The organism is Bacillus sp. FJAT-53060, from assembly GCF_037104745.1.
GTDB lineage: Bacteria > Bacillota > Bacilli > Bacillales > Bacillaceae > Bacillus > Bacillus stratosphericus_B.
This window is the reverse complement of the sequence record NZ_JBAWSW010000015.1, coordinates 1-57671: the sequence shown is the minus strand read 5'-3', so window position 1 is coordinate 57671 and position 57671 is coordinate 1. Positions and strand designations below refer to the sequence as shown.

Genomic DNA, 57671 nt, shown 5'->3' with positions numbered 1-57671 from the left:
ATCCACTTCTTTTTCAGCTAACGCTTTGTTGTACATTTTATAATCGCTAAGTACTTTCACTTTTAGATCGTAGCCTTTTTCTTTCAGAAGTGGTTTTGCTTCTTCAAGAATCTCGGCATGTGGTGTTTTTGAAGCTGCAACCGTGATGGTTTTGCTTTCGCTTGCGTTATTAGATGAACCGCATGCAGCTAAAATGCCTGCAAATGCTAGAAATAATCCACTTAAAATCAATTTCTTCATGAATAAATCCTCCCTTAACGTTTATCAATTTTGTTTGTAATCAAATCACCGATTATTTGAATAATAAAGACGATGATGAGAATAAATACAGTGGCTACAAGTGTGACATCTGTATTACCAGATTGGTATCCTTCCACATACGCGAGGTCACCAAGTCCGCCTGCCCCAATTGCACCTGCGATTGCAGTAGAGCCAATAAGAGCAATAGCTGTCACGGTAATGCCTGAAATGAGAGCTGGCAGTGATTCTGGAAGCAATACTTTGAAAATAATCGTAGACGTTTTAGCCCCCATGGATCGTGCTGCTTCAATGACTCCTTTGTCTACTTCACGAAGTGCAATTTCGACGAGACGTGCATAGAAAGGAGCTGACCCAATGACAAGGGCTGGTAGTGCTGCATTTGGACCTAAAATAGTACCCATAATTAGTTTTGTAAACCCTAATAAAAGAATGATCAAAATGATAAAAGGAATCGATCTGAAAATGTTGACGACTGCACCGATGACAGCATTTATCGGTTTATTTTCCCAAAGGCCGCCTTTGCTAGTTAGAAATAGCAATAGTCCAAGGATGATACCGATGACAAAAGCAAATGCTAGTGAAATGAGCGTCATATAAACCGTTTCACCCGTTGCATTCCAAATGACATCTAGGTCAACGTTCGGAAACCATCTCTCAAACATGTGTCATCACCTCGATTTCAACCTGTTTGCTCTGGATATAGGCGATGGCTTTTTCAACCTCGTTCTCATCTCCATTCATATGGATAAAGAGAGTTCCAAACGCGCCTTCCTGCGTTTGAGAAATCTTTCCTTGCAAGATGTTCACTTCGACCTTGAAAGATCGAATGATTTCAGTGATCAGTGGCTGTTCCGCAGAATCGCCGATAAAGGACAACCGTACTACCTGACCTTCTTTCACTCGCTCTAAGACGTGCTCGATTGTTTCTTTCGCTTCCTCTGGTTCAGCAAGCTGTTTCACAAATCGCTTCGTCATTTCTTCCTTCGGCTGTCTGAAGACGGGTAATACTTCGCCTTCTTCGACAATGCGTCCATTTTCCATCACTGCCACACGATGACAGATTTTGCGAATGACATGCATTTCGTGTGTGATCAGCACAATTGTTAGCCCTAATCGTTTATTGATATCGGCCAAAAGCTCAAGGATCGAATCTGTTGTTTGCGGATCAAGCGCAGACGTTGCTTCGTCACAAAGAAGAACTTTGGGGTCATTCGCTAATGCTCTCGCAATACCTACACGCTGCTTTTGTCCACCACTTAGCTGAGAAGGATAAGCATTTTCTTTTCCTTCTAAACCGACCAATTTAATCAGTTCATTTGCACGGGCTCTCCGTTTTAACGTCGGTACACCTGCAATCTCAAGGGGGAACATAATATTTTGTCGCACTGTTCTCGACCAGAGTAGGTTAAAGTGCTGGAAGATCATGCTAATTTCCTGTCTTGCTTTACGAAGTTTCGCATTCGATACTTCATTGATCCGATTGCCTGCCACTTCAACAATCCCTTCTGTTGGCAGCTCCAGACCGTTTAGTAGGCGAATAAGGGAGCTTTTCCCTGCCCCGCTATACCCGATAATTCCGAATATTTCACCTTTATCGATATCCAAGTTGACGTCTTTCACGGCATTAACATTTCCGCTTTTTGAATGATACGTTTTAGATACATTCTGTAAATGGATCACAGTCTGTTCACCTGCTTTCTTGCTGAATCTATAGGTTGCCATCACATTGTTCATTTATTCTTCTTACTGTCATGACTCAGCTTGACGTCAGGTCAGTAAAAAAGACCTAACTGCAACGCAAGCAGAAAGGCCTTTTATTTCAAATACGCCTTTCTCTCATCTTTCAAAGCGTTGCGGCTTTGAGTGAATTGGCACCATTTCAGCTATGCTGATGGTTGCCGGGTTTCATAGGGCACGTCCCTCCACCTCTCTTAATAAGAGAAAATATGTTGTTTTATGTGATGTTCATGTTTTTACTAACGTAGAATATCATGCTATCTCAGATATGTCAACGCTGTAAATCACTAATTTCCAAGTAAACGACTACGTTATCATCTTTCTGAAAAAACCGTTCGTCAGCCAAAGCACGGCCTCTAGTCTAAGCAGCGCGCGGAATGATCCTTTCACCTTGACTTGTCCCCGGCTAATCAGCTGCTGTAACGACAGATCACCATCTAATAATTGAAGAATTTCTTTTCTCTCACCATAAAAGATGAGATCCGATAACTCAATTGCAGGCAGTTTCTTCACTTCACCACGTTCATCCACAATCAGTGTACAAGAGTCAGTTTCCGCCTCAAATGTAATCTTCAAGGATGATGATGGGAGCAGCGGCTTTAACAATAATTGCTGCTTTGTGTTTCCATGGGCTTTCACATTTTCCACATGTATAACCTCCCTGTCATTTGGTTGTACATAACATTTCTCTACTAACATCGGCTTGTCCTTTATAAATAGCTCGACAAATTTTCAAATGAATTGCTTGAAATATGACAAAAAACCGCTTTATTTAGCGGTTTCAATCATTTCATGAAGATATGGAACTGAGTGAAAGGCATAGCCTTTTTGTACGATCTCACCCTTTTTAAACAGAAGATAGCAAGGTACACTTTCGATCTCAAATGCTTTCGCAAAACTTGGTGAATAGTTTAAATTGTTCTCGTAAAATGGAACATTCGGCTGCATCGCGTCTACTACTGACAGCATTTTCTTTGCCAGTTGGCATGTTCCGCAAAATGGTGTATATAAGTACAAAAGAAATAAATCGTCCTCTATTTCCTTGAATGCATGCTCTTTAATCTCTTTCATATACGTCCACCCTCATAAATATTTGGAATGAACATCAATGTTTGCAGCTAATAGGATAGATGCAATGTGGGCTGACGGTGAAGCGGCCACTTCGCGGTACGTTCTGTCGACAAAAAGATGAAGTGCTTCAGGGAATTCTTTTCGAAATTGCTTCCGCAGTTTGTCCCCAGCATCGTCACTGTCTGCTAATATGTAAACGTCTTTCCCTAATAAATCGTCCACAAGCTGATCCAGCTTGGATGTACTGATGGTGCCATTGGTGCAAATGATGGTAACAGGTTCACTTATGACTTCTTTTAGCTTTTGTTTGTCCGATTTACCTTCTACTATGATGACCTTTTCTATCTCGACATTCATGACGATCACCCGGCCCTTTTGACGTTGATTCACTTCTTCCTTAGATTACAATCTTTCATTCAGGTTGTAAAGATTGGGCACTTGGTCACTAAAAAGACTGCAGCATGTACTCACTGCAGCCTAACCTGTGATTAGCACCAGCCATTTTCATCGTCACAGTCTACATATTTTTCAGTTCCATGGGTCAATGTATCGGACAGACGATAAAAGCGATTTTGATCATAGGAATAACCCGATTTTAACTCATATTGATTTTCACTAATCATCGTGCCAATCTCTTCATTTAGATAGTAAAGCATCATGCCACCTTCTTTGAATCGCCCAGTGACATGCTCTGTTATATCCACCTGTTCTTTTTGAAAGGACAAATTGGACACCCCCCCATAAAGGTAGAGTGTCCAATTTCACAAAAATTAGTCTTCTTTTGTCATTGCTTCATATTGCTCAGCTGTCATTAAGCTCTCGATTTCAGATGCATCAGCTGGTTCAACAACAATCATCCATGCTTGTTCGTATGGAGAGTCGTTTACGAATTCTGGGCTGTCATCTAGTTGATCGTTTACTTCGACGATTGTGCCGTTGATCGGTGCGTATAGTTCAGAAACAGTTTTCACTGATTCTACACTTCCGAAAGGCTCGTCCGCTGTGATTTTGTCTCCTACTTCAGGAAGCTCAACGAAAACGATATCGCCTAGCTCAGATTGAGCGAAATGAGTAATACCGATACGCACCTTATCTCCTTCTACCTTGACCCATTCATGTTCTTCTGAATAACGTAAATCTTTTGGTGTGCTCATTCAATACCCTCCAGTCTATTGTTTCCGCCTATATTGAAGATACCACAATCTGAATGAAAGTTACATCATTTCCAGACGCTTTTAAATGTATCTTCATTAAATCCAACTGTTACTCGTTTACCTTCTGTTGTAATCGGACGCTTAATCAGCATTCCGTTAGACGCAAGTAATTCTAGCTGCTCGTCCTCTGACATTGCAGGAAGTTTATCTTTCAGCTGTAACTCTCGGTAAGTTTGTCCGCTTGTGTTAAAGAATTTCTTCAACTCTAAACCGCTTTTTTCGTAAAGTACTTTTAGTGTTTCTTTATCAGGCGTCTCTTCGACGATATGTATGCTGTTGATGTCTTTATTGTGTTCTTCAAGCCACTTTTTTGCTTTTCGGCATGTACCACAAGTTGGGTATTCGTAAAAATCTAAAGCCACCATTATCACCTCCTGCAAATTGTGACAACATTTTATCACAAAATATTTTAAAAACCTAAATGTATGCTTACAAAAAGGTGCGGAGTTGTATCCGCACCTTCAAATCGTTTTTTATACGAAATATTTGTCTGCTTCAAAGATACGTTTAGCCACCTCACGCTTTTTGGCGATGACATTGATCGGGGTGAATCTTGTCAGCTTGCGAAGAGCTGACAGGCTCATGCGGAGTGAATCCCCTTCCTCCATGGCGATCAAGGATTCTTTTGCATGTGCTTCAATCTTTAAAAAGGCTTCCTGTGTAAAAATTTGTGTGTAGGCTAGCTTTTGAGCGTTCTTTTCTGAACCTGATGTAGCGATTGCCTTTTCTGTACGTAAGATCGCTGATTCAGCAGCAAACATTTCATTCACGATATCCGCTATATTCACAAGTATTTCTTGCTCCTTTTCTAGCGCTTTCCCGTACTTCATCGTTGCCATACCTGCCACCATCAAGGCAATCTTTTTCGCATGGACGAGCAAATATTTTTCTTGATCGAGCGGCTGATCACCCGGCTCTTCCGGCATCATCATCATGAGCTCTTCCTGCAAGGTTTGAGCTTTTTGAAGAAGAGGAAGCTCCCCTTTCATCGCTTTCTTCAAGAATGTGCCTGGCACAAGCAAACGGTTGATTTCATTTGTTCCTTCAAAAATACGATTAATTCTTGAGTCACGATAGGCTCTTTCGACCTCGTATTCTTGCATGAATCCATATCCGCCGTGTATCTGCACTCCTTCATCCACAATATAATCTAATGTTTCGGAGCCAAGCACTTTACAGAGAGAACATTCAATTGCATATTCAGCAATAGATTGCGCAATTTGTTTCCCATCCTTTTGCTCCTCTTCACTTAATAGACCCATCCGCTGTTCAAACAAGCCCACTGTGCGGTAAACAGCACTTTCCATGGCATACAGCTTTGCTGACATGTTGGCTACTTTTTCACCAATTAAGCTAAATTGAGAAATAGGCGTTTTGAACTGCTTACGCTGGTTGGCATATTCTGCTGATAATTGAATGACTCGTTTTGAAGCACCTATAGTGCCGACCGCCAGCTTGTAACGACCAATATTCAAAATGTTAAAGGCAATGACATGCCCTCTTCCGGCTTCACCAAGTAAATTCTCTTTTGGTACTTGGGCATCTTCCAGAATTAATGTTCTCGTCGATGATCCCTTAATACCCATCTTTTTCTCCTCTGGTCCAGTTTTGACACCTGGAAAATCCTTTTCTACGATAAAAGCAGAGAAGTGTTCTCCGTCAATCTTAGCATAAACGACAAAGACATCTGCAAAAGCGGAGTTCGTGATCCACTGCTTTTCTCCATTAAGGACATAATGTGTTCCAGCTTCATTCAGTACAGCAGTTGTTTTTGCCCCAAGTGCGTCAGACCCTGATCCTGGCTCTGTCAGTGCGTACGCCGCAATGGTTTCTCCAGAGGCGAGCCCAGGCAAGTACGTTTCCTTTTGTTCTTGATTTCCAAACAACACAATTGGCAGAGAACCGATGCCAACATGGGCGCCATAGGAAAGAGAGAAGCTACCTGCCCTTGCGAATTTTTCAGTAATGATGGCTGAGCTAACCTTATCTAACCCAAGTCCTCCGAATTCCTCTGGAACGTCAGCCCCAAGTAGTCCAAGCTCTCCAGCTTTTTTTAAGAGCCGAACAGAATGCTCGAATTCATGATTTTCAATTTGTTCTATGTGCGGGACAACATCTTGTAAAATGTAATCCTCTGTTGTCTTCCCTATCATCTGATGCTCATCAGAGAAATCCTCGGGCGTAAAGATATGCTCATAATTCGTCTCATCAATTAAGAAACTGCCACCCTTTTTTACATCTTCCATTGCTTTCATCCTGAATTCCCCCTTTAGATCAATTCAAAAATGCCTGCGGCTCCCATTCCTCCACCAATACACATCGTTACAATGCCAAATTGCTCGTTTCGTCGTTTCATTTCATGAATGAGTGACAGCGTTAGTTTCGTTCCTGTACAGCCTAACGGGTGTCCTAACGCAATCGCCCCTCCATTGACATTCACCTTCTCTTCATCTATCCCTAAATGGCGAATGACTTGTATGGCCTGAGAGGCAAAGGCTTCGTTTAATTCAAATAGCCCAATGTCCTTCAGCTCAAGTCCAGCAATTTTCAACGCACGCGGAATGGCTTCAACCGGACCAATTCCCATGACCTCAGGTGGTACACCGCCAACAGCAAACGCTCTAAACTTAGCGAGCGGCTGAAGAGAAAGAGAGGACGCTTTTTCACGATCCATCATCATTACACACGCCGCACCATCACTTGTTTGTGAGGAGTTTCCTGCGGTCACTGTGCCTTTTGTTGAGAAAGCGGGACGTAAGGTTGAGAGGATTTCCTCTGTTGTGCCAGCTCTCACGCCTTCATCCTGTGAGAACGTAAATAGATGTTCTTCTAATTGATACTGCTCTCCTACCCGTCTTTCCGTCACATCAACAGGCACAATTTCATCTGAAAAATTCCCTTCCTGTAATGCCTGTGCTGCCTTTTGATGACTTCTCACCGCAAAGGCATCTTGATCTTGCCGGGTAACCTGATACTTTTGTGCCACTTGCTCCGCCGTGTGCCCCATGCTCATGTAGTATTCAGGCGCTTGCTCTGCCAAAAGTGCATTTGGGCGAATGGAATGTCCCATCATCGGCACCTGTGACATAGATTCGACTCCTCCGGCTAAAACGGTTTCTGCTTGCCCCAGCATAATCCGTTCACCAGCGTAAGCGATAGACTGAAGACCGGACGAACAGTAGCGGTTAATGGTGATGGCAGGAACGGTATAAGGCAGCCCTGCTAATGCACCAATATTCCGGGCAACATTTAATCCTTGCTCTGCTTCTGGTGTTGCACACCCGATAATTAGATCATCAATTTCCCCATCATAATCACCGGCACGCTTTAATGTTTCTTTCACACACAATGCGCCCATATCATCAGGTCGAACGGTTTTTAATGATCCTTTTTTGGCCTTTCCTACTGGTGTTCTTGCGCCAGCTACAATGACTGCTTCTCTCATTTTGACTCCCCCCTAGTTACGTAAAGGTTTTCCTTTGACGAGCATGTGCTGCATGCGTGCCTGTGATTTCACTTCTCCTACAAGACTTAAAAAGGCTTCTCTTTCAAGCTCTAATAAATATTGTTCATCCACCTCTGTACCAAATGGCAGTTTTCCGCCAGAAATGACATAGGCCAATTTTTTCGCAATGGTCATGTCATGCTCTGAAATGTATCCAGACAGTCTCATATTTTCAGCAGCTAATATCATCGCTGCATAGCCTGTTTCCCCCATGACTGGCACCTTTTGCTTGAGCGGCGCACGATAGCCCGCTTCATCAAGAGAAAGAACCAGTTGTTTCGCATCATAGATTACATGATCACCGTTCATGCTCATCCGATCACTTGCACGTAGCATCTTCATATCACGAGCTTCTTCTGCTGATGTTGATACTTTGGCCATGGCAATCGTTTCAAAGGTTTGCAGCGTGGCATCTTGTATAGCCGTCGCAGACTGCTTAGTCGCTCCTTGTAGGTGGCGAAGATATAATTCTTTGTTTCCTCCGCCGCCAGGAATCAATCCGACCCCCGCTTCAACAAGTCCCATGTACGTTTCACTGGACGCTTGTATAGCCGCTGCCGGCAGACAAAGCTCCGTCCCGCCTCCTAACGTCATACCAAACGGTGCAACAACGACTGGACGCTCACTATATTTCACCTTCATCATCGCCTGCTGGAATCGGCGAATCACAAAGTCAATTTCAAAGAAATTATCGTCCTGCGCTTCCATTAAAATCATGGCAAGGTTTGCGCCAACACAGAAGTTTTTCCCTTGGTTTCCGATGACAAGCCCTTTATAATTCTTTTCCGTTTCATCTACAGCACGATTGATCATATCAATGACATCTAGTCCAATCGCATTGCTCTTAGAATGGAATTCAAGCAAGGCGACATCATTACCGATATCAATGAAGCTTGCACCTGTATTTTTGAAAATGACACCTTGTTTCTTTTTCAATCTGGCTAGAGAAATATTTTTCTCGTTTCCTTTCTTCTGTTCATAGGCCCCATTCTGATAAAAGGCTCGCTCTCCTTCGGCATTCTCTTGATAGAATGTTTCATGTCCTTCTGACAACATATTTTGCACCCATGCTGGGATGCTGTGTCCTTCTGCTTCTATTCGACTGACGGCTTTTTTGACACCAATCGCATCCCATAACTCAAATGGACCATGCTGCCAACCAAATCCCCATTTCATTGCGTTATCGATGGACTCGATATCATCCGCAATTTCGTCTTTTAGATGAGCCGAATAAAGAAGCACAGGCGCCGTCATGTTCCAGAGCAATTGCCCTGCACGGCTATCTTGATAAATAAGTGCTTTTAATTTTGCTTTTGTCCCCTTTTGCTGCTTGGCAATCTCAATGCCTGGATCCTTCATCTTCGTCCGCTCTCCGTATGTGAGCGTCACCGGGTCCAGCTCTAAAATGGTCTTCCCATTTTTTTGATAAAAACCTTGTCCTGCCTTGCTCCCAATCCACCCTTTTTCGAGCATTCTCTCAATAAACTCAGGCAGCTTGAAAATATCTTTCTCCTTTCCTTCTACTTGTTCATATACGTTGCGGGCAACATGTGAAAACGTGTCGAGTCCTACGACATCAAGTGTACGGAAGGTAGCACTTTTCGGTCTGCCAATCAATGGACCTGTAACAGAATCAACTTCCCCGATTGTATATTTGTTCTCAAGCATTTCACGCACTGTGACAAGAAGTCCATAAGTACCAATACGGTTGGCAATAAAGTTCGGCGTATCTTTCGCTTCAACAACGCCCTTCCCGAGTACTTCCTCACCAAACGTTTTCATAAATGTAAGTACTTCTGGATCTGTTTCTTGAATAGGAATCATTTCTAAGAGCTTTAAATATCGAGCTGGGTTAAAAAAATGAGTGCCTAGAAAGTGGCGCTTAAAATCATCTGATCGACCTTCTGCCATTTTTTCTACAGAAATACCAGATGTATTGCTTGATATGATACTGCCTTCTTTGCGGTACTCGTCGATGAGAGAGAATACGTGTTGTTTAATGCTGAGCTTTTCAGTAACGACTTCAATGATCCAGTCAGCATCCTGTAATAAGGAAAGGTGATCTGTGAGATTTCCGGGTGTGATGTATGATAAGTTTTTTGCTGAAGTAAGAGGTGCTGGCTTTTGCTTTAACAATTTTTTCATCGCTTCTTGACTTAATCTATTTCGAACAATAGGGTAATCAAGCGTTAGATTTTTTGCCGTTTCTTCCTTTGTCAGTTCATTTGGCACAATATCTAGCAATGTTACTGGTATTCCGATATTGGCTAGATGCGCAGCAATGCCTGAGCCCATGACACCTGAACCAATGACAGCCGCCTTTCGAATATGTTTGCCCATAAATATCCCCCTAAACTTTTTGAATGAACAGTCATTCATTTTTTGTCCAAAAAAAAACAATGCCTCTTTCTTTATCTTAAAAGATTTTCCGAAACAGTTCAATAGCAGATTTCAAAAATTTACACATCTCATGGGTCTGACTTTGCAGCGTATGAATTAAAAACGAGAGGGCATTGTAAGAATGGAGGTGATATCCACATGTCTCGTTTGAAGAAAAACCCATCTAAAGCAGGCGTAAGTGCTGCAAGTGTCAAAGGAAACGCAGGTCCATCACAGGAAGCAGACCTAGGAGGGAAAAAGACCAGTCAAAATCAGCAATATAAAAAGAATCAGTAAGGAAACAAAATCGTAAGGAGGAATACATCTTGAACAACCAGCAAATGAATATGCCCCCACAGGTGATTTCAGTGAAGGATTCCTTATACTTAGTGGATATGCTAAACTGGAATTTGATCGCCATGAAAAAGGCGCACTTTATGGCCGAGCATTGCAAGGACGAAACATTGAAGCAAGAATTGAATCAGGTTGGCCAAATGCACCATCAGCATTACACACAAATTCTTCAGCATTTAGGCAGCTCAGGGCAAGGCCAGTCTACTGGCTTTATGCAATAGGAGGAAAAGGACATGGAACAGCAAAACCAACAAAAAATCGGGAATCCACAGACCCCGGTTCCAACGACAACAAACATGAATGATCGTGATTTTATCACAGATCTACTGTCGACTGAAAAATATATGACAAACGGATATAACACAGCGCTTAATGAATTCAGTCACGAATCTCTTTACCAGGATATTCAGCGAATTGCGCTGGAAACACAGAAAACACAAAGACATTTATATGATGTCATGTTCAAATATGGTTGGTACTCTGTTGAAGCAGCTGAGCAGCAAAAGCTCCAGCAGGCACACCAGAAATTCCAGCAAACGCTGACAGATCAATCTCCATACGGATCATCACACATGTCATAAAGAAAAACTGCCAGCATCATACTGGCAGTTTTTTAGCGGTCTTTATTGTCTCGATGAGCTTCATTCAGCGTTTTGATCCGCTGTATGGTTTCTTGATCTCTTCTTATGCCTCTGGATACGTGTCGTTAAAATACCTGGCTAAATGCGGCATGCTTTTGGCAAATATGAGAATAGATGACCCACTGCACTGCTTCACATCTTTTTTGAGCGCCTCGGTTGTTTCCCCAGCAAACCCTCAAGCTCTTCATCTAGTTCGGGGATCTTCCGTCTCCCTTTTTAAGAAAAAAGCCTGACTCTGTGAGTGACAGATGTCAGGCTTTTGACATACAATTATCTTGCAGCAAGAAATGTCTCGGCTTGCGCCTGTTGCACAATGCAGCGTCCTCGACCGTGCGGAATACATAATGGTGTTCCGAATAAAGGATCTGTTGTCACCTGACAATTCATATCAAAGACATTTTTCACGAGATCACAGTTAATGACGGTTTCCGGTCTTCCTTCTGCATAAATCGTCTTGTCTTTAATCGCTACAAGATGATGAGCATATCTGCATGCGAGATTGAGATCATGAAGAACCATCACAATCGTGCGCTGCTCTTTTTCATTTAAATCAAAAAGAAGGTCAAGAATTTCAATTTGATGCGTCATGTCTAAATACGTCGTCGGCTCATCTAACAGGATAATATCCGTCTCCTGCGCTAACGTCATCGCAATCCAGGCGCGCTGCCTTTGTCCACCTGATAATGAATCAACCGTTCGATCAGCGAGTTCTTCCATCTTTGTTGACTTTAGTGCGCGATTCACTGCTTCTTCGTCTTGCTTCGACCACTGTTTCAGCCAATTTTGATAAGGATATCGACCTTGCTTTACGAGCTGATGCACCGTTAATCCTTCTGGCGCTTCTGGTCCTTGTGGGAGAATCGCGAGCTGTTTTGCTACTTCCTTTGTTGGTAATTTTGCAATAGAATGACCTTCAAGCAGGACAGAACCACCCATTGGGTTCATGAGACGGGCCAAAGAGCGAAGTAGCGTGGATTTACCGCATCCATTGCTGCCAATAAATACTGAGATTTCACCCTTAGGGATTGATACATTTAGTTCATCTATAATTATTGTTTCTCCGTAGCCTAAGCTTAAACCTTCAGTAGAAATGGCACTCATTCCGCTCAAACGCTCCTTTTCTCATTCTTATTTTTTATCATGAATATTGCTTATGTATAGACGTCAAAGATCACTTATCTCAATTCAGTGTATCAGATTTAAGTGAACTTGAAAATCATTTTCAATTGAAAAATGAGAAAACTCGTTTACTTCTTCTTCTCGAATGTACGTATTGTCCCATCTTCGAGCTTCATATCGACCTGAATCCGCTGATAATCATCATCCAAATTAAAAGCAGCTAATAATTCGTTTACATACGTTCCACTAAGCTTCGCACTAGGAATAGACATATCATTCAGCTTCATCTTCATCTCCCGCAATGCTTCTTCTCCTTCATACCTGAAACCATTCATGTGATCTCGAATGAATGCTTCTTCTTTTCCGCTCGCCTGACTGTAGGTGGCTTCGTATAATTCATTTTTCTGTCCATATTGAACATGCAGGTGCAGATGCTGGATAGGCAGCTTCTTCATTTGAACAGCTGACAGACTCTCTGCTTCGCCAGTATGTTGTAACGGTTCGATTGATTGACAGCCAGACAGCATAAAGAGCAGCACCCCTAGCAGTCCCGCCTTCTTCCAACACATCATGTGTTTCCTCCTATAATTATATCATCGTTTTTTATTCTTCACCAAGCTTCTTTTCGTTATTCATCTAAACAGTGTGTTATGGTAAATGAAAACAAAAAGGATGGAGAAACGAATGATGAAAAAAACAGCCATTGTGACTGGTGCCAATAGCGGCTTTGGAAAACTCATCACGATGCGCCTCGCCGAGCAAGGCTATAAAGTGATTGCATGTGTCAGGCAGGAAGCCAACGCCAAAAAGCTCGCAAAGGAGATAGAGCAAGCCTCCTTATCTAAAAATATACATATCGAATCGTTAGATGTGACGACCACACAGTCGATAGAAGCATTAAAGAAAAAGCTGGACGCCTACGCACCGATCACCTTACTTGTGAACAATGCGGGGACAGCCTATGCTGGTTTTGCTGAAGAGGTTTCCGTGGACATGTACCGGCAGCAGTTCGAAGTGAACGTCTTTGGTGTGATGGAATTGACACAAACGGTTCTTCCGTTTATGACAAGTGGTTCAAAAATATTGAATATGAGCAGCATCAGCGGGTTAATGGGGATGCCAGCACTTTCTCCATATGTATCGTCTAAGTTTGCTTTGGAGGGCTATACAGAGAGTTTGCGGATTGAACTGGCTCCGTTTGGTATACAGACTGCCTTGATTGAGCCTGGCTCTTTCCAAACAAATATATGGAACACCTCCATAAACGAGCAAATGACTCAGCCAGCGGAAGGATCTAGATACACAAGCATTTACCAAAAGATGATGGCCTATACAGATGCTCAAAAATCAAATTTTGGAGATCCCCGTGAGGTCGCTGAGCTTGTTGTCACACTTGCAGAGAAAAAACAGTTGAAACAACTCAGATTTCTTGTTGGAAAAGGCGTACGTCTTTCATTCACAGCAAAGCGGCTCTTGCCTTGGAACTTGTGGGAAAAAATCATTTTACGTACGCTCTTATCAAAAAAATGAGCACAAAAAACAGGTGGACCTCTCATCCACCTGTTTTCATTTATTTGTTATCAGATTGTCCAAGGGTAATATCTAGATTCTTGTTCTTCCCTTCACGGATGACGGTCATAGTGGTTTTATCGCCGATTTTTGTTTCTTTGTAAAGAATTTCTTTCAGCTGTGAGCTGTTCGCAACATCTTTCCCTTTGAACTTGATGATAATATCTCCAGACTTCAAACCTGCCTTTTGTGCAGGTGATCCTTTTGACACATCTTTTACGTAGATGCCTTTGCCGATTTGTTTATCAAATAATCCGAGCGTATTTTCCTGATACGTTTCAGGCACTTGTTCAAGGTCAATCATTTGTACACCAAGGTAAGGACGTTCCACTTTCCCGTTTTTCAATAGCTCATCTACAATCGGTTTCACATCGTTACTTGGGATCGCAAATCCAAGTGACTCCACACCGCTTTCGCTAATTTTCAAGCTATTGATGCCAATGACTTGACCGTCCGTATTGATCAGTGGACCTCCACTGTTTCCTGGATTAATGGCTGCATCCGTTTGAAGCACATTCATCTCAACAGTACCAGATGATGTATTGGTTTCAACTGAACGATCGAGACCACTAATAATTCCTTCTGTCACAGTACCAGAGAACTGCGCACCGAGCGGGTTCCCGATAGCGATGACTTTGTCTCCAGCACGAAGCTTAGACGAATCACCAAAGCTTGCCACTTTATCAATGCCGTCAGCGTTGATTTCGACAACAGCTAAATCTGTCATCACGTCACTGCCGACAAGCTTCGCATCTTTTGTTTTTCCGTCATAAAGCGTGACCTTTAATTTATTGGCACCCTCGACCACGTGGTTATTTGTAATAATGTACGCCTTTTTGCCATCCTTTTTAAAGATAACACCGGAACCAGCTCCAGCTTCAGCTTCTGTTGAATCCCCGCTTAGACCGAACGAGTTTTGTGTAGATTGATAGTTTGAAACCCCTACAATGGTCGGCTCTAAATCTTCTACCATATCAGCTACATTCGTCGCTTTGGTAATTTGTTTTGTTGAGAAATTATCAGAGGCAGCCGGTTCACTTGACGCTGTTTGGTGAGTGTTTGCAGCTGTGTCCTGTGACTTCGGTAAAAGCGGCGTAATGCCAAGCACAAGACCTCCGCCAATAATCCCTCCAAGAATCGGGCTCAGCCATGCAGCCTTCCGTTTTTTTTCCTTTTTAAAAGCACGGTCATCCATCATTTGAGGAGATCGATTTGTCACACTCTCCTGAGATGCAGATGCTTCGTCTTCATGATGGTGAAAAACGAGTTCTTCCTTTTTTTGTGGTTGGTCTATTTGTTCCTCATTCTCTTGCTGTGTTTTTTCTTGATGAATCATATTTTTCTCTTCATCTTCTCTTCGGAAATCCATCGCTTGCACTCCTTTGCATCATTTCATGAAATGCTTCATTCTTATGTGTTGATAGGACTTATGTCCTCTTAATGGAAAGATCATTGATAATTGTATAGACAATAAGTCAAATTATATAATACTTATTCATAGAAAAAAAGCACTTATTAAATAACTTTTTGTCTATGCCCTTTTTTCCCCTTGAGGTTATCATAATCAAACATTATGGGATAATGATGAGAAGAATATGTGAAATTGTGAAAAAAGAATGTGATTGTTGACACGCCGCCTTTGTATCCCGTTATAATGGCGTTGAGAGGATGTGGAAGACTTTGTCGTACACCATTTATTTAGTTGAAGATGAACAAAACTTAAATGAACTTTTAACCAAATATTTAGAGAGTGAAAATTGGAATGTCTCCTCTTTTTTAACAGGAGAAGCGGCACGTGAGGCAATGAACAAGCCGCCGCATCTATGGATTTTAGATATTATGCTGCCTGATACAGACGGCTACACACTCATTAAAGAAATCAAAGCTGCATCACCTGACGTACCGGTCATTTTCATTTCAGCACGTGATGCAGATATCGATCGTGTCCTCGGCTTAGAACTGGGAAGCAGCGATTATATTGCGAAACCATTTCTTCCGCGTGAGCTGATCATTCGCGTGCAAAAGCTGCTGGAGCTTGTGTATAAAAACAGTGATACCCCTCAGCAAAGTGTCACACACGTTTCCTCTTATATCATTCATGAGGACGTAAGAGAGGTTTACGAAGGGGATCAGCTGATTAACTTAACTTCTAAGGAATTTGACTTGTTGCTTTTATTTACACATCATCAAGGACATGCCTTTTCTCGTGAAGATATTCTCATCAAAATTTGGGGACACGATTACTTCGGGACAGATCGTGTTGTCGATGATCTTGTCAGACGGCTACGCAAAAAAATGCCTGACTTAAAAGTCGAGACCATTTATGGATTTGGCTATAGGATGCTAAAAGGATGAAGAATAAACCGCTCGCCTTTCAAATTTGGATCGTCATCTCTGGCATTTTGCTGACGATTTCGATTGTCCTGATCATTTTATTTTCAAATACATTACGAAACTTCTTCACGAATGAAATATATAAAAACATCGAAAACGAGCAACAGGTGTTAACAGAATACCCTTTGAATCCAGATGGGTCGCCAAAGTCGACACCAGAAAATCGCACGGTTCAGCACCTTCTGATCCCGTCAGATGAATTAAATCAAATGGCCCAGTTTTTCCCGTATGCATTTATTGAGAAAGTGCAAACCTTTGTAAAAAAACAAAAAAGCGTAACGAAACGCTACTCAGAAGAAGTGAATGGGGAACATATCTTTTTTGTGATCAAAAAAATCTCATCAGGCAATACACAATATATTCTCTTGTCCTATGCACCGGACTCTTATCGAGATGACTTGTCCTTTACACTGTTTAAACAGCTGATTTTTATTTTAGGCACTGTTATTTTACTTAGCTGGCTTCCATCTATTTGGCTTGCCCGCTACTTATCCCGTCCGATCGTTACGTTTGAAAAGCATGTGAAGCGGATTGCACAAGAAGACTGGGATGATCCGGTTATCGTTGACCGGCAAGATGAAATCGGCAAGCTCGGTTCTACAATCGAAGAAATGAGACAAAAACTCATTCAAAAGGATGAAACTGAGCGAACACTTTTGCAAAACATATCACATGATTTAAAGACACCTGTCATGGTCATCCGCGGCTATACGCAGTCCATTAAAGATGGTATTTTTCCTAAGGGAGATCTTGAACAAACGGTGGAAGTCATCGAAGGTGAGGCGGAAAAGCTTGAGAAGAAAATCAAAGATTTGCTGTACTTAACAAAGCTTGATTATTTATCAAAACAACATCACGCGCATTCTTCCTTCCTCGTGAGTAATACAATGCTGGAAGTGGTTGACCGTATACGCTGGTCGAAAAATGAATTGCAGTGGAACGTGGACTTAGATGATGAGGCTACACTTGAAGGCGATCCAGAACAATGGAGCAAATTATTTGAAAATGTACTAGAAAATCAACTTCGCTACGCAAAAAGTAAAATTGACATTCATATGAAGCAGGAAGAGGATCAAATCCGCATTGTCATTCGTAATGACGGCCCTCCAATTGAAGAACATATGCTATCCAACCTATACGAACCTTTTAGTAAGGGGAAAAAGGGCGAATTCGGTATTGGATTAAGCATTGTCAAACGAATTCTTTCAATGCATGGAGCTTCCATATCTATTGAAAATGATGATCTAGGAGTACGTTATACAATTACTGTTCCAAAGAAGAGACTGTAGGGTTTTTGACCGCAGTCTTTTTTAGATGAATGAATACCCATTGAAATCAGGGTATGTGGCCTTGATCTTCTTGCCAGCTTGGTACATCCATTTCTTTTCAACTGTTGTTTCTTTCGGCATTTTGACTTTTTCTACTTGAATTCCCTTTGTTCGCAAGCGTCTAATCATATCATCGATTTCTCTCATGAAACATCATCCTTTCACATATTTTGACCAGTTGGTCACCTTACTTTATAATATAAAGAATTACACTGTAAAAAACAAGTTACAATCTGATTAATTTTTGAAAACTTTCGTCGTTTGACCGATAAGTCATATCTCTTTGCGAACGTTTCCTAAGACATTTGTCTCTCGGTAAGAAAGGATGACATGCATATTGAAAAAGAAAGAAAAAATGATCATTGAGGCCGGCATGAAATTATTTTCCAGTAAAGGCTACAATACAACGTCTGTTCAGGAAATTGCGGATGAATGTCATATGTCAAAGGGTGCTTTTTATCTTTACTTTAAATCAAAGGAAGCCCTGCTCATTTCGATCTTGCATAACTATTACGATAAGGTATTTACCCGGATTCACGAGGTTCAAACAGAAGGTGGCACACCAAAAGAAGCCTATCGCAAACAGCTCACTGTCTATTACGATAATATTTTGCAGCAAAAGGATTTTATTAAAATGCAACTGAGCGATCGAGCCCTTCCATTGAATGAAGAAACGCAGCAGCTCGCTAAACAAATTAGGCTTGCAACGATCCAGCTGCACATTGATAACATTAAAAAGGTGTATGGTGACGCTGCTATTCCTTATATGGCGGATCTATGTTTAACCATCGAAGGCATGAGTCATGTTTATTTTGAGCTTGCGATTTTATATGATTTTCAGTTGGAAGCAGAAGAGCTTGCCACAACCATGATGCACCGCATTGATGATTTGATGAGCGGTATGATGAAGCGAAACGATCTTCCGCTCATTTCTGTTGACCAAGCGAGCGACTGGTTTGGTTCCATTTATGAACAGTCCTTTGACCCGCTGACAGAATCTCTATTAAAAGAATTAAGAGGGCTGGCAGAAGAACACTATGAAGTGAAAGACGAGTCTGATTTATTTGAAGCACTTGGCATTTTAGAAAATGAATTAAACAAGCAAAAACCAAGACAAGTCATTGTCAAAGGCATGCTTTACCAACTGAAATTATACGCGCCGCTTCAATCCATCTCTGAAGCACTCTTACGCACATCGAAAGAGGATCATTTATAAAACCCAGGGCAGTACCTGAGTGATGCTTGTGATAAATAATTAAAACCTTTTTCTGTCAGCGCGGGAAGTTTGTTGGCTTGAATTCTGTTTAGCAGGTCATCTACATATCTTTGAATCGCGATTTCCATCCTGCGTCCGCCTTTGATCAAGATATAACAAAAAAGCCGTTTCCTTAGAGTCATGCGAGATTACTGAAAAACACGTATACGTAGCATCGAATAAATCTTGTCTTTCACATTCTCATGAGAGATTCACATCAACCATTTAGTTCAAATAAGAAACCAGGGGGCATCTGCCCCTGGTTTCTTATTTCGCTTTCGGTGTCACCATTTCTTCTGGTTTCACAAACTGTTCAAACTGCTCTTCTGTTAGCAGTTCTAATTGAAGTGCTGCTTCTTTTAACGTTAATCCTTCTTTGTGAGCAAGCTTAGCAATTTTCGCTGCATTTTCATATCCGATGTGCGGGTTAAGTGCCGTCACAAGCATCAATGAATTTTTCAGGTTTTTCTCAATTGTTTCTAGGTTTGGTTCAATTCCGATGGCACACTTGTCATGGAATGAGTTCATGCCGTCAGCGAGTAACTCAACTGATTGCAGAAAGTTATAGATGATGACCGGCTTAAATACGTTAAGTTCAAAGTTTCCTTGGCTTGCAGCAAAACCGATCGTTGCATCATTCCCCATGATTTGCGCTGCAATCATTGTTAAAGCTTCACTTTGTGTTGGGTTGACTTTTCCAGGCATAATAGAGCTGCCCGGCTCATTTTCAGGAATCATCAATTCACCAATTCCGCAGCGAGGGCCACTTGCAAGCCATCTGACATCATTGGCAATTTTCATTAAATCAGCTGCAAGGGCTTTTAGGGCACCATGTGCATACGTAATTTCATCATGGCTTGTCAGTGCATGGAATTTGTTTGGTGAAGAATGAAAAGTTTGACTTGTTAACTTGCTGATCTCTTCAGCCACGTATTTGCCGAACTCAGGATGTGCGTTAATCCCTGTACCAACAGCAGTTCCGCCAATCGCAAGCTCTCTCATTTTGTCCGTTGATTCTAAAATCATTTCTTTTGAACGATCCAGCATGTAAACCCAGCCGCTAATCTCTTGGCCAACTGTAAGCGGTGTTGCATCTTGCAGGTGCGTACGACCGATTTTAACGATCTCTTGATGCGCTTTTGCTTTCTCATCAAATGTGGCTCTTAACTGGTCAATAGCAGGTACTAATTTTTTGTACACAGCTAAAACAGCTGCCACGTGCATAGCCGTTGGGAATGTATCGTTTGAGCTTTGACTTCGGTTTACGTCATCATTCGGATGAATGCTGAGTTCACTATTTTTATCTTTCAAGTAAGCAGTTGCTCTATTTGAAATGACTTCGTTTATGTTCATGTTACTTTGTGTTCCACTACCAGTTTGCCATACAACAAGCGGAAAATGCTCATCGTATTTTCCGCTGATAATATCATCACATACAACTGCAATGGCTTCTGCCTTTTCACTTTCAAGGTTACCAAGACGTTCGTTGGCAATGGCTGTGCTACGCTTCAAAATTGCAAACGCATTCACAACTTCCTTTGGCATTTTCTCAGAACCGATTTTGAAGTTTTCTTTGCTTCGTTGTGTTTGTGCACCCCAGAACTTGTCCTTTGGCACCTTAATTTCGCCCATTGTATCTTTTTCGATTCTAAATTCCGTCATTATGTATCCCTCCATAGCTTCTCATCACTCAACTCTATTCTATACAAAAAACGAAAATCCTTTAAGCGTTTTCAATTAAAATTTTATCTTTATTTTAATTTTAGTTCAATATAAACACGAACATCTTTCGAATATTTGTATTTTGGGTTCGTTTTTCCATAATCCTTTGACGTATACCTCACCTCATAATGCTTGTCAAACGACTGTAGAATACGGTCAATCTTTTCTTTTGTTCCTGCTAAACGAATTTGTGCCATCTTGTTTCCTCCACAACCCTATTCTTTCTTTTACCACAAAATAATGTAACAGAGAATATTGTTTTTTCAAGTAGGTAATGCTAAGAAAAAAATGTTGAGGCGGGTGATCCTTTTGAATCAGACTCCACTGAAAGAGCACTTATACGATAATCTCTCTGTTATTCTCCCGCAGTTAAAGGAAATGGACGATTTGATCCATGAGAAAAAAACGCTACCTCACGGACAGGTTGTTTATTATTTATACATTAAAGAAATGAACGAAACCAACCAGATTCAAACCTTCTTAAAGCTGCTGCTGCAAGACCATACCTCTCTTACAAAAGAGAAGCTAGAATCCAATTTATCCATGATGACAACCCGTTCGGTGAAGACCTCTGAAGAATTGATCGATGCGATTTTTCAAGGGCATTGTGTCGTTCTAATTAACGGATTTCAGCATGCTTATATTTTAGAAACGAACGGAACGAAGAAACGTAGTTTAGGGGAATCCACATCTGAAACAGTGGTCAGAGGGCCAAAAATTGGCTTTATTGAAGATGTAAACACGAACTTAGCTCTCGTGAGACAGCGCTTGAAAAACCCTGATCTCAAAACAGTAGACATGAAAATTGGGCAGGAAAAATACACCCAAGTGACCATTATGTACATTGATGGTATCGTTCAAGCTCCTGTTTTAAAAGAGGTGAAAAAACGTCTCAAACAAGTCACCATTGATGATATACAAGATTCTGGTGTTCTTGAGGAGCTCATTGAAGACAATGTGTATTCTCCTTTTCCGCAAATCCAAAACACAGAACGGCCAGATAAAGTTGCGTCTGCTTTAAACAATGGGCGAGTCGCCATTTTTGTCGATCATTCACCTTTTGTTCTAATTGTGCCTGCTTCCCTCGCGACGATCATGCAATCACCTGATGATTATTATGAAAGATGGATCGCTGCCTCCCTCATTCGTTTGCTACGTTTTACTTCCATTTTTCTTACATTGTTTTTATCAGCTATTTATATTGCACTTGTGTCCTTCCATCAAGGTCTTTTGCCCACAACGTTAGCCATTTCCATCTCAAGCACAAGGGAGAATGTCCCCTTTCCTCCTATTGTGGAGACACTCATCATGGAGATAACCATTGAGCTGTTACGGGAAGCTGGATTAAGGATGCCAAATCCGCTTGGTCAAACGATCGGACTTGTTGGAGGAGTCGTGATTGGACAGGCTGCCGTACAAGCTCATATTGTCAGCTCAATCATGGTGATTATCGTCAGTGTCATCGCACTTGCATCCTTTACCGTTCCTCAATACGGGATAGGCATGTCATTTCGCACGCTCCGCTTTGTGTCCATGTTTACTGCGGCTGCATTGGGTTTATACGGAGTTGTACTGTTCATGCTCGCACTACTGACACATTTGACTAGACAAAAAAGTTTTGGCACTCCATACTTCTCACCAGATTTTGTGTTCAGCTATAAAAACGAGGATAATTCCATCATTCGGTTGCCTTTGAAAAACCAGAAGAAAGGAGAACGACATGGTCAATCATAAAGAGTCGATCACAAGCTATCAGGCAAGTGCCATTATTACGAATACCACTCTAGGCGCAAGCATGATGATTCTGCCAAGATCAATGGCTCAGGCTGCGTCTACACCTGACGGCTGGATTGCACTCTTACTGATGAGTGCCATTTACATTGTGTTTATTTTTGCGAATGTGCTCATGATGAAAAAGGTTCCCTTCTCCTCTTATTATGATTATACAAACGAAGGGCTTGGGAAATGGATTGGCGCTCTTGCCAACCTTTTGATCATTATTTATTTTCTTGGCGTCGCCAGCTATCAAGTAAGGGCCATGTCGGAAATGGTGAAGTTCTTCCTGCTTCAAAACACGCCTGTAGTCGTGACAATGCTCAGCTTTATTTTAGTCGGTTTTTATCTTGTAGTTGGTGGGATTGGTGATATTGCCAGGCTATGTCCTTTTTTTCTCATTGTTACACTCATCATCTTATTTATTGCCTACGGACTCAGTGTACAAGAATTTAAGTTAGATAACCTCCGGCCAGTGTTAGGAGAGGGCTTATCTCCTGTCTTCAATTCCTTTAATGCTTCAGCCATTTCGTTTGTCGGCATTGAAATGATGTTGTTTATGCCTGCATATATGAACACTCAAAAACACACCTTTGCTTATGGTACAGTCGGATTTTTGATTCCTGCGATCATTTATATTTTCACCTATATTCTTGTAGTTGGTGCGCTGACTGTAAAAGAAACGGCTACATTAACTTGGCCGACCATTGCATTATTTCAATCATTTGATATTCAGGGGGTCTTTATTGAACGAATTGAATCCTTTCTGCTGATCGTATGGCTTATTCAGCTTTATACGAGCTTTGTAGGGTATACGTTTTTTGCTGCAATTGGGGTATCCAAGCTGACAAAGCTTCCTAAAAAAGTCGTCCTCGCCTTGATGGGAATTGTGATCTTCTCTGCCGCCATTTTTCCAAAGGATGTTGATATAGTGCGTGATTATCTGACTTATGTAAACAACCTATTTTTCCTTTTATTCGGCATACTCCCGTTTCTCTTATTCATTATTGTGTTTTTCAAAAGGAGGGGGAAAGCAACATGAAAAAGAAAGCGACTTTTGCTTTCCTGACGCTTATCCTATTAAGTGGATGCTGGGATAGTACAAATATCGAGGAGCTCAACATGGCGATTGGATTTGCTGTAGATAAGGGAGATAACGGACATAAACTAAAGCTGTCTATGCAAGTTCTCGTTCCTCAAAAAATTGATCAAGAAACGAGCATAAAAGACCCCACTGAAATCATTGAAACAAGCGGTGATTCTATGCACCAAATTTTTCGCACAACTGCCCAAAAAACTCACCGCATTTTCTCACATCAGCTAAGAGTTTATTTATTTTCTCAGGAGCTCATCAATGAGAATAATTTCGACTTGGTCATTAATCAATTCATTCGAGACAATGAAACACGAAGAGGAAGTCTTGTCTTTATGACTTCTGAAAAGCCTGGGGACATGCTAAAAATCAATGACGACGGGCAGCCAGCTTCATCCACTTTATACACCATTTCGGGAAATACAAAAACAACCATTCGCATGTTTAAGCCAGTCTCATTAGGAGATATTTCTTCTGCCATGCAAAACAACGTATCCTTTGCCCTTCCAAAAGTCAGTGTCGATAAAGGCAAATTAATATTGGAAGGTGCCTCTATTATTAAAAATAAACGATTTCTCACTAACATCTCTCCATTAGCAGTGCAGTCATATAACCTATTAACTGGGGACGCAAAGGGCGGAGTGATTGATTTTCAATATGATCAGAGCATCTATTCTTTTGAGATTTTTAAACTTAACCACAACATAAAGACTCATAAATCAGCCAGTGGCACATATCGATTTGATGTTTCAGTCGAGCTTGATGGAAGGTTGTCTGAGGACTGGAATGTACGTGAAAATTCATTTAATGAGAAATATCTCCAAGAGATTGAGGGGGTCGTGAAGCAGCGGTTAGAAAAGAACGTGAAAGATTTCATTGAGAAGTTACAGCACGAGATCAAAGCAGATATTTGTGGATTTTATCAAAAAGCGAATATCGCGTATCCGAATGATTTTCGAAAAGAAGCAAAGCATTGGGATGAGGTTTTTAGTGAATCGGACATTCAATACAAGGTAAATGTGAAAATCCGTGACTTCGGGACTAAGGGCGCAACACAATCCTTATAGAGTATGTTAAAATGGTAAGAAAAAAAGGGTGTCAATCATGAAACGAGCTTTACTTTTGGCCGGCATTCTATTTTTGATTTTAGGATTACTCCTCTTAATCGTAGTATTCATGCAATCAAAAGAAGATTTCTTCATTGAAGCCGACAGCTTTTCGAGCACATTTTTGATCGTGATTTATTATGGACAAACCCCTGCGATCCTTCTTATTGGAGGCGGTTTATTCGTCGGACTTTCACAGATCATTGATTTTCAGGAGAAAAAAGCGGCATTGGCAAAGGAGAGCGTAAAGCTATTATCCGAGATGAAGCAAACCCTGATAGACAAATCGGCCGAGGAGCAGGAGGCTTTTTCAGTTCCTGAGCTCCATCAACTATCCGAACGTCCGATCACAGGACAGAAGGACTAAAATTCCGCATGTTCTAGCAGCTTTCATTTGAAAGCTGTTTTTTTATTGAATCAGCTTATGACGATGTGCACACAGCCGCTTGTGTTCGATCTTTCTACGTCAAGCTTTGAAAGAATGTTGGTCATATTCGTCTTCACCGTTTTAATTGTAATAACTATTCCTCACCATGACCTTATTCAATTTCCCATCTGCAATCAGCTTCAATATTTCCATTTCTCTTGCTGTTAACGAATCCGGAGAATACCCATTTGCTTAATGACGGAGTTTATTCATGACCTTTCTAGCCACTTTTGATTCAATTCCCTTGGTTCTCCAATACTGGCAGACTTAATGGCATCAGCAATTTCTCCTGCCTTCGATATTAATAAGTAACTCAAAGCATCAGCCTCCATCACTGGATAGACTTTATCATCATCAATAAAGCTCGTCAGATCGATCATTTTGCCATCTTCATGCCTCCTTTCTTGCTCCTTGCTTTTACTATAGTCAAAATAGAAACCCGGCAAAACGTGTTACAGATTGATCTTTGATTGCGACCAGAGTCGTAACTTTGGTCAGGTTTGACTGCAACAAAAAAGCACTCTTGAAAAGTGCTTCCCTTATTTAGAACGAAACACATCTGCACTTCGTTCATATTCAACATCAGCTTCACCGAGCCGATGATTTACAATACGTGCAACTGCAAATAAATAGTCGGATAAACGGTTGACATATGTGAGCGTAACTGATGGAATCTCTCCCTGCTTCGCTAGCGTCACAATATGCCGCTCTGCTCTTCTGACCACTGTTCTCGCCACATGTAAGAAGGCAGCGCCTTGCTGGCCACCTGGTAAAATAAATTTGGTCAGCGGGGAGGCTTCCTCTACATACACGTCCATTCTTTGCTCAAGGAATGCCACAGATCCATCTGTTAATTTGCCTTCTTTCCTCGGTTTCACCGCTGCTAAATCACCACCGCAGTCAAACAGCTCATGCTGAATGACGATCAGCTCAGACAGAATATCTTGAAACAATTCACCATGCTGCTGTAAGCTTGCTTGTGCAAGTCCAATGAAGCTATTCGCCTCATCTAACGTACCGTACGCTTCTACCCTGATGTCATCTTTATCTGCTCTCCCGCCAATCAAGCCTGTTTGGCCTTGATCCCCGTTTTTTGTATAAAGTTTCATCGATTCTCCTCCTTGTGCATTGCTTTGTCCTTTTAGAATACCCTGAAATTGAAAATTTGTATTTATTTTACTATAAACACTGTGTTTTTAACATTCGGTCGATTTGAATGCTGAACCATGAACTAAACACAAAAAAGTGAACCTTCTGGTTACTTTTTAATTGCACCCAATGTATAAAGGAGACGTTGCGCTTTCTTCCGTAACCTTTCGTATAGAAGGGCATCAAGTCCCATTTCTTCTGCGTTGACAGCAGCGATACAAAGATGATGAATTGGGATGCTCCCCTCTTGTTGAATGATGTGCATCAACTGCCCCATCATCTGAACAGACGCTCCATCTGATAAAGATCCTTTCAGCACAAGCCAAATGGTTAGCTCTCCTTGCTGAAGCATCCCGTAAAGAGCTATATCATCTTCATCGTCTTCAGCGGCGTATTGCTTTTGTCCCTCAGATTTGCCGAAAAACAATATACCTTCAGCATCATCTAGTCTGTCATGAAGAGTCTCAGTTCCCGTTCCAAGTGACCTTTTCCAAAAGAAACCTCCATTTTTCTCGTGTGAGGATAGAATACGAAGCGGCTGATTGATGGAAAATGTCATTCCTTTTGAGCCATGCGTTCTCCAACCATCAGCTAATTTCACATTGGATGCTTTAGACATTGCAGCAGGCTCAATCATCAGCTGTGGGTTTGCTCGCAGTGGATGATTGAGCAGTGTGACATCAGTTTCGTACACCCGGTTGATCCGTTCAGTGGTCAAAACGTGATGCGGTTGTCCTAATATTTCAGCCTTTCCTTCATGAAGCAATAGCAACCGATCACAATACAAACTGGCAATGTTTACATCATGAAACACACCGATCACCGTTAATTTAGAGGAAGAGGTCTCTTCTTTAATTAAATCGAGCAACTCTTTTTGATAAGCTAAATCAAGAAAACTGGTTGGCTCATCTAGCAATAAATATTCAGGCTGCTGAGCTAATGCCTGGGCTAAATATACTCGCTGCTGTTCTCCTCCGCTTAACTCATGAATGGATTGATCTTTAAATTGAACGACATCCGTTTGTTCCATCACTCTGCTTACGACTTGCTCATCTTCTTTCATGACAGATTGCAGCCATCCTTTCTGATAAGGATAACGTCCAAACTGAATGGTTTCCTCCACTGTAAATGAGAAGGCTTGGTCGGTTTTCTGTGGAAGAACAGCAAGTTTTTGCGCAAGTACCTTTGGCCGGTATGATTGAATCGAGCAACCGCTGAGGCATACTTGACCGCTCTTAGGCGCTAAAATACCTGCTATCATTTTGAGCAGGGTCGTCTTTCCGCTCCCATTTGGTCCCAGTATACCGAGAAATTCTCCTTTCTTCACCTCAAAACTGATGCCACGAATGACCTCTTTCTCACCATAGCCACCTTTGACTTCCTTCACTTGAATCATAGATGCGTCCCCCCTCTATATCTGCGAATGAGGATGATCCCAAATACAGGTGCACCAATTAACGCAGTAATGATACCAATAGGCAATTCCGTCGGCTCAATGATTGTACGGGATAACACATCTGCTATGACGAGAAAGGAAGCGCCGTTCATCATAGATAAAGGCAGCAGATGCCGGTGATCCGTGATGGCTAAAAGGCGGATAAAATGCGGGATCACAAGTCCCACAAATCCAATCGTCCCTGACACCGCTACCGCACTGCCAGTCAGGATCGAACCAGCAAGCAGTACAATATATTTGCTCCTTTTCACATGTACACCTAATAGCTTTGCCTTCTCTTCGCCATACGTCATCACATTCAAATCTCGCCCCATCAGCATCAGTGCAAAGGTACCAATGAGGAAGAAAGGGAGAAAAAGAGCGATATAACGCCAGCCCCTCATGGACACACTGCCAAGAAGCCAATGAATAATCTCTTTTAGGTCATCACCCGTTAAAGCAATCATTAATGAAATGAGTGCTCCCAAAAAAGAGCTGAAAATCACACCCGTCAAGATTAAAGAGGAGATGCTCATCCCCCGATGAACAAGACGTGCGAAAAAGAGGACTAGACATAGTGTCACAAGCGCTGTTGTCATACTGAAAAAAGGCAGTGTAAAACTGCCCAACAAGGGGAGCTGCAAGCTAAAAAATAAAGTCGCTACGGCTCCAACAGATGCCCCTTGAGATACTCCTAGTGTATAAGGATCAGCGAGGGGATTTTTTAATAAACCTTGAAAGGCAGCACCAGATGACGCCAGCGCTGCTCCTACTAATGCCGCTAATATCACTCTCGGCAGCCGGATATTCATCATAATATTGCGATCAATAGAATCAATGGTTCCGACCTGCACTCCAAATAGTTCATGAACAAATATACGAAGAATAGAAGGAATGGGAATCCCTAAGCTACCAAATGAGATTCCCATTCCAATGCTCACCACAAGAAGTAAAACACTGAATGCGTAAGCGATAATGAATTTATTTGAACGTGTCAGGATAGATACTTTTCGCAAGATCCTCGACTCCTTCAACCAATCTCGGTCCCGGTCTTGATGCGAAATCCGTATTCAATTGAAAGACTTGTTTTTCTTTTACTGCTTTAATCGCATTCCAACCATCTCTTTTTTTCAGATCAGCTAAGCTTGAACCATCAATTGTGACAATGACATCAGGATTTCGTTTGATAATTGACTCTTCTGTCATTTGTACCCAGCCAGTTTGGTCGCCGGCTGCATTTTTTGCATGAATGAATGAAAGCATTTCGTCCATAAATGTTTTTTTACCTGTTGTATAGATTTCAGGAGCACCTGACACTTCAACAAAGACTGTTTTTTGTTTGTCTTTGGAAATCGCCTCTGCTTGTTTTTTGAGGTCGTTCAGTTTTGATTTCATCTCGTCTACAAGCTTCGCGGATGCCTCTTTCACTCCGGTTGCTTCACCGATCATATGAATAGACTTGTAAACATCCTTGAAGGAGGTTGCATCATTTACAGTCAGCACTTGAATACCTGCATCTTCAAGCTGTTTAAATCCATCTTTTGCCCCCAGTTGTGATGCATGTGCTAATACGAGGTCAGGCTTTAAGGAAATGACCTTCTCTACATTGAATTCAAGTCCACCTATCTTCTCAACCTTTTCTACTTCCTTTGGATAATTGTCAAAATCTGATCTTCCAACGATTTTATCTTCAAGGCCAAGCGCATAGGCAACCTCTGTATTACTTGGAATTAAAGAAACAATCCTTTCAGGCTGTTCTTTAATTTGGACTGTTTTACCAGCTGCATCTTTAATTGATACAGGAAATGCCGCAGTTGCTGTCTCTTTATTTTCAGAACCCGTTGCTTTGTGATCTGTTTCCGCACCTGCACATCCTGCTAAAACACCCATCACAAGCAAAAACGATAGCCAAATGGCTGTTAACTTCTTCATGAATAAACCCCCTGCTTTATGTACTGCTTGACAGAATCTCCTCCGTCAATTCTTTTCTAATTTCGGGAATATTATACTACAGTGCATATAGGTTGTATATGTTCACCTGTAGGCGCTAATTATTGCACCTTTTTGACTGAATCTCTGATCATCAGCTCTGTGTGTACATACATTTTTTCCATATGATCTTCTTGCACTTCACCATTTATGACTGAAAGGATGGCTTCTGCACCAAGTGCGCACATTTTTTCGATCGGCTTTTTCACCGTTGTCAGTGCAGGCGTGGTATAGGATGAAAATGCAATATCATCGAAACCGATGATGGAGATATCACCTGGACACGTTTTGCCTTTTGCCAACAAAGCATTCATCGCACCAATGGCCATGTCATCGTTTGAGCAAAAAAGCGCTGTTGGTGGATAATCAAGAGTCAGCAAAGCTTCCATTGATTCATAGCCGCTTTTCATGTGATAGTCTCCTTTGAACATATATTCTTTCTTCATTGGCACATGATGATCAATTAATGCTTGTAGAAAACCATCATTTCTTTCCTGAGTCGATTTAAAGCCTTCTTTCCCTTCAATGATGGCGATCTTTTCATGACCTTGCTGAATAAAATAGTGCGCCGCTTGGTATGCACCTTGACTATCATTAGCTAATATATTCATCACTTCTTTACTTTCCACACGGCGATTTAGCACAATGATGGGAATGCCCTGTTTTTTTACATGGTGGATAAACGCTTCATCGTGCTCGCTTTGGCTCATGAGCAAAATGCCATCATAGCGTTGTTTATGAATGGTTGTGTACTCGTGAAGGTCAGCAATTTCTTTTACAAATAGATTATAGTGCTCTGTCATCACACTGTTGACACCTTTTAACGCATCCACGAAGAAACTTGAGGACGTGCCTTCTGTTAAACTCGTAAAAAACAGACCGATTGTATAGGATTTTTGTGATACAAGGCCTCTAGCATGGACATTCGGTGAATAATTCAGGTGTTTTGCAATCGACAAAATCTTTTGTTTTGTTTTTTCTTTAATAAAAGGACTGTTATTTAAAGCCCTTGATACCGTGGTATGAGAGACGTTTGCCAATTTTGCTATGTCTTTAATTGTGACTGTCATGCTATTCCGCCTTTTATAATTTTTTACCATCTTATCATAAAACCGCTTTCATTTTCCTGTCTTTTTCTGCATGTAATCTTGCTTTGATGCTGTAGCTGCTTTGCACGTTCAAATTGAAATAATGAAAAAAGATTTGTTCACGTTAACATTTTTAATCTTTTACAAAAATGATTCAATTCTAAAATAGGAAAAAACGATCTCCATTAGAAAAGAAAATCGTTTTTTGACTATTTTACAGATGATAATTTTTTTAGGATAATCGCAATAGTTGTTCCTACACCTAGATCACTTTCAACTTGAATATCTCCGTCATGCAGTAAGACGAGCTCTTTAGCAATCGCCAGCCCGAGTCCTGTTCCATTCGTTGGATCATTCGTATTTGTCCCTCTGTAGTAACGGTTAAATAAGTGATCAACAGTTTCTTGTGCCATTCCGCGTCCTTTGTCTTTCATTTCGATCCGAACTTCCTCATTTGTTTCAGATAAGGTAGCTGTAATATGAGTTCCTTTCTGGTTATGCTTGACAGCATTCGCTAGCAGGTTCTCAATTACTCGTCTAAACCAAGCTTTGTCAATCTCAAACATGACTCCATCTGTTTGATCTTCAAAAGATGACGGATAATCTTCCGAAAATGAGCTTCTTGAAAACTCGTCCATAATAGACGCTAAAAATTCACCAAGTTCGACAGGTTTTCGATTAATAGGTAATGCGCCATTTTTCAATCGATACGTAAGGTTTAAGTCCTCTATTAAGGTCGACATGTATTCTGATTTCTCACGAATGACCTGTCCCATTTCCATGACTTCTTCTTTGGACCATTGGTATTGATTAGATTCAAGCATCATTCCATAGCCGTAAATCGTACTAAGAGGCGTTTTCAAATCATGAGACAATCCTGCAATCCATTCTTCCCTTGTGATTTGAATTTTCCTACGGTTTGCTTCATTCTCTTTTAGTGTATGCGTGAGCTGATCCATTGTTTTTAGGATATCTTCAAACAACCGGTATTCTCGCTTAATACGGCCTTTTTTATTTTTACTGACTGGAATCCCTTTTCTGTTTGTTGGTTCCTGTAATTTATTTCTTGATAAAAAAATCAGCCAGCGAATAATGTGATAGATCGGTAGCCCATATCGATAAGAGTACCATAATGTCATAACGATAATAATAGTGAGGGCAAGACCCGCAATCAGAATGGTCGTATATTGGTTTAAAGCCTCTGTCTCTCTATCATAAAGCTCGTCTGGGCTGTATACTTTATTTGGCACAGACACGATTATGTAGAGATGTTTATTCACTTTGATGTAAGAGAGGTCACTTCTAAACTCCCAAGGCTTCGATTGGTACTTTAGCAGTTCAACATCCGTTACGTTATTTTTCAAATCGTTTTTCGCAAGGATGCCTTTTAGATATTTTCCTTCTTCATTGAATAGATGCACCGATCCATTCATTCTTTTCAAAAATTCTTTCGTTTCAACCGAATATTGAGATAGTGCATCCAGATTTTTCTCGTGCTGCTTGAGATAATTAGCTACCTTTGTACTGTTCGTTTTAAACCCATATAACACGATAAAGCTTTCTTGATCAATCTCAATTGGCCAGAAGTACATCTTGTAATCTTTAAATTGTCTTTTTTCAAAAATCCTGATCATTTCATCCTTTTGATAGGATGTTGGAATATTTTTAGGGAGGTGATAGCTATATACATTGTGTTTTTTTGAATCGATCACTTGGAACCAGCCGTCACGTTTTTTCACTGCTTGTTTGAGCTGATCATCGGCTTCCATTTTTCCATCCTCGTTAAAATAAAGCCAGCTCATGAGTGTATCTCCATCGGCCTTTGTTAAACCGGTTTCAGTCATATTCTCATAGTGTTTTTTATAATATAGATTCTCAGAGAACGTATTCCCGATCACCAGAATCGCAATGACAATAAACATCTGTCCGACAAAGTGAAAGAAAAGTTTTGTTCGTAAATTCATGAATTAATTCAGAACCTTCACAGGATGTGGAATAAATTTATATCCCATACCACGAATCGTTACAATGTATTCAGGCTGACTAGGATCTAATTCTATCTTTTCTCTCAGCTTTCGAATATGAACCATGACGGTGTTGTTATCACCATATGATGGGACGCCCCATACTTTCTCGTAGATTTGATCTTTTGAAAGGACCACATTCGGATGATCACAAAAGTACTTCAGCAAAGATAGAAGTTGAGCAGAGCATGCCGTCACCTCTCCTCTCACTTTCAATTCAGCTGCATGAGGATGATATGAGAAATGGGCATATTCATATTGGTTGTGAGCCTCTTCTTGCTCCTCCTGTAAGGAGATATATGTTCGGTTTAAGTGAGCCTTAATTCGGGCCACTAGCTCTAACGGATTAAATGGCTTTGTGATGTAATCGTCTGCCCCTTGTGCAAAGCCGGTCAGTTTATCTACATCGGACGTTCTTGCAGTTAAATAGAAAATGGGCGCTTTCGTATATATTCTCATTTCAGGAAGAACGTCAAAGCCAGACTTACCGGGCATCATCACATCTAAAATTAAGAGATGGATGTCTTCGTTTTTGACCACATCTAATGCTTCATTTGCATGGTAGGCTTTATAAATATGCTGAAATCCTTCTTTTTTTAATACGCGTTCAACCATTTTTACAATTGCTTCTTCATCATCTGCAATCAATATTTTTGCTGTTTCCACGCATCCCTTTCCTTTCTAGATATGTTCTCTAACCGTATATTACCATTGTCTAAAGTAAAAAAGTACCTCTTTTCTCCATAAAAGCGAAAAAATATCAACTAAAGAATATGGTATTACTAGGAATCTCGTAAAACAACTCGGTATATATACCGAAGAAGAAACAAAAGAAATCAAGGTCAGTACAACTGACCCATAGAGTGGCTACTATGTTAAGGATGAACGTGAAAAATCATTTACTTATTCATTTCACACCAATTTTTGAGAAACACATCTTCTTTATTCTGTTCCTTTAGCAAATCTTTTTGACATGAATGGATAAAGCAAAATACCAACTAAGAACAGGCCAATTCCGAGACCGAATGTTTTCAAATCAGCTGTCCCTGAAATAATGACCCAAGCAGAATATCCAATAGCAACAAGTGCAATGATGCCGTCTCTTGTTCGATTTCCTTTTTGGAGATCATACGTGTCGCCTTGTATGATGATCTTAAAGCTGTAGATCGATGACACGATATACGGAATGAGATATGCAAGTGTTGCTGATGTTGTTAAAAAGGTAAAAGCCTCATTAATTGTTCTTGACATCACTGAGAAAATAAACAGCTGTGACATAATATTTGTGACAGTCAAGGCGAAGGCAGGGCTCCCCTTTTTGTTTGTTTTTGCAAACACTGCTGGGAAATCACCAGCCTTTGCTGCTTGATAGGGTACTTCTGAACCGAGTAAGATCCAGCCAAGCATCGACCCAAATAAACAAATGATCGCAAGCATTGCCATGACAATTCCACCAGCTGGCCCAATAATCAACTGAAGCACGTCTACGAATGGTTTGTCTGAGCCTTGTAATTGATCGTGTGGCAACACGCCCATTGTAATCAGTGTGATAATCATGTAGATGGATAGTGCAATTAAAAGCCCTGTAATCGTCGCACGTTTGACATCACGCTGCGAGGACGCTCTTCCTGATAAAATAACAGCAGATTCGATTCCAATAAATGCCCATAGTGTAGAAATGGCCGCATGATGTATTTGACCCCCAAGTCCGAGCACCTCTTGGCCCCCTGATGCAACCGGGAAGTAATAATATTCAAATAATGTCATTTGGAAGGCAAATAAGCCTCCTACAATAAAAAGGACGAAGCCAAACACCTTTGAAAAGGTCGTAATAAAGTTTAATTTACTTGCTACACTTAAGCTTGTGATTAAAATAGTATGAGTTCCCCATAGAAGGATGGTACATACGATAAAAGTCGTGAGCTGACCAAGTGTGATCGCTTCTTTCCCAAAGGTAAAGATCACCGTTTTTACGGTTAAAATAGGGAAAAAGGTTGTTAAATAACCAGCAAGGCTTGTAATAATAGCGACATTACTAATCCAGCTCGCCACCCAATATCCCCAAACCATTGTAAAACCGGCAGCTTTTCCTTTTTTCGGATCTTTAAAAAGCGCCCTTGCATAACTTTGTGGTCCAGCCTTCAGATGCGGCTTATGAATGGACAAATGCCCAAATACAAGTGCAATCATCAGCACTCCGCCACCTGTGACAAGCCATGCCATCGTCACACCTAATGGACTCGCATGCTGAGCAAGCGTACTTGGCAGCATAAAGATGCCTGAACCTACCATATTTCCGACGACAAACGCCGTCAATAACCAAAAACCCCATTTTTTTGTCTGTTCCATTTCCGCACCTCCGTTTTATTCACTTTGGACCAGACCCGGCAGTATCTTCATCGATATATCTGTGAAGCAATGACTTACATTCTTTATGTTCAATAGGGTCACTTTTTTGTTAACAGCATACCCTTTTCTTTGTCCCGCAGAACATAAAAAAAGCCTGAACAAAAGTCCATGCTTTTCAAAACATACACCTTGATCTCCGGATAGCCCTCCACGCTTTAAAGACGTGGCAGTCCTGCATTTATTCAATGCAGACCCAGCATAAAGAAAGTTGGAGCTCTCTCTACACTTCGGCGCTGATGCCTTTTTTCTCATGATCGTTGATTCCATCTCTCCTATGAGTGACTCATCATCCGCGCAACCTCTACCTCACTGAGACATAGCGTGAGGATTTCTATTCATTTTTTACTACACGAAGGTTATCAAACATTCTTACATCTGTCAAAGGGAAAATCATAAAAAGAGCAGAGAACCGTTTCTCGTTTTCTCTGCCCTTTGATTGCTTATTGATGGTTGTTTTTCTTCTTTTGTACAGCTTCCTGAAGCGGATCACCTGCTAGTTCTTTACTGGCTTCTTCTAACAGCTGGTCTACCTGCTGATGGTTTTTCTCACTTTTCGCCTTTTTATCCTTTTGAAAAAATGACATCGCTACTTCCCCCCTTCTCATAAAATGCCTTTACCTGTGTAATTTGTGCTACAGCATTCATCATTATACAAGGGGCTAAGCTCATTCATCATAAAAGGTCTTTCTCTTTTTTTTCAAATAATGGAGAAAGGTCACTGTTTTTTCCTTTTTTCTTTAGAAATAAGCCTTGCTGAATGAATTCACCCTTGATATAGTGAGTACTTGAACCAAAGATAGAACAGGAGTACGCATCATGACAGGAAAAACACATATTATGGGCGGAATTGCAGCCTCAACAGCCGCCGCCTACTATTACGGATTTGACCCAGTCGCTATGGCTGCTGCTGGATCAGCAGGTGCCCTCATCCCAGATCTTTGTCATACGAAAAGTAAAATCGGGAGGAAATTCCCACTCCTTTCGACACTGATTAGTAGTGTTTTCGGTCATCGCACCTTTACGCACAGTTTATTATTTCTGCTGATCATTTATTTTGTTGCGACAACATACATACCAAATGACAGTCTTAGCATCGGTTTACTTGTTGGAATGGCGAGCCACCTTATTCTTGATGCAGGAACAGTGAACGGTATTAAATTTTTATTTCCAGCTACAATTAAAGTCCGTCTTCCCTTTTATGTCAAAACAGGCAGCACAGGTGAACAAGTCGTACTAGCTGCCCTCACCATTGTCACCTGCTATTACATCGCCGTCATTTGCGGAATGTCTATCCCCTTTCAGTTCTAGGAGAAGGAAAAAGAGTTTTTTAAAAAAGAAAGGATATGAATTGATCATTCCTCATTTTTTTAGTAGGTTTAAAATAAGTGTTTTACGCGGCTGAATAAAGAATGATGAGGAGCTACATAAATGAAAACGTTTTTCAAAAATCACTGGTTTTTAGTGTACTCCATCCTCTTCATGTGGATGAAAACATACATCATTTATCAATTCGGATTTCATATACGAACAGCGAATCTGTTTCACGAATGGGTGCTTTTGATGAATCCACTTAGCTTTTTGCTCCCTTTGTTTGGGATTGTTCTTTTTTTAAATGAAACGAAACAAAAGGTTTTTTTATTCACCACAAATTTTATTTTGACGGCAATTTTGATATCAAATACGATCTTTTACGGATTTTATATTGATTTTATTACCATCCCAGTCTTATTTCAGGCAAAGAATATGGGGGATATGGGCAGTAGTATGACTGAATTGTTCCACCCGCTTTTTGTCCTGATGCTCATTGATTTCGTGGTACTGGCTTGGCTGTTAAAGCGTAAACCGTTATCACCAAAAGCATCATTTAAGACAATTAAAACGTATTATGCAGTTTGCTGTAGCTTCCTAATATTCCATGTCAGTGCAGCCGTGTTGGATCACCCTCGATTTCTGACAAGCTCTCATGATCGAGAAGTCCTTGTACGAAACCTTGGTCTTTTTCAATTCCATCTTTATGATGGTGCTGCTCAAACGGCTCGTATTGGGCAAAAAGCCTTCGCAGATGAAGATACACTTTCAACAGTGGAAAACTACACAAAGGCTGACTACAGTGCACCAAACGAAGACTACTTTGGACTTGCTAAAGGCAAGAACGTCGTTTTCATTTCACTTGAATCAACGCAGCAATTTGTCATTGACCAAAAGGTAAACGGACAATACATCACACCATTTTTAAATCAACTCGCTAAGAAGAGCTTTTACTTTGATGAGTTTTATCAGCAGACAGAGCAAGGAAAGACGTCGGACTCAGAGTTTATTGTCGCAAATTCACTCTATCCATCTAGCAGCGGCGCTGTCTTTTTCACAGCGAGTGACAACGAATATGACACGTTATACAAGCAATTGAAAACAGAGAACTATCAAACCGTCCAATTTCATGCCAATAACAAGACGTTTTGGAATCGTGATGTGATGTATGAATCTCTTGGAATTGACCGCTTTTATGATGTCGATTCATTTGATGTCAATGAACAGAATTCGACTGGCTGGGGCTTAAAGGATATCGACTTTTTTGATCAATCCATTGATTATTTAAAAAAGTTGAAGACTCCTTATTACAGCACATTCATTACCCTGACCAATCACTTTCCGTTTGAAATTGACCAAAAGGATCAGTTTATCGATGAATATGATTCGTCTAGCTCCATTTTAAACCGCTATGTGACAACCGTCCGTTATCAAGATGAAGCCATTAAGACATTTTTTGACCGCATGAAAGAAGAAGGACTGTATGAAAATACAATGTTTGTCCTCATGGGTGATCATTATGGCATTTCAGAGGCACATCATGAGGCGATGGCCGAGCTGCTCGAGCAGGATGAAATCACACCGTTTGATGCTGTCAAACTACAGCGGGTACCATTTTTAATCTACATTCCTGGTATCACGGATCAAGCACCACAGAAAATATCTGAAACAGCCGGCCAAATGGATGTGAAACCGACACTCCTCCATTTGCTTGGTATTGAGTCCAAGGATGCCATTCAATTTGGAAATGACTTATTTTCTAACGAACGTACGCCTTTCGCTGTTCTGAGAAATGGGAATTTTATTACTGATGATTATCTCTATACAAAAAACACTTGCTATAACCAAAAAACGAAAGAACCTGTTGAACAAGAGGAAGTATGTCAGCCTTATATTGAGAAAGCCAATAAAGAGCTGTCCTTATCGGATAAAGTGATCAATGGGAATTTACTTCGTTTTTATCAGCATTAAAGCTGCCATCTGGCGGCTTTTTCTCTTCTCTTTTACTGAAAACCTATGAATGGTCAAATAAGTTTGATTATAATAAGGAATACACATGATATTGAATGATAAGAGGTGGGAACATGAAGTATCTATTCTTAGCTTTCGTCACGATCTGTTTGCTCCTGACTGGGTGTCAAACTGAGATGGAGTCATCAGATACAAGCAAAAAGACGGAGTTGGTGATTTCAGCGGCTGCAAGCCTGCAGGATGCACTAAAAGAAATTGAATCCACCTTCAACGATCAACATCCGAACGTAACATTAACGAATAATTTCGGATCATCAGGCGCACTGAAGCAGCAAATCGCTCAAGGGGCAAAAGTGGATCTCTTTTTTTCTGCGGCTGAAGAGCCTTTTGATGAACTTGTCCAATCCGGAGATATCGATCAGGATCATATAAAGGATGTCATACAAAATGAGCTTGTCCTCATTGTGCCAAAAGAAGACTCTTCTTCTATCAAAACCTTTCTCGACGTCCAGCATTTAAAAGGAAAAATCGCTCTTGGTACACCTGAATCAGTTCCTGCTGGTACACACGGAAAAGAGATTTTCACGAAGCTGAACATATGGGATCAAGTAAAAAAGAACGCTGTCTATGGCAAGGATGTACGTCAAGTCCTAAGCTACGTAGAAACAGGGAATGTAAAAGCAGGTGTTGTGTATAAGACTGACGCCCTTGTGTCCAAAAAAGTAAAGATTGTGGATGAGGCAAATCCGGACATGCATTCCCCCATCATTTATCCTGTAGGACTCGTAAAAGAGACGGTACACTTAGAGGAAGCCAAGACATTTTTTCAATACCTACAATCAGATACAGCCGCATCGATTTTTAAAAAGTACGGCTTTCAAGTGAAGTAATGCCGATGCTGACCGAAGAATTTCTGTCTCCAATATGGCTGTCCGTTCAAGTTGCCGTCGTCAGCGGGCTATTGGCTACTCTTTTTGGAACATCCATTGGCTTTTGGATGGCGCGAACATCTTTTAAGGGAAAAATGATCATTGAAACGCTTCTCATGATGCCTCTTGTCCTTCCGCCAACGGTCGTAGGATTTTTATTGCTTGTTCTGTTCGGAAAACACAGTGTGATTGGAAGCGCCATTGAATGGATCTTCCATCAGCCTGTCATCTTCACATGGTGGGCGGCGGTCATTGCATCGACGGTTGTGGCATTCCCGCTCATGTATCAATCAGCAAAAGCTGGATTTTCGACGATTGAGTCAGACATAGAGGGTGCTGCAAAAGTAGACGGTGCTCATTCATTCCAAGTCTTTGCCTATATCACCGTGCCGCTCGCCTTACCTTCCCTTCTTTCTGGTGCGATCTTGAGCTTTGCGAGAGCCCTTGGAGAATTTGGGGCGACCTTAATGTTTGCCGGCAATATCCCAGGGAAAACCCAAACACTCCCAACGGCAATCTATGTGGCCATTGATTCTGGACGAATAGAGCTTGCATGGACTTGGACGATTTGTATTGTGATCCTGTCATTTATTATGCTGCTGGCTGTACGCCGAAGCAGCACATAAAAAATCCCCCTATGTGAGAATAGGGGGGATTTATACCACATATTTACTTTGCCTTTTTACCACAGTATAAGTCAGGATTGATAAACAAGATGATAAGCAAAGAAATGCAGATCAGAATTGCAGTCACACTAATGGGAATAGGTACAAATAATTGATAGTTTCCTTTAAAAGAAAAGAGATGCAAAGCTAAGTTTGCGATCATATTTTTCAAATCAAAGACACCTAAGTTAGGGATCAATAAAAAATAGACCATATAGATAACCACAGATAATATAAAACTTCGACATAAACTACCTAAATAAAAAACAATTGTACTAAATAACCATCTGATACATACAACAAACATCAATTGAAGCAGGATAGAATGTTCAGTACGATCTTGATATGTAAACAACTGAACAGATATATTATGTGATATGACAGAATAAAATAGATGACTAGCCATATACGAAATGAAACAGATAATAGGAATAAAGAATAGAATGATCACATACAGAGACAGTTGCTTTGAAAATAAAACATCGTTCCACTGATATTGAACCGCTTTTATTTTCATCGTTTTATGTTTGATGTCATATGTTGTTAAATAAATTGCATATAAACCAAATGCAAGAGGATAAACCTCATCCATTCTTCTCCATGATGAAATTTACCTTTTGATGTTTAATTTGAAAATGTAAATCTTCAAAAACAGGCTGCTGTCGATATGACTTTGTGAGTCCCTTTACATGGATCATTTCCAAAACCCCTCTTGGTATTTTTTGAGATTATCTATAATATTTAAACAGCGCTACTTTGATTTGTAAATAGTTCTCCATCCTTTTTTTACAATTGATAAATTACCACAAATTGTGTTTTTGCACCACCTATTTTCAATGATTTTTAAGAATTATACACTTTTTTTAACACTTACTGACAATCGTTTGATTTATAGCAACAAAAAACACCTTTCAATAATCCCAGAAGTGTATCACTCAAGCCCTATCGAAAGGTGTTATAAAGTTCATTCTATTTTGTTATGATTCAAACCCAACCGTCATCGTCTCTGGATTCGAGCCGACGCGCTCATTATTATTTAATGCATTGATTTTTTCCATGTCTTCTTGAGAAAGCTCGAAGTCAAAAATGTCTGCATTTTGTTTAATGCGTTCTTCATTGATTGATTTTGGAATTGTGACGACGCCGCTTTGCAGATCCCAGCGCAAGATCACTTGTGCGACAGATTTATTGTAGCGTGAAGCAATGTCCTTCAATACGTCATGATCTAACAGCTTCCCTTGCATCAGTGGAGACCATGCTTCAATTTGAATGCCTTTTTCTTTTGCGTATTGACGTAATTCGGCAAGTGTCAGTTTCGGATGAAACTCCACTTGGTTCACGGCTGGGACAACCTCAGCATCTTTTAACAGCTCTTCTAAATGCTGAACATAGAAGTTACTGACGCCAATGGCTCTTACTTTTCCATCTTTATACAGATTCTCAAGCGCACGCCAAGTTTCTTTAAATGTATCAGCATTAGGTCCAGGCCAATGAATTAAATAGAGGTCTAAGTAATCAAGACCCAATCGGTTTAAGCTTGCGTCAAACGCCGCCAGCGCTTTATCATAGCCTTGATCTGTGTTCCATACTTTAGACGTAATAAATAAGTCTTCTCGTTTCACACCAGATTCTTTAATCGCTTTTCCTACGCCTGTCTCATTTTTATAAACAGCTGCCGTATCAATGCTGCGATATCCATTTCTTATGGCTGCTTTCACGGCATCTACCACTTGATTGCCGTCCTCCACTTTGAATACACCTAAACCAAACCAAGGCATTTCCACTCCGTTATTTAGTGTTACGGTATCATTCAAGCTTTTGACCATTTTAACAACCACCTTTTTCCAAGATTCTATCTTTTTCATTATCTCATGTTACGCTTTAAAACTCTATTAATAGGCGTTTCTCTTCTCTTCGATTGCCAAAAGCAACGCCCCTGTCATGCCTGCCTTGTCTTTAAGTCTAGTAGAGAAAATGTATGTATCAAGCAGCAGCGTCAACACCAGCTTCAGCCGAGGTCGCCAAAAAAACTGAATATCTCAATTCAGCCAAATGACAAGATTTTCATTCAACACGAAAATACCAACATTTGCTGAAAAAATAACAGCAAAAAAAGAGAGCGATATCGCCTCTTTGTTTTTACCCTTTATTTAAAAAATAGGATCTAGCAGGAAGCTGCCATTTGAATAGATAAGAGCACACTCGGCACGTGACAAGAATGAGAAATAAAAGATACAGGCTCATCTCCCCTTGAGCTAATCCAAGCCCAACGAATAAACCGCCAAGTGCTGCCCATACTGCATAAATCTCCGCTTTTAGAACGAGTGGTTTGCGCCCTGCCAAAAGATCACGGACAATTCCGCCACCGCTCCCAGTCAAAATGGCTGCCACAATGACCGCACTTAGCGGAAGCTCTCTTTGCACAGCAAATAAGGCTCCTTGAATTGCAAAGGCTGCTAAGCCAATCGCATCTGAGAAATTTCCCCATGTGCTCCAATGCTTTAGCAAGAGCTTTGGAAAAAGAAACACAATTGTAATCGACACAAGGGCAATGGTAAACATCTTCCCCTGTGACCATAAAGCCGATACTGGAAGACCGATTAATATATTTCGAATCGCTCCCCCGCCAAATGCCGTTACAATTCCCAAAATGTACACACCAAGAATATCGTACTCTTCCTCCATTGCCACAATAGCGCCACTAATGGCGAATGCGACAATGCCAATGATACTTAAGACTTCCCATGCCATTTTTCGCTTATCTCCTTACCATTGTCTGATCATCTAGCACTCCACCCTTAATGTATATCTGACACAGGCGAAAAGCAATACAAATTTTCTTTGAATTTTATCTTTTTGCGAAAATAAAAAATAGCCTACTTTTCAAGCAGGCTTGTTAATCTTCTTTTGCATTTAATAATAGCATACTGATGATGATAAGAATAAATGCAATAAGTGCTAATAATGGAATGGTGATAAAACCAAACCAATTCAAATAATCAAAGGAACAAGGAATTCCGCTCAGACAAGGGCGAATGGATGCAAAGCCCGGTATCTTTTGTTCCATATAATGATAGATAGAAAAACAAGCACCAATCATGGTTAAAGGAAGAACGTAATATTTCACTTTGACATCGCCACGGAATGTAGCAATTCCAAGTAAAAGCACAAGGGGATACATGAAAATGCGCTGAAACCAGCATAGGTCGCATGGGATAAACTTTTTCACTTCACTTAAATACAGGCTGCTCATTGTAGCAACGATGGAAACGATCCATGCGCTGTATAAGTAAACAAGCTTATTCTTCATGATTTTTTTCCTTTAAGCTCTTGATAGATTAATTCTTTAATTTCGTCATAGTCATAAAAGTTTTGTACTTGTTTATTGTTAATGAAAACAGTTGGTGTTGCGTTCACTTTGAACTGATTGACCAATTGATCATCCGTGTTCAACTGAGATTGATACGTTTTCTTTGACAAGTTTTCTTTTAGCTTGTCCGTATTGATTTTTGTTGTCTTTTTCGCTAATTCAGTGAGCTTAGCAGGCGTTACCCATTCCGCATCACTATTTGGCTGTGCATCATAGACAGCTGCATGAAATGCCCAGAAGTTTTTTGGGTCTTCTTTCCACACCTCTTCAGAAGCGAGTGCTGCTAACACCGCACCGTCTCCATGAACAGGCAGTGGCAAGTTAATAAATGAAAATGAGGCATCGCCTTTATCTATGTAGTCTGCTTTCAGCTTTGGGACAATGTCTCTTTCAAATGATTTACATGTTGGACACTTATAGTCCCCAAACTCGACGATTTGCACCGCTGCCTTTTTATCTCCCATGACAGGTTGTCCTTTAATGGAAGGCTTGCTGTCAACTGTTTGTGCTTCTTGGCTGTTGTTGTTGCCAATCACAACGAAAATACCAATGAGAAGAGCTGCAATGATGGTTAAAATGACGGCAAACTTGATGGATGAAGATTGATTTTTTTTACTCACAAAAGCACCTACCTTATCTTTTTCATTCATTCCTTAAAAGTAAAAAAAAGGATAATAGCTTAGGAAGATGCCATCATCCAACTTCTTCTATTTTAACAAGAGAGAGGCTATTATAAAAGACGCTATCGTGAATTTTTCCTTACAATTTTATTTCATGACCCTCATCGCATTTAAAACAGCGAGTACCGTTACACCAACATCAGAAAAGACCGCTTCCCACATGGTCGCAATACCGAAAGCCCCTAGTAATAGGAAAATCCCTTTGACACCAAGAGCAAACACGATGTTTTGCCAAACAATAGCTTTCGTTCTTTTAGCGACAGTGATGGCTTCTGCTACCTTTGATGGCTGGTCCGTCATAATCACGATATCAGCGGCTTCCACTGCCGCATCTGAACCAAGTCCGCCCATCGCAATGCCTATATCTGCTCTTGCTAATACTGGGGTATCGTTAATGCCATCCCCCACAAATAATAATTTTTCTTGAGGTGCTTTTTGCTGATCAATGTCTTCTATTTTCATCACTTTATCCTGTGGCAATAATTCAGTGTAAACCTCGTTCATGCCAATTTGCTTTGCGACAGCAGTCCCTACTTGTTTGGCATCACCAGTGAGCATCACGGTTTTAATTCCAGATGCTTTTAAAGCAGAAACTGCCTTGATGGCATCATCCTTTAATTCATCTGCAATCAGGATATATCCGGCAAACTCACCGTCTACTGCCATATACACAACAGTTCCACTTCTTTTTTCTTTTTCATACGCAATGCCCTCTCGTTCCATCAGGCGATGATTTCCCGCTAATACATGGACACCGCTAATCGTCGCTTTAATTCCATGTCCCGCAATATCCTCATACGCTTTGATATGGCGCTCATCTAGCGGCGAACCGTAAGCCGCTTTAATCGATTCTGCAATAGGGTGCGAGGAATGCGCTTCTGCTAGAGCCGCAAAAGAAAGCAGCTCCTCTTCCGACCACTTGTCATGGGTTGTCACGATATTGGTGACCGTAAAGTTCCCTTTTGTGAGTGTGCCTGTTTTATCAAAGACAGCATAGCATACAGAGTTCAGTGCTTCTAGGTAGTTGCTGCCTTTCACAAGGATGCCTCGTTTAGATGCTGCCCCGATTCCCCCGAAGAATCCTAATGGAATGGAGACGACAAGTGCACAAGGACAAGAGATCACGAGAAAGACAAGCGCCCGGTAAACCCAGTCAGACAATTGTGCTGATGGTATCAAAAGCGGCGGCACAAAGGCAAGCAATAGTGCAAGCACGACGACAGCAGGTGTATAATATTTCGCAAACTTTGTAATAAAGTTTTCTGTTTGTGCTTTTCGACTGCTGGCATTCTCAACTAAATCTAAAATCTTCGTCACAGCCGATTCGCTTAGCTCTTTTTGTACTTCTATTTCAAGAATGCCGTTTTGATTCACAAATCCAGCAAGAACTTCTTTTCCTGCTTCTACATCTCGAGGAACAGATTCCCCTGTTAATGCAGAGGTATCCACGAGTGAAAAGCCTTCCATCACGAATCCATCTAGTGGAATTTTTTCACCTGGTTTTACGACGATACGATCACCAGCTTTTACTTCTTCCGGCTTCACTTTTTTTGTTTCATGCCCTATTTTGAGATTCGCATATTCAGGGCGGATATTCATTAATTCACTAATAGACCGTCTTGAACGATTCACTGCCGCACCTTGGAAGAGCTCTCCAATTTGATAAAACACCATGACAGCCAGTGCCTCTGGATATTGCCGAATGAGAAAAGCACCAACAGTTGCAATGGTCATTAAGAAGTTTTCATCAAATACTTGACCTCGCACGATATTTTTCAGTGCTTTAAAGACGACATCACCGCCGACGAGTATATACGCTGCAAAAAACATGACAAATTTCAGCCAGCTATCTTCATGTATAAAATAAGCAGCTGTTCCAATCACAGCACCGCCAATTAATTTCAGTACAATTGTTTTTAAATTCTTTGCCCCATGATCGTGGTGATGCCCTTCTTCTTTTGGTGACACACTCACATGAGGTTCAATGAACTGAACGGTTTTTTTAATACGTTTTGACATGGCCTCTTGTGCATCTGCATGAGTTACAGTTAACGTGCCTGTCGCAAAATTAATAGAACATTCCTCAACTCCATCTATTTTGTTGACACCTGTTTCGATTTTACGCGCACAGTTTCCACAATCAAGACCGTTTAATACGTATTCATCCTTTGTTTTTTTCATGCTCTCACCTTTTTCTATATAAATAACTTTCCCTGATTCAAACAAAACTATTAGCGGCTTTAGATGTTATATATGAGCATATATTCATATATTGAACTATCCTTATTATATGAGGCGTTCTGATCAACTGTCAATCATTTATGAACAAATGATTTGTTTTTTGGCCAATGCTGTCACTTTGATTTTCAATAAAAGATGCTCATGTCCCTTTCATAACATAAAAACAATCGTTTGACCTCTGACGAAAAATATACAGCATATCTCTTTACAAAGGAAAGACATACGTTTATAATAAGTCGAAAGTTTCCCTAAGGAAACAAATTAGTCTTAAAGAATCATTTTAACCTAAATCAAAAATATTTAGTGAGTGTATATATTTTAAAAAACGCAATGATGATTGAAAGGAGCCGCAAGAGATGTCAAATGCTTTAACAATCGACCGACTTTATGTCTCATATCACGGAGAGGATGCATTAGAAAACGTCTCTCATTCTATACAGGAAGGGACGATGACAGGAATCATTGGTCCGAACGGTGGCGGTAAATCGACTTTATTGAAGGCATGCTTGGATTTAATTGAAAAAGATCAAGGGGATGTTCACTTTTTTGATCAGCCCTTTAAACAAGTCAGAAAACAGATCGCATATGTACCGCAGAGAAATGATCTAGATTGGACATTTCCTATCCATGTGCTGGATACCGTTCTACTTGGAACATATCCGAAACTTGGACTCATGAAACGACCTAAAAAAGAAGACCGGGCCTATGCATACCATTGCTTAGAAAAAGTCGGGATGCAGGACTTTGCGAAAAGACAGATTGGGGAATTATCCGGCGGCCAGCAGCAGCGTGTCTTTCTTGCTAGAGCACTTGCTCAAAACGCCCAGCTCTTTTGTTTGGATGAACCATTTGTCGGGATTGATATGGCAAGTGAAGAAACGATGATTCGCATTTTAAAGGAATTACGACATGAAGGAAAAACCATTCTTGTCGTCCACCATGATTTAAGTAAGGCCGATGATTACTTCAGCCATCTCGTTCTTTTAAATAAAAAACTGATCAAAGCTGGACTCGTACAGGATATCCTTCGTCCAGAGGTGATACTGAAGGCATATGAAACGCAGCTACCATTCTTAAAATCAGCAGGAGGAGACGTGTAATGGAATTCTTAACCGGACTCTTTGAATATGCGTTTTTACAAAAAGCGTTATTTACATCCGTCATGGTGGGCATTATATGCGGCGTCATTGGCTGTTTTATCATTTTACGGGGCATGGCTTTGATGGGAGATGCCATTTCACATGCGGTGCTGCCTGGTGTGGCCATCTCTTATATGCTTGGGATTAACTTTTTTTTTGGGGCCGTCTTAACTGGGGTGTTAACAGCGATTGGCATTGGATATGTCAGTCAAAACAGCCGCATTAAAAATGATTCTGCCATCGGCATTGTATTCACTGCCTTTTTTTCAATCGGAATCATTTTGATTACATTTTTGAAAAGTTCAAGCGATTTATATCATATCTTGTTTGGAAATGTACTAGCTGTTCGTTCATCTGATATGTGGATTACGCTTGGGATCGGCATTTTTATTTTGCTGGCGGTCATCATTTTCTACAAAGAACTGCTCATTAGTTCATTTGACCCGGTGATCTCTTCTGTTTACGGTTTACCGAACCGAATGATCCATTATTTTCTCATGACATTACTCACCCTTGTCACCGTTGCATCCCTGCAAACCGTCGGCATTATTCTTGTCGTTGCGATGCTTATTACGCCGGCAGCCACCGCTTATCTTTTGACTGACAGGTTATGGATCATGATTTATTTATCTGCTTTTTTCGGTGTCGTTTCTGCTGTCGTGGGACTCGGGCTTAGTTTTACGTATAACCTGTCTTCTGGTGCTTCCATCGTTTTGGTCGCAACCATGTTATTCGGCAGTGCCTTTATTTTTTCACCGAAGCAAGGTATTTTGTGGAGATCATTAAAATCAAAACGAAAACGAAAACAATTAAAAAAAGAAACATCTATGTAAAAGGAGGATATATATGAAGAAGTTATTTGCAATCCGTTTGATCGCAGTATTCATTGCCTTTATGGTCATCGTAGGTTGTTCTAATCAACATAATAATTTCGCCAAAGATGATGGCAAATTAAAAGTTGTCACGACCTACTCCATTCTTTATGACATTGTGAAAGAAGTAGGGGGACAGCATGTCTCTATTCACAGCATTGTTCCAATTGGTACAGATCCACACGAATTTGACCCACTGCCAAAGGATGTTCAGCATACGACGGATGCAGACCTTGTTCTATATAATGGCTTAAACCTTGAAACAGGGAACGGCTGGTTTCAAAAGCTGCTTGAATCGAGCGGCAAGGACGGGGATGATGCACCGGTAGCGGAACTAAGCAAGGGCGTCAAAGTGAAGCATTTATCTTCAAAAGGGCTGGAAAGTCAGCAGGATCCTCATGCTTGGTTGAATGTCGAGAACGGCATTCTTTATGCCCAAAATACCCGGGATGCGCTCATTGAAGCAGACCCCGAGCATAAAGAGGATTATGAAAAAAATGCAGATGCTTATATCAAGAAGCTTCAGGCTCTTCATGATGAAGCAAAAGACAAGTTTAATCAGCTTCCAAATGACAGAAAGCTGCTTGTCACAAGTGAGGGGGCCTTTAAGTATTTTGCAGCTGCATATGGACTGAAAGCGGGCTACATTTGGGAGATCAATACAGAAAATGAAGGAACACCTGGTCAAATGAAACGCATCATTCATTTTGTGAAAGATCATCGCGTTCCTGCTCTATTTCTTGAAACAAGTGTAGATAAACGCAGTCTGGAAAGCCTTTCTGAGGAAACCGGGGTTCCGATTAAAGGGAAAGTCTTCACTGACTCCATTGGAAAGAAAGGGGAAGATGGAGACAGCTACTATAAAATGATGAAATGGAATATTGACACCATTTACAAAGGACTGTCCTCATAAAAAAAGACAGGCGGAGTGAGTCCGTCTGTCTTTTTTGTTAGCCTGCCATATTTTGCGGGTGTTTTTTTGGCCAGGTGACATAGCTGATGCTAATGAGGAAATCAATGATTAAGACCATCCCCCACACATATGCAAGCTGCATCAATGATTCTGTTCGCTCTGGTGCTTGGATGAGAAAGGTAAGCACAAAGAGTAAACCGGTTCCATGCGTCATTATTTTTCCACACAGCAGGAGCTATTTCTTTTCTCTATGAATCTGATTCAGGACAGAATCAAAGAACGAATGACAAGGCTTCCATTAAACGGCTCAACTGAAGAAAATGTCCTTACTTTATTGGAGCAAGTCCTTCCGCTTGATGAAGAACGAAGGTTTGAAATGGAGGTTTGGCAGGCTTTTACGATGAAATCGTTAACTGAACCAGAATTACAGCCGCTCAATGCAAAGATGTATGACGAACTTCTACCAAACCCTAAAAGAGAACTTCATTCTGCCACTCCCTCTCTGACAGGTTTCAACCGCTGTAATCTGAGTGAATTCAGCACAACCGACACGGAGCTAAAGGCCATTGCCACTCCTGCAAGCCATGGCACAAGTAATCCAAATGCTGCTACTGGTATTCCAATACAGTTGTAAGCAAGCGCCCAAAATAGATTTTGCTTGATGTTTCTCATCGTTTTCTTGCTAAACTCAAGCGCATCTGCAATGGCATGAAGATCTCCTGTCATGAGCGTAATATCTGCCGCTTCCATGGCAACGTCTGTACCTGTTCCAATCGCCATTCCAATATTCGCTGTCGCAAGGGAAGGTGCATCATTGATGCCGTCTCCGACCATTGCGACTTTCCTTCCTTGTTCCTGAAGATCCGCAATGTGAGCAGCCTTGTCCTCAGGAAGAACCTCAGCGATGACATGCTCAATGCTCGCCTGTCTCGCAATCGCCTCTGCTGTGCGCTTATTATCCCCTGTCATCATCACGACGTGAATTCCTTGATGTTTCAGCCGGGCGATCGCTTGAGAGGACGATGATTTAATCGTATCTGCAACCGCCACAATACCGGCTGCATCGCCGTCAATGGCAATGAGCATCGCCGTTTTCCCTTGTTCCTCTAGCTTATTAATGGATGCTTCTACTTCATCGTATCGGATGTGGTGTTTCTTTAACAGCTTCCGTGTTCCAATCAAGAGCTGATGACCAGCGGCCTTTGCTTCAATTCCATGACCAGGATCTGCTTGGAAGGCTTCTACATTGACCGCTTCAAGACCTCGCTGCTTCATTCCCTCCGTAATCGCTCGAGCAAGTGGATGCTCTGACTGCTGTTCTGCCGATCCCACTAGCTGAAGCAGTGTGTCCTCCGTCCAAATTCCAAATACCACCACATCTGTGAGACTTGGTTCACCTTTTGTCACAGTCCCTGTTTTATCTAAAACCACAGTGTCCAGTGATTGGGTCACTTCTAAATGCTCTCCACCTTTAAACAGAATGCCTGATTCAGCCGCGCGGCCGCTGCCAGCCATAATAGAGGTCGGTGTAGCAAGACCGAGTGCACAAGGACATGCAATGACTATCACCGCTATAAAAGTCTCAAGTGCTGACGTCACACTTCCTGGATCTACAAAGAAAAACCATATGAGAAAGGTCAGTACAGCGATACCTACAACAATGGGAACAAAAATCCCTGAAATTTGATCTGCCATTCTTTGAATCGGTGCTTTTGAGCCTTGTGCTTGTTCTACCACTCGGATGATTTGTGAAAGGGCCGTCTCTTTCCCTACTTTTGTTGCTTTCACTTTGATAAACCCATTTTTATTGATGGTTGACCCGATGACCGTATCTCCTGCGACTTTATCAACTGGCAGACTTTCTCCTGTAATCATGGATTCGTCTATCGCTGTTGTTCCCTCGATGATTTCTCCATCTACCGGCACTTTCTCACCCGGTTTTACAAACACAAGATCATTTACTTTCACATCAGAAATAGGAACGGTCATCTCTTTCCAATCTCTCTCGATGACAGCTTCTTTCGCTTGTAAGCCCATCAGTTTTTGAATCGCTTCTGATGATCTCCCTTTTGCTCTTGCTTCCATTAATTTTCCGAGCACAATCAACGTAATGAGCACAGCACTTGTTTCATAATAGAGAGCCGCCTCATGTGTGCCTTGAAAAGCTGACTGAATGCTTTCATATAAACTATAGAAAAAGGCGGCAGATGTTCCAAGTGCCACAAGGACATCCATATTGGCACTTTTATTTTTTAATGCTTTATAAGCACCTTCATAAAAGGGCCAGCCGACAATGAACTGAACCGGCGCCGCTAATGCAAGCTGAACCCAAGGATTCATGAATGCTTCTGGCAGCCAAATAAAAGATGTGAAAGAAAAATGGCTGACCATTGCCCAAAGGAGAGGCAGTGACAAAATCATGGAGAACAAAAAGCGTGCCATTTGCTTCTCAATCGTTGCTTGGCGATGATCTTTTTTCCCTACCTCTGCTAGTTCTTCTGCTGGTTCAATTAATGAATACCCAATGGATTGAACGGCATCTTTGATGTCACTTGTAGACGTTTGACCGGGATGGTACATGACCTGAAGTGTCTCAAGCGCAAAGTTCACAGACCCATGATCGACACCGTCCATACGGTTGATTTTTTTTTCGATTCGGTTTGCACAAGCCGCACAGGTCATTCCTGTAATTTGAAAGTGGATTTCTTTTTTCATTTTTCTCACCTCTCCACATACTCCATGGGGGTACCTTTTTTGAAAAAAATAACGCGCTGGCGCAAGCAGCACGTATGTTCATTTATACGACATCATATCCCTGTTCTTCAATCACATCAGAGATACGGTGTAACGTGACTTGATCAGGATGAAAAGAAACCTCCACCTGCCCCTTGTCTAAATGGACTTTCACAGACTCAACACCTGCTAATTCTCCCACATTTCCTTCGACTGCTTTCACGCAATGTCCGCAAGACATGCCCTGCACTTGAAGTGTTGCTTGTTTCACTTCTCATCGCCTCCATCAATCATTTTCTATATTTTACTATACCCCAGTAGGGTATCATTGTAACATAAATGATGCGTTCCGTGCTATGATTTTGTCAGTTTTGTGAAGACGTTCATTAACTCTTCAATGGCTTCATCCCCATTGCCGTTCTTAATGGCATCCGCCACGCAGTGGTGTGTATGCTTTTCCATTAATTGAAGACTGACCTTTTTTAAAGCCGCATTAACAGCAGAAATTTGATTGACGACATCTATACAGTAACGATCGTTTTCAATCATTTGCTGTATCCCTCGAACTTGTCCTTCCACTCGTTTCAAGCGATTGATTAATTGATCTTTTTCCTTCTCGGCTCTAGGCGAAGCGATATGTCTTTCTTCATGTTCTGTCATCTAATCACCTTTTTTCTATCAAACTTGTCTTTCATTCAATTAAAGCATATCTTCACCTGAAAAGGCAAAGATATGCTGAGACCACTGTGTTTTTTTCCTAGTTTGTTAACTGTTCAATATCTTGCAAAAGGATTGCTGAAGCTGCTTCATGAGGCCTTGCTGATCCTCCAAAATAGCTGCAGCAACGAAGTTGTCTGTTTTCAATTGCTGTAAATAGGTTTGAATTTCCTCTGACAGCACCTTATTTTTTTCAATGATTCAAGCTGCTGCGTCAAATCTGCTCTTTTGGCAGCATCTTGTACAGCTTCTTCCGCAAGCTGTGGAAAATCCTCTGTGAATTGCTGAATATCCGTCACATACTCATTTGCCTCTGTGACATATGTCGTTGTATCGTTCACTTGGTCTAGCAGTCCAGAACATCCACTTAACAAAAACGTACCGGAAAATAGAATCGCCATTACATATTGTTTCAAGATCCATCATCCTTTCATCTGTTGTGTTGAAAGCACTCATTTGTCTCGCTTTATGAGGACGCCACAAATGGGAAGATATGAATTTGAATTGGTTGGAGGTGTTTTATGTAAGTCGGATCGGTTTTTGATGATGATTGCGGTGATTGTTGTTTGTCTTTTATTTGTTCAAAGGAGTATTTGACTTTACTAACAGAAAAAAACCTCTACTTGTTTCCATACCAAGTAGAGGTAAAACCCTGATTACATTTATTTATTACGAGTAAATACCTCCTTTACAACCCGTTCACTTGCCTTTCCATCTTCTAGTGAACAGAATCTTTCATGGAATACATCGTATTTTTCCTTGTAGGCATCTTTCACGCTTTCGATGTTCTGTATGCTATTTAGCACTTCTTCAGACGTATACAATAATGGACCTGGTAGATCTTTTTCAACATCAATATAAAAACCTCTCAGCACATCTTTGTATTTATCAATATCATACGTAAAGAAAAGAATTGGCTGTCTTAAGTTTGCAAAATCAAAGAATACAGACGAGTAATCAGTGATAAGGATGTCGCTTGAAATATATAAATCATTGATATCGTTATATTTAGAATAATCAAAGGCAAATCCTTCAAACCCTGTTAAATCAATATTATCCGAAATGAAATAGTGCATTCGTAATATGATTACATATTCTTCGTCTAACTCTTCTTTTAACAAATTTAAATCTAATGTGAGATTAAATTTGTACCGCCCTGCTTTATGAAATTCGTCATCTCTCCATGTTGGTGCATATAAAATAACTTTTTTATCAGCAGGTATACCGAGCTTCGATTTAATCATCACTTTATCTGCATCCGTAAAGTTTTTCAGAATATCATTTCTTGGATATCCATAAGTTAATATTTTTTCTTTCGGATACATAAATGCACTTTCGAAGATTTTTTCGGAATATGAGTTTGCTGCAATTAGGTAATCCCATTTACGTGACTGTAAATAAAATTCTTTTTTATAATCGGGATTCGCGGATACTACATTATCCATATCAAATACTAATTTCTTAAGTGGTGTTCCATGCCATGTGGATAAAATAATTTGTTCGTCTTTTTTATAAAGCCACTTTGGCTGCCTCATGTTTAAAACAAAATATTTTGCGACTGTGACATAATAAAAAAATTTCCAGCTAAATCGCTTAATTACTTTGACATTCTTATGCTGAAATTCTTCTTCATTTGCCACCATTTCTTTATCATTGAGAATCCAAACATGCTTCCATTGGTTTGGCTCATGTTCAAGAAGATATTTAAAAATAGCTTTAGGACTATCCGAGTAGTTTCTTCCTAAAAAGCTTTCATAAACTATTATGTTATGTTTGATAGGCAATCTAGAGAAGAACAATTGTTGAACTGTTCTTTGTCTCTCTCTCTTCTTTTTCGGTTTTATACTCTGATACAGATTATAATAAAGAACGCGCTTTTTACTTAGACGATATGCCTTATTGTAATTCCCATCCTTAATAGCATCAATTTCTTTTGTATGTCTTCTATTCAGTTTGATTGGATTTGACTCTGCATTCAAAATGGTTTGACAGGACTGATAAATAGGCGTTAAACGTTGAGTGCCTTCTTTAAAAATTGGACTTTTTACAACTTTATATAAATATTGGCTGATCGCTTTAACCTTCACTTGTTTAACTAAAGCCAAATCATCGCATCGTTCAATTGATTTGCTTAATATTCGAAACAATTCTTCAAATCTATGATCATGTTCTTCCTGAGAAAGTGATGGAAAATTAATAGGATCATTATGAATCAGCTTATAGTATAGGCAGATTGAAGTTTCCAGAATAGATAAAGCATCTTGATAAAGTTTCATTAAGAAAGGAATATCACTATACAATGATGTGCTTTCATCAAACTGTATTTGATTGTTCAGCAAGTATTTCTTTTGAACAACGAATCCGTGTGACTTTAATTGGTAGGATATCTTTTTAAAAAACTTTTCTTTTGCAATCTCATGATAATGAGCTGATACAACATTCTCCTCAAAAAGCATCTGCATGACTTCATTTTCATTTGCATCAACATTTAATTTTTTCAAAACATGACTTAAATTATCTAAAGTATCATGCTGATACAAAGCCTGCTTCATTTCCTTTAATGTTGTTTTTCTGTCTACGATTGTCTTTTTTACTTTCAGCTTGAATACATTCAATTGTTCTTGATCAATGATTTGCTTCGCAAATAAAAGCGCATTTGGATGTAAGAAATCATCTCCATCTAAAAACAAGATGTATTCTCCTCGAGCTTCTTCTATGCCTTTATTTCTACTAATGCCTGCATTTGTATGAGGTCCCATATTGATTGTTCTATAGTAAAAAGTAAAAGACTCTAATATTTCTTCTAGATGTTGACTATCTTGATGAACAAAAAGCACTTCGAAATCTTTAAAAATTTGATCATCTAAACTTTTAATGCAGTTATCAGTATACTTTTTATTGGTATCCTTATAAGGAATAACAATAGTAAATAACATAAGATCCCTCTTCCAAATTTCATATAAACAACCCTAGCGATGTATTACCTTTTCATCACTTAATTTGAATTAAAAAACAATAAATATTATAACAAAAACATGTTATTATACAAAAAAAGAAAATTCGTTTATTAAGAAAACTTTGCCTAATCACTTCCAATTTTATCATACTTAACATAAAAAAACCACAGTTCTTGTCTGATGTGCCCCCTGTCAAGTAGACAGTGGAAATAACTAAAACACATTAAACGGCTTTAGCCCTGTATTCCATTGGGCTGAGGCCGTTTAGTTTTTCTTGTAGACGATTGTTGTTGTAAAAGTGGATATATTCATCAATTGCGCTTTGAAGTGCCTCAAATGTCTCGTACGAATTCCGTCTGTATTTTTCACATTTTAATTTCCCCCAAAACGACTCTATGGGGCCGTTATCAATACAGCGGCCGACGCAGGACATGCTCTGTGTCATATTTGCTTTTTTAATCATCCTTCTAAACTGGTGAGACGTGTATTGAAACCCTCTATCGCTGTGAAGGAGAGGACATGCGTTTGGGACTGTCTACAGCGCTTGGTTCAAGGTTTTAAATACAAGGAGATTATGATTTGATTTCCCTAGCACATAAGACACGACCATTCCCTCATGAAGATCTAAAATGGCACTAAGGTACGCTTTCCGATTGCCGTATTTCAGCTCTGTCACATCAGTCACCCATTTTTGATTTGGTTTGTCCGCTTTAAACTCTCGATTCAGGATATTTTCGGACACATGTTGAGGCGTCGTTTTGCTGTCACGTTTTTTCTTCCGCCGAATGACACACTCTAGCTTAGCCACTTTCATCATCAGCCGATAGATGCTCTTATGATTGAGCCGATCTTTAAAGCAGCGGTTCATGTTTAAGGTCATTATGCGGTATCCGTAGATACCGCCAATTTGTTCGTGAAGCAGTGACATTTTGGCGATAATCTTTTCATTCTGTTTTTCTCTCGCGCAAGGTACTCGGCTCCTCCATTTGTAATACCCTTGGCGCGAAATGTTGGCAATATCACATAACATTTGGACAGAAAAGCCTTCTTTTCGATTCAGCTCTAAAATGACGAGATATCGATCTTTGTACCAAACCTGACTTAAAACCGCCTCCTTTTGATCTCTTCCAACTTTTTTAAGAACGCAACCTCTACTCTCAAACGCTCATTTTCCTGTTCTAGCCGTTTGTTTTTCCGTTGAATTTTTTGTTCAGGTGTCAGTTCTTCTTCGGTTTTGCGTTACCCTCGCTTGTCTTTTAAAGCCTCATCTCCGCCTTCTTGATACTTTTTCACCCATTGATACACCTGTTGGTAGGACACTTGATGAATCTCCATTGATCTGGCGTAGTCCTTTCCCTGAGCCAGACACTCCTTCGCAATTTCAATCCGTTCTTCCAATGAAATGTTCTTCCGTTTGGTCATCAAACGATTCCTTCCTCTCCCGCTGTCTTTTAAGGTTTTATGACCATTATAAAGCTCCACCCACTTCATTAGTACAGATTTACTGGAAATCTGATATTTTCTTGAGATTTCTCTTTGAGAGAAGCGTCCGGATAGGAAGTCCTTCACGGCCTTGTATTTTAATTCTGGGGATAAAACTTATGGTACTTTGAACGTTCCAAACTCTCCACACCCAAAATATCTTGCGATATTCTCCATTCCCAAATCGTTTCTGTTGAATGGTATATTTTTCTGCGATTTCCCTCACCGAATAATTCCCCTGATCACACTCTGATAAAATATTCAATTTTTCTTCTTTTGAAAACCATTTACCGGCCATGAAAAAACTCCCCTAAGGTAGATTTATTTATTTCATCTGTCTACCTTTAGGGGAGCATATCAGTCGAGACTTGAAATAAATATAAACAAGAACGTATTTTGTCTGTATGATAACATCCAGTTTCTTTTAAGATTCACATTGTCTATGGTACTAAATAAACTCATATCTAATGAGTGTCTGGTTATATTATAACTATTTAAAAGAAAAAAGACGCTATTCATAGCGTCTCAGACCGTAGACAAACCCCACCTTTACTTCAAGTAAAAGTGGGGTTTTCACTTATTTTGATAAAATTTATCAGTTGTCTTACGCTGGACATGGTCCTTTCCATGTCCAGTTTGCTAGCTTTTTGAG

General features: G+C 40.5%; 59 protein-coding genes, 3 pseudogenes and 2 riboswitches (1 of these 64 running past the window's edge). Of the genes and pseudogenes, 19 read left to right on the top strand and 43 right to left on the bottom strand.

Going from position 1 to position 57671, the window contains the following annotated elements; all coding sequences use genetic code 11:
- The 12 genes from metQ to WAX46_RS07820 form a co-directional block, all read right to left on the bottom strand.
- Window positions 1–240, bottom strand: partial view of a methionine ABC transporter substrate-binding lipoprotein MetQ gene (gene metQ / locus WAX46_RS07875; RefSeq protein WP_226567969.1) — the start only. The gene continues 582 nt to the left of window position 1, outside the view; the window shows 240 of its 822 coding nt (coding positions 1–240); the start codon lies at window positions 238–240; the stop codon falls past the left edge of the window.
- A gap of 14 nt (window positions 241–254) precedes the next feature.
- Entirely contained in the window at window positions 255–923 is a 669-nt protein-coding gene (locus WAX46_RS07870) for a methionine ABC transporter permease (RefSeq protein WP_336493604.1), read from the bottom strand.
- Window positions 916–1941: a methionine ABC transporter ATP-binding protein gene (locus tag WAX46_RS07865; protein ID WP_226568021.1), complete on the bottom strand. Its 1026-nt coding sequence runs from the start codon at window positions 1939–1941 to the stop codon at window positions 916–918. The genes WAX46_RS07870 and WAX46_RS07865 overlap by 8 nt, the downstream gene beginning before the upstream one ends.
- A 153-nt stretch (window positions 1942–2094) precedes the next feature.
- Window positions 2095–2202, bottom strand: a riboswitch (SAM riboswitch).
- 102 nt (window positions 2203–2304) lie between these two features.
- Window positions 2305–2646 carry an SCP2 sterol-binding domain-containing protein gene (locus WAX46_RS07860; protein WP_226567971.1) on the bottom strand — a complete coding sequence of 114 codons (342 nt, stop codon included), beginning with the start codon at window positions 2644–2646 and terminating at the stop codon, window positions 2305–2307.
- Window positions 2647–2766: 120 nt separating this feature from the next.
- Window positions 2767–3069, bottom strand: a complete 303-nt coding sequence (locus WAX46_RS07855; RefSeq protein WP_226567972.1) for a thioredoxin family protein — start codon at window positions 3067–3069, stop codon at window positions 2767–2769.
- A gap of 12 nt (window positions 3070–3081) precedes the next feature.
- Window positions 3082–3426 (bottom strand): toprim domain-containing protein, encoded by a 345-nt coding sequence (locus WAX46_RS07850; protein WP_034317449.1) that lies wholly within the window; start codon window positions 3424–3426, stop codon window positions 3082–3084.
- A 131-nt stretch (window positions 3427–3557) separates the two neighbouring features.
- On the bottom strand, window positions 3558–3794 hold the full coding sequence (locus WAX46_RS07845; protein WP_226567973.1) for a YusG family protein: 237 nt from the start codon (window positions 3792–3794) through the stop codon (window positions 3558–3560).
- Between the two features lie 45 nt (window positions 3795–3839).
- Entirely contained in the window at window positions 3840–4223 is a 384-nt protein-coding gene (gene gcvH, locus WAX46_RS07840; protein WP_226567974.1) for a glycine cleavage system protein GcvH, read from the bottom strand.
- Between the two features lie 65 nt (window positions 4224–4288).
- Window positions 4289–4645: an arsenate reductase family protein gene (locus WAX46_RS07835; RefSeq protein WP_226568022.1), complete on the bottom strand. Its 357-nt coding sequence runs from the start codon at window positions 4643–4645 to the stop codon at window positions 4289–4291.
- A gap of 111 nt (window positions 4646–4756) precedes the next feature.
- A complete protein-coding gene (locus WAX46_RS07830; RefSeq protein ID WP_336493603.1) occupies window positions 4757–6538 on the bottom strand; it encodes an acyl-CoA dehydrogenase family protein in 1782 nt (593 codons plus the stop codon).
- Window positions 6539–6552: 14 nt separating this feature from the next.
- Window positions 6553–7728 carry an acetyl-CoA C-acetyltransferase gene (locus WAX46_RS07825; protein WP_336493602.1) on the bottom strand — a complete coding sequence of 392 codons (1176 nt, stop codon included), beginning with the start codon at window positions 7726–7728 and terminating at the stop codon, window positions 6553–6555.
- A 12-nt stretch (window positions 7729–7740) separates the two neighbouring features.
- Complete coding sequence (locus tag WAX46_RS07820) at window positions 7741–10128, bottom strand: 3-hydroxyacyl-CoA dehydrogenase/enoyl-CoA hydratase family protein (RefSeq protein WP_336493601.1); 2388 nt, start codon at window positions 10126–10128, stop codon at window positions 7741–7743.
- Window positions 10129–10326: 198 nt separating this feature from the next.
- Here WAX46_RS07820 and WAX46_RS07815 point away from each other — a divergent pair, with 198 nt between their 5' ends.
- From WAX46_RS07815 to WAX46_RS07805, 3 genes are read left to right on the top strand one after another with little or no spacing between them, the layout of a single operon-like run.
- Window positions 10327–10464: a YuzL family protein gene (locus WAX46_RS07815; RefSeq protein WP_003212904.1), complete on the top strand. Its 138-nt coding sequence runs from the start codon at window positions 10327–10329 to the stop codon at window positions 10462–10464.
- Window positions 10465–10490: 26 nt separating this feature from the next.
- Entirely contained in the window at window positions 10491–10742 is a 252-nt protein-coding gene (locus WAX46_RS07810) for a hypothetical protein (protein WP_226568023.1), read from the top strand.
- Window positions 10743–10754: 12 nt separating this feature from the next.
- Window positions 10755–11102 (top strand): spore coat protein, encoded by a 348-nt coding sequence (locus tag WAX46_RS07805; RefSeq protein WP_226567978.1) that lies wholly within the window; start codon window positions 10755–10757, stop codon window positions 11100–11102.
- Window positions 11103–11432: 330 nt separating this feature from the next.
- Here the strand turns inward: WAX46_RS07805 and WAX46_RS07795 are convergent, their stop codons facing one another.
- Together WAX46_RS07795 and WAX46_RS07790 are read right to left on the bottom strand one after the other, a co-directional pair.
- Window positions 11433–12263, bottom strand: coding sequence for an ABC transporter ATP-binding protein (locus WAX46_RS07795; RefSeq protein ID WP_226567979.1), 831 nt, complete (start codon window positions 12261–12263; stop codon window positions 11433–11435).
- A gap of 146 nt (window positions 12264–12409) precedes the next feature.
- A complete protein-coding gene (locus WAX46_RS07790) occupies window positions 12410–12850 on the bottom strand; it encodes a YusW family protein (RefSeq protein ID WP_336493605.1) in 441 nt (146 codons plus the stop codon).
- A gap of 115 nt (window positions 12851–12965) precedes the next feature.
- On the opposite strand from WAX46_RS07790, the gene WAX46_RS07785 reads away from it, so the two are divergent.
- Window positions 12966–13811, top strand: a complete 846-nt coding sequence (locus WAX46_RS07785) for an SDR family oxidoreductase (protein ID WP_336493600.1) — start codon at window positions 12966–12968, stop codon at window positions 13809–13811.
- A gap of 40 nt (window positions 13812–13851) precedes the next feature.
- Here WAX46_RS07785 and WAX46_RS07780 read toward each other — a convergent pair whose 3' ends face one another.
- Window positions 13852–15219, bottom strand: coding sequence for a S1C family serine protease (locus tag WAX46_RS07780; RefSeq protein ID WP_336493599.1), 1368 nt, complete (start codon window positions 15217–15219; stop codon window positions 13852–13854).
- 311 nt (window positions 15220–15530) lie between these two features.
- On the opposite strand from WAX46_RS07780, the gene WAX46_RS07775 reads away from it, so the two are divergent.
- Both WAX46_RS07775 and WAX46_RS07770 read left to right on the top strand, forming a co-directional pair.
- Entirely contained in the window at window positions 15531–16205 is a 675-nt protein-coding gene (locus WAX46_RS07775) for a response regulator transcription factor (RefSeq protein ID WP_099681859.1), read from the top strand.
- Entirely contained in the window at window positions 16202–17533 is a 1332-nt protein-coding gene (locus WAX46_RS07770; RefSeq protein ID WP_226567982.1) for a sensor histidine kinase, read from the top strand. The genes WAX46_RS07775 and WAX46_RS07770 overlap by 4 nt, the downstream gene beginning before the upstream one ends.
- A 21-nt stretch (window positions 17534–17554) precedes the next feature.
- On the opposite strand, the gene spxO is transcribed toward WAX46_RS07770, so the two are convergent.
- Complete coding sequence (spxO, locus tag WAX46_RS07765; protein WP_226567983.1) at window positions 17555–17719, bottom strand: anti-adapter protein SpxO; 165 nt, start codon at window positions 17717–17719, stop codon at window positions 17555–17557.
- Window positions 17720–17909: 190 nt separating this feature from the next.
- Here spxO and WAX46_RS07760 point away from each other — a divergent pair, with 190 nt between their 5' ends.
- The gene (locus WAX46_RS07760; RefSeq protein WP_336493598.1) at window positions 17910–18788 is read left to right on the top strand and encodes a TetR/AcrR family transcriptional regulator; all 879 of its coding nucleotides are present in this window, start codon (window positions 17910–17912) and stop codon (window positions 18786–18788) included.
- Between the two features lie 306 nt (window positions 18789–19094).
- On the opposite strand, the gene fumC is transcribed toward WAX46_RS07760, so the two are convergent.
- Both fumC and WAX46_RS07750 read right to left on the bottom strand, forming a co-directional pair.
- On the bottom strand, window positions 19095–20489 hold the full coding sequence (gene fumC / locus WAX46_RS07755) for a class II fumarate hydratase (RefSeq protein WP_336493597.1): 1395 nt from the start codon (window positions 20487–20489) through the stop codon (window positions 19095–19097).
- An 89-nt stretch (window positions 20490–20578) separates the two neighbouring features.
- Complete coding sequence (locus WAX46_RS07750) at window positions 20579–20746, bottom strand: YvzF family protein (protein WP_226567987.1); 168 nt, start codon at window positions 20744–20746, stop codon at window positions 20579–20581.
- Window positions 20747–20858: 112 nt separating this feature from the next.
- Between WAX46_RS07750 and WAX46_RS07745 the strand changes: the two genes are divergently transcribed.
- The 4 genes from WAX46_RS07745 to WAX46_RS07730 are packed head-to-tail and all read left to right on the top strand — an operon-like array spanning window position 20859 to window position 24888.
- A complete protein-coding gene (locus WAX46_RS07745) occupies window positions 20859–22283 on the top strand; it encodes a spore germination protein (RefSeq protein WP_336493596.1) in 1425 nt (474 codons plus the stop codon).
- Complete coding sequence (locus tag WAX46_RS07740; protein ID WP_226567989.1) at window positions 22270–23364, top strand: GerAB/ArcD/ProY family transporter; 1095 nt, start codon at window positions 22270–22272, stop codon at window positions 23362–23364. The genes WAX46_RS07745 and WAX46_RS07740 overlap by 14 nt, the downstream gene beginning before the upstream one ends.
- Window positions 23361–24482 carry a Ger(x)C family spore germination protein gene (locus tag WAX46_RS07735; RefSeq protein ID WP_226567990.1) on the top strand — a complete coding sequence of 374 codons (1122 nt, stop codon included), beginning with the start codon at window positions 23361–23363 and terminating at the stop codon, window positions 24480–24482. Before WAX46_RS07740 ends, WAX46_RS07735 begins: the two co-directional genes overlap by 4 nt.
- A 37-nt stretch (window positions 24483–24519) precedes the next feature.
- Complete coding sequence (locus tag WAX46_RS07730) at window positions 24520–24888, top strand: hypothetical protein (protein WP_226567991.1); 369 nt, start codon at window positions 24520–24522, stop codon at window positions 24886–24888.
- Between the two features lie 42 nt (window positions 24889–24930).
- Here WAX46_RS07730 and WAX46_RS07725 read toward each other — a convergent pair.
- The 10 genes and pseudogenes from WAX46_RS07725 to sspJ all read right to left on the bottom strand — a co-directional run.
- Window positions 24931–25340, bottom strand: a pseudogene (locus WAX46_RS07725) (response regulator transcription factor); the annotation flags it as partial.
- Between the two features lie 147 nt (window positions 25341–25487).
- A complete protein-coding gene (locus WAX46_RS07720) occupies window positions 25488–26057 on the bottom strand; it encodes a cob(I)yrinic acid a,c-diamide adenosyltransferase (protein WP_226567992.1) in 570 nt (189 codons plus the stop codon).
- A gap of 149 nt (window positions 26058–26206) precedes the next feature.
- Complete coding sequence (locus tag WAX46_RS07715; protein WP_226567993.1) at window positions 26207–27493, bottom strand: heme ABC transporter ATP-binding protein; 1287 nt, start codon at window positions 27491–27493, stop codon at window positions 26207–26209.
- Complete coding sequence (locus WAX46_RS07710; protein ID WP_336493595.1) at window positions 27490–28548, bottom strand: FecCD family ABC transporter permease; 1059 nt, start codon at window positions 28546–28548, stop codon at window positions 27490–27492. The genes WAX46_RS07715 and WAX46_RS07710 overlap by 4 nt, the downstream gene beginning before the upstream one ends.
- The gene (locus tag WAX46_RS07705; RefSeq protein WP_336493594.1) at window positions 28514–29464 is read right to left on the bottom strand and encodes an ABC transporter substrate-binding protein; all 951 of its coding nucleotides are present in this window, start codon (window positions 29462–29464) and stop codon (window positions 28514–28516) included. The genes WAX46_RS07710 and WAX46_RS07705 overlap by 35 nt, the downstream gene beginning before the upstream one ends.
- 119 nt (window positions 29465–29583) lie before the next feature.
- A complete protein-coding gene (locus WAX46_RS07700; protein WP_226567996.1) occupies window positions 29584–30591 on the bottom strand; it encodes a LacI family DNA-binding transcriptional regulator in 1008 nt (335 codons plus the stop codon).
- A 227-nt stretch (window positions 30592–30818) separates the two neighbouring features.
- Window positions 30819–32573, bottom strand: coding sequence for a HAMP domain-containing sensor histidine kinase (locus WAX46_RS07695; protein ID WP_336493593.1), 1755 nt, complete (start codon window positions 32571–32573; stop codon window positions 30819–30821).
- Between the two features lie 3 nt (window positions 32574–32576).
- On the bottom strand, window positions 32577–33299 hold the full coding sequence (locus WAX46_RS07690) for a response regulator transcription factor (protein ID WP_226567998.1): 723 nt from the start codon (window positions 33297–33299) through the stop codon (window positions 32577–32579).
- Window positions 33300–33575: 276 nt separating this feature from the next.
- On the bottom strand, window positions 33576–34982 hold the full coding sequence (locus tag WAX46_RS07685; RefSeq protein WP_226567999.1) for an amino acid permease: 1407 nt from the start codon (window positions 34980–34982) through the stop codon (window positions 33576–33578).
- A 193-nt stretch (window positions 34983–35175) separates the two neighbouring features.
- Window positions 35176–35354: riboswitch (Lysine riboswitch) on the bottom strand.
- A 128-nt stretch (window positions 35355–35482) separates the two neighbouring features.
- Window positions 35483–35626 (bottom strand): small acid-soluble spore protein SspJ, encoded by a 144-nt coding sequence (gene sspJ / locus WAX46_RS07680; protein WP_226568000.1) that lies wholly within the window; start codon window positions 35624–35626, stop codon window positions 35483–35485.
- Window positions 35627–35858: 232 nt separating this feature from the next.
- On the opposite strand from sspJ, the gene WAX46_RS07675 reads away from it, so the two are divergent.
- From WAX46_RS07675 to modB, 4 genes are all read left to right on the top strand, one after another.
- The gene (locus WAX46_RS07675) at window positions 35859–36350 is read left to right on the top strand and encodes a metal-dependent hydrolase (RefSeq protein WP_336493592.1); all 492 of its coding nucleotides are present in this window, start codon (window positions 35859–35861) and stop codon (window positions 36348–36350) included.
- A 120-nt stretch (window positions 36351–36470) separates the two neighbouring features.
- Window positions 36471–38321 carry an LTA synthase family protein gene (locus WAX46_RS07670; RefSeq protein ID WP_336493591.1) on the top strand — a complete coding sequence of 617 codons (1851 nt, stop codon included), beginning with the start codon at window positions 36471–36473 and terminating at the stop codon, window positions 38319–38321.
- A 113-nt stretch (window positions 38322–38434) separates the two neighbouring features.
- Window positions 38435–39211, top strand: coding sequence for a molybdate ABC transporter substrate-binding protein (gene modA / locus WAX46_RS07665; protein WP_336493590.1), 777 nt, complete (start codon window positions 38435–38437; stop codon window positions 39209–39211).
- Window positions 39211–39876: a molybdate ABC transporter permease subunit gene (modB, locus tag WAX46_RS07660; RefSeq protein WP_226568004.1), complete on the top strand. Its 666-nt coding sequence runs from the start codon at window positions 39211–39213 to the stop codon at window positions 39874–39876. The genes modA and modB overlap by 1 nt, the downstream gene beginning before the upstream one ends.
- 43 nt (window positions 39877–39919) lie before the next feature.
- Here the strand turns inward: modB and WAX46_RS07655 are convergent, their stop codons facing one another.
- The 6 genes from WAX46_RS07655 to WAX46_RS07630 form a co-directional block, all read right to left on the bottom strand.
- Window positions 39920–40507 carry a hypothetical protein gene (locus WAX46_RS07655; RefSeq protein ID WP_336493589.1) on the bottom strand — a complete coding sequence of 196 codons (588 nt, stop codon included), beginning with the start codon at window positions 40505–40507 and terminating at the stop codon, window positions 39920–39922.
- Between the two features lie 385 nt (window positions 40508–40892).
- Window positions 40893–41741, bottom strand: a complete 849-nt coding sequence (locus tag WAX46_RS07650; RefSeq protein WP_336493588.1) for an aldo/keto reductase — start codon at window positions 41739–41741, stop codon at window positions 40893–40895.
- 313 nt (window positions 41742–42054) lie between these two features.
- Window positions 42055–42666, bottom strand: coding sequence for a trimeric intracellular cation channel family protein (locus tag WAX46_RS07645; RefSeq protein ID WP_226568007.1), 612 nt, complete (start codon window positions 42664–42666; stop codon window positions 42055–42057).
- Between the two features lie 145 nt (window positions 42667–42811).
- Entirely contained in the window at window positions 42812–43225 is a 414-nt protein-coding gene (locus WAX46_RS07640; RefSeq protein ID WP_226568008.1) for a disulfide oxidoreductase, read from the bottom strand.
- Complete coding sequence (locus tag WAX46_RS07635) at window positions 43222–43935, bottom strand: DsbA family protein (RefSeq protein ID WP_336493587.1); 714 nt, start codon at window positions 43933–43935, stop codon at window positions 43222–43224. Before WAX46_RS07635 ends, WAX46_RS07640 begins: the two co-directional genes overlap by 4 nt.
- 117 nt (window positions 43936–44052) lie before the next feature.
- On the bottom strand, window positions 44053–46146 hold the full coding sequence (locus tag WAX46_RS07630) for a heavy metal translocating P-type ATPase (RefSeq protein WP_226568010.1): 2094 nt from the start codon (window positions 46144–46146) through the stop codon (window positions 44053–44055).
- 416 nt (window positions 46147–46562) lie between these two features.
- On the opposite strand from WAX46_RS07630, the gene WAX46_RS07625 reads away from it, so the two are divergent.
- The 3 genes from WAX46_RS07625 to WAX46_RS07615 are packed head-to-tail and all read left to right on the top strand — an operon-like array spanning window position 46563 to window position 49130.
- Entirely contained in the window at window positions 46563–47306 is a 744-nt protein-coding gene (locus tag WAX46_RS07625; RefSeq protein ID WP_226568011.1) for a metal ABC transporter ATP-binding protein, read from the top strand.
- Window positions 47306–48178, top strand: a complete 873-nt coding sequence (locus WAX46_RS07620; protein ID WP_226568012.1) for a metal ABC transporter permease — start codon at window positions 47306–47308, stop codon at window positions 48176–48178. The genes WAX46_RS07625 and WAX46_RS07620 overlap by 1 nt, the downstream gene beginning before the upstream one ends.
- A gap of 13 nt (window positions 48179–48191) precedes the next feature.
- On the top strand, window positions 48192–49130 hold the full coding sequence (locus WAX46_RS07615; RefSeq protein ID WP_336493586.1) for a metal ABC transporter substrate-binding protein: 939 nt from the start codon (window positions 48192–48194) through the stop codon (window positions 49128–49130).
- A gap of 37 nt (window positions 49131–49167) precedes the next feature.
- Here WAX46_RS07615 and WAX46_RS07610 read toward each other — a convergent pair whose 3' ends face one another.
- On the bottom strand, window positions 49168–49344 hold the full coding sequence (locus WAX46_RS07610) for a hypothetical protein (RefSeq protein WP_226568014.1): 177 nt from the start codon (window positions 49342–49344) through the stop codon (window positions 49168–49170).
- On the opposite strand from WAX46_RS07610, the pseudogene WAX46_RS07605 reads away from it, so the two are divergent.
- A pseudogene (locus WAX46_RS07605) lies at window positions 49336–49569 on the top strand (TetR family transcriptional regulator C-terminal domain-containing protein); the annotation flags it as partial. The gene WAX46_RS07610 and the pseudogene WAX46_RS07605 sit on opposite strands and share 9 nt — an antisense overlap.
- Before the next feature lie 44 nt (window positions 49570–49613).
- On the opposite strand, the pseudogene WAX46_RS07600 reads toward WAX46_RS07605, so the two are convergent.
- From WAX46_RS07600 to WAX46_RS07565, 8 genes and pseudogenes are all read right to left on the bottom strand, one after another.
- Window positions 49614–52104: pseudogene (locus tag WAX46_RS07600) on the bottom strand (heavy metal translocating P-type ATPase).
- A 113-nt stretch (window positions 52105–52217) separates the two neighbouring features.
- On the bottom strand, window positions 52218–52523 hold the full coding sequence (locus WAX46_RS07590) for a metal-sensing transcriptional repressor (RefSeq protein ID WP_226568017.1): 306 nt from the start codon (window positions 52521–52523) through the stop codon (window positions 52218–52220).
- Between the two features lie 200 nt (window positions 52524–52723).
- Window positions 52724–52996 carry a DUF6376 family protein gene (locus tag WAX46_RS07585; protein ID WP_336493585.1) on the bottom strand — a complete coding sequence of 91 codons (273 nt, stop codon included), beginning with the start codon at window positions 52994–52996 and terminating at the stop codon, window positions 52724–52726.
- Window positions 52997–53242: 246 nt separating this feature from the next.
- On the bottom strand, window positions 53243–55516 hold the full coding sequence (locus WAX46_RS07580) for a CDP-glycerol:glycerophosphate glycerophosphotransferase (RefSeq protein WP_336493584.1): 2274 nt from the start codon (window positions 55514–55516) through the stop codon (window positions 53243–53245).
- Window positions 55517–55760: 244 nt separating this feature from the next.
- Window positions 55761–55970: an IS3 family transposase gene (locus tag WAX46_RS15810; RefSeq protein WP_442895663.1), complete on the bottom strand. Its 210-nt coding sequence runs from the start codon at window positions 55968–55970 to the stop codon at window positions 55761–55763.
- A 102-nt stretch (window positions 55971–56072) separates the two neighbouring features.
- Complete coding sequence (locus WAX46_RS07575; protein WP_336493583.1) at window positions 56073–56567, bottom strand: DDE-type integrase/transposase/recombinase; 495 nt, start codon at window positions 56565–56567, stop codon at window positions 56073–56075.
- 209 nt (window positions 56568–56776) lie between these two features.
- Window positions 56777–57106, bottom strand: coding sequence for a helix-turn-helix domain-containing protein (locus WAX46_RS15805; RefSeq protein WP_442895662.1), 330 nt, complete (start codon window positions 57104–57106; stop codon window positions 56777–56779).
- Window positions 57039–57317: a hypothetical protein gene (locus WAX46_RS07565; RefSeq protein WP_336493581.1), complete on the bottom strand. Its 279-nt coding sequence runs from the start codon at window positions 57315–57317 to the stop codon at window positions 57039–57041. The genes WAX46_RS15805 and WAX46_RS07565 overlap by 68 nt, the downstream gene beginning before the upstream one ends.
- Window positions 57318–57671: the final 354 nt, after the last annotated feature.

Coding starts and splice junctions, on each gene's coding strand:
- WAX46_RS07870 (WP_336493604.1), bottom strand. CDS start 923: ATGTTTGAGAGATGGTTTCCGAACGTTGACCTAGATGTCATTTGGAAT.
- WAX46_RS07855 (WP_226567972.1), bottom strand. CDS start 3,069: ATGAAAGAGATTAAAGAGCATGCATTCAAGGAAATAGAGGACGATTTA.
- WAX46_RS07850 (WP_034317449.1), bottom strand. CDS start 3,426: ATGAATGTCGAGATAGAAAAGGTCATCATAGTAGAAGGTAAATCGGAC.
- gcvH (WP_226567974.1), bottom strand. CDS start 4,223: ATGAGCACACCAAAAGATTTACGTTATTCAGAAGAACATGAATGGGTC.
- WAX46_RS07830 (WP_336493603.1), bottom strand. CDS start 6,538: ATGAAAGCAATGGAAGATGTAAAAAAGGGTGGCAGTTTCTTAATTGAT.
- WAX46_RS07825 (WP_336493602.1), bottom strand. CDS start 7,728: ATGAGAGAAGCAGTCATTGTAGCTGGCGCAAGAACACCAGTAGGAAAG.
- WAX46_RS07820 (WP_336493601.1), bottom strand. CDS start 10,128: ATGGGCAAACATATTCGAAAGGCGGCTGTCATTGGTTCAGGTGTCATG.
- WAX46_RS07815 (WP_003212904.1), top strand. CDS start 10,327: ATGTCTCGTTTGAAGAAAAACCCATCTAAAGCAGGCGTAAGTGCTGCA.
- WAX46_RS07805 (WP_226567978.1), top strand. CDS start 10,755: ATGGAACAGCAAAACCAACAAAAAATCGGGAATCCACAGACCCCGGTT.
- WAX46_RS07795 (WP_226567979.1), bottom strand. CDS start 12,263: ATGAGTGCCATTTCTACTGAAGGTTTAAGCTTAGGCTACGGAGAAACA.
- WAX46_RS07790 (WP_336493605.1), bottom strand. CDS start 12,850: ATGTGTTGGAAGAAGGCGGGACTGCTAGGGGTGCTGCTCTTTATGCTG.
- WAX46_RS07785 (WP_336493600.1), top strand. CDS start 12,966: ATGATGAAAAAAACAGCCATTGTGACTGGTGCCAATAGCGGCTTTGGA.
- WAX46_RS07780 (WP_336493599.1), bottom strand. CDS start 15,219: ATGGATTTCCGAAGAGAAGATGAAGAGAAAAATATGATTCATCAAGAA.
- WAX46_RS07770 (WP_226567982.1), top strand. CDS start 16,202: ATGAAGAATAAACCGCTCGCCTTTCAAATTTGGATCGTCATCTCTGGC.
- spxO (WP_226567983.1), bottom strand. CDS start 17,719: ATGAGAGAAATCGATGATATGATTAGACGCTTGCGAACAAAGGGAATT.
- fumC (WP_336493597.1), bottom strand. CDS start 20,489: ATGACGGAATTTAGAATCGAAAAAGATACAATGGGCGAAATTAAGGTG.
- WAX46_RS07750 (WP_226567987.1), bottom strand. CDS start 20,746: ATGGCACAAATTCGTTTAGCAGGAACAAAAGAAAAGATTGACCGTATT.
- WAX46_RS07740 (WP_226567989.1), top strand. CDS start 22,270: ATGGTCAATCATAAAGAGTCGATCACAAGCTATCAGGCAAGTGCCATT.
- WAX46_RS07735 (WP_226567990.1), top strand. CDS start 23,361: ATGAAAAAGAAAGCGACTTTTGCTTTCCTGACGCTTATCCTATTAAGT.
- WAX46_RS07730 (WP_226567991.1), top strand. CDS start 24,520: ATGAAACGAGCTTTACTTTTGGCCGGCATTCTATTTTTGATTTTAGGA.
- WAX46_RS07720 (WP_226567992.1), bottom strand. CDS start 26,057: ATGAAACTTTATACAAAAAACGGGGATCAAGGCCAAACAGGCTTGATT.
- WAX46_RS07715 (WP_226567993.1), bottom strand. CDS start 27,493: ATGATTCAAGTGAAGGAAGTCAAAGGTGGCTATGGTGAGAAAGAGGTC.
- WAX46_RS07705 (WP_336493594.1), bottom strand. CDS start 29,464: ATGAAGAAGTTAACAGCCATTTGGCTATCGTTTTTGCTTGTGATGGGT.
- WAX46_RS07700 (WP_226567996.1), bottom strand. CDS start 30,591: ATGACAGTCACAATTAAAGACATAGCAAAATTGGCAAACGTCTCTCAT.
- WAX46_RS07695 (WP_336493593.1), bottom strand. CDS start 32,573: ATGAATTTACGAACAAAACTTTTCTTTCACTTTGTCGGACAGATGTTT.
- WAX46_RS07685 (WP_226567999.1), bottom strand. CDS start 34,982: ATGGAACAGACAAAAAAATGGGGTTTTTGGTTATTGACGGCGTTTGTC.
- sspJ (WP_226568000.1), bottom strand. CDS start 35,626: ATGTCATTTTTTCAAAAGGATAAAAAGGCGAAAAGTGAGAAAAACCAT.
- WAX46_RS07675 (WP_336493592.1), top strand. CDS start 35,859: ATGACAGGAAAAACACATATTATGGGCGGAATTGCAGCCTCAACAGCC.
- WAX46_RS07670 (WP_336493591.1), top strand. CDS start 36,471: ATGAAAACGTTTTTCAAAAATCACTGGTTTTTAGTGTACTCCATCCTC.
- modA (WP_336493590.1), top strand. CDS start 38,435: ATGAAGTATCTATTCTTAGCTTTCGTCACGATCTGTTTGCTCCTGACT.
- modB (WP_226568004.1), top strand. CDS start 39,211: ATGCCGATGCTGACCGAAGAATTTCTGTCTCCAATATGGCTGTCCGTT.
- WAX46_RS07655 (WP_336493589.1), bottom strand. CDS start 40,507: ATGGATGAGGTTTATCCTCTTGCATTTGGTTTATATGCAATTTATTTA.
- WAX46_RS07650 (WP_336493588.1), bottom strand. CDS start 41,741: ATGGTCAAAAGCTTGAATGATACCGTAACACTAAATAACGGAGTGGAA.
- WAX46_RS07645 (WP_226568007.1), bottom strand. CDS start 42,666: ATGGCATGGGAAGTCTTAAGTATCATTGGCATTGTCGCATTCGCCATT.
- WAX46_RS07640 (WP_226568008.1), bottom strand. CDS start 43,225: ATGAAGAATAAGCTTGTTTACTTATACAGCGCATGGATCGTTTCCATC.
- WAX46_RS07635 (WP_336493587.1), bottom strand. CDS start 43,935: ATGAATGAAAAAGATAAGGTAGGTGCTTTTGTGAGTAAAAAAAATCAA.
- WAX46_RS07630 (WP_226568010.1), bottom strand. CDS start 46,146: ATGAAAAAAACAAAGGATGAATACGTATTAAACGGTCTTGATTGTGGA.
- WAX46_RS07625 (WP_226568011.1), top strand. CDS start 46,563: ATGTCAAATGCTTTAACAATCGACCGACTTTATGTCTCATATCACGGA.
- WAX46_RS07620 (WP_226568012.1), top strand. CDS start 47,306: ATGGAATTCTTAACCGGACTCTTTGAATATGCGTTTTTACAAAAAGCG.
- WAX46_RS07615 (WP_336493586.1), top strand. CDS start 48,192: ATGAAGAAGTTATTTGCAATCCGTTTGATCGCAGTATTCATTGCCTTT.
- WAX46_RS07610 (WP_226568014.1), bottom strand. CDS start 49,344: ATGACGCATGGAACCGGTTTACTCTTTGTGCTTACCTTTCTCATCCAA.
- WAX46_RS07590 (WP_226568017.1), bottom strand. CDS start 52,523: ATGACAGAACATGAAGAAAGACATATCGCTTCGCCTAGAGCCGAGAAG.
- WAX46_RS07580 (WP_336493584.1), bottom strand. CDS start 55,516: ATGTTATTTACTATTGTTATTCCTTATAAGGATACCAATAAAAAGTAT.
- WAX46_RS15810 (WP_442895663.1), bottom strand. CDS start 55,970: ATGTCCTGCGTCGGCCGCTGTATTGATAACGGCCCCATAGAGTCGTTT.
- WAX46_RS07575 (WP_336493583.1), bottom strand. CDS start 56,567: ATGTTATGTGATATTGCCAACATTTCGCGCCAAGGGTATTACAAATGG.
- WAX46_RS07565 (WP_336493581.1), bottom strand. CDS start 57,317: ATGGCCGGTAAATGGTTTTCAAAAGAAGAAAAATTGAATATTTTATCA.